Genomic DNA, 56,942 nt, shown 5'->3' on the forward strand with positions numbered 1-56,942 from the left:
AGACCCATCAGTTTGATGAACCTTGTCCGGCTGCGACAGCCTTGGCTTCTTCTTCCATTTTCTCCAGACCTTCAAACAAGGTCGCTTCCTCTGGGTCCCAGCAATGGCGCGGGCCCACAGTAATTCCGCCATCTACGATTAACGATGTCCCCGTGACAAAGCCCGCCGCTTCGCTTGCAAGGTATGCTACTGCTTCAGCGATATCGAGCGGTTGCCCGCCGCGTTTTACCGGCTGCGCGTTCGAGGACATCTGCGCGATTATCCCCTTGGCCGTATCTTTCATTTCCTCGGGCACTTCCATGGAAGTGGTGAAGATGTTTGTATTGATGAAGCCGGGCTGCACTGCGTTCACTCGTATAGAGTGTTGCGCAAGGTCAGCAGCGGCGCATTTGGTGAGGTGAAGCACGCCTGCTTTTGCAACAGCATAGGCCGTCGGCGAGTAACCGGGACCGACCGCTGCTACGCTGGATACATTGACGATTGAGGCGCCTGGACGCCCTTTCATATGAGGCACAGCATAGCGAATACCAAAGGCGACCGAGCGAAGGACCAAGTCCATCGTCATATCCCATTCCTCAGGTTCAATCTCATCAATTGATGGCCGCGCGCCGCCAGCGGCTGCATTGTTGAAGACCACATCAATCCCGCCCGTTTCAGAGGCCGCTTGGTCCATCAACGCCTTAATTGAGGCAGGGTTCGTGACATCGCAGTGCACAAAGCGGACATCGCCTTGTGCTTCATTAGCAAGCATTTCTCCGCCCGCGCGATCAATGTCGCTGGCGAAAACCACCGCTCCTTCACGGGCAAAAAGCCGTGCACTTTCAGCGCCGATCCCAGATGCTGCTCCGGTCACAATCACGGTCTTTCCCGAGAATCGCATGTCTCAAATTCCTCCCTCAATCTTGATTTGCAACCTATAGCAAGGCACGAGGTCGTCAACGCTGGTTATGATGACGTTACGGCATGCGTATCTTTGCAATTTTCGCGGTCAACTATGCTTGCAGGCGTCGCGCAAATGACCATAACGTTAGCGTAAATCTCAAAGAACAATTGGAGAGGAGTCGGTTAATGTCCGATCTGGAAAATTTCCGCCAAGAAACCCGGGCATGGCTAGAGGCCAATTGCCCTGAGGAAATGCGCAAGCCCGTGCGCGATGACGCAGATGTCTATTGGGGCGGTCGCAACGCATCATTCCAAAGCGATGCCCAAAAAGCATGGTTCGAAGCGGCCCGCGATAAGGGTTATACGGTTCCTTCATGGCCCAAGGATTATGGCGGTGCAGGGCTTGCGCCTGCGGAAGCCAAGATTTTGCGTCAGGAAATGGCTCGTATCGGCGCGCGCCCGCCGCTTTCAAGCTTTGGCATCTGGATGCTTGGCCCTGCTCTTTTGAAATTTGGTACAGAAGGCCAGAAGAAGCGTTTCCTTACCGAAATTGCGCGCGGAGAAATTCGTTGGTGTCAGGGGTACTCGGAACCAGGCAGCGGCTCTGACCTCGTTTCCATGCAGACCTTCGGCGAAGACAAAGGCGATCACTGGGTCGTCAATGGCCAGAAGATTTGGACGTCTTACGCCGACAAAGCTGATTGGATATTCTGCCTTGTCCGCACCAATAAGGAAGACAAATATAAGGGCATCACCTTCATGCTCTTCGACATGACAGGCGAAGGCGTGGCGACCAAGCCAATCCTGCTGATCAGCGGCAATAGCCCGTTTTGCGAGACCTTTTTCGACAACGTCAGCGTTCCAAAAAGCTATGGCGAGGATTGCCCTGGATACGTGGGTGAAATCAATCGCGGCTGGGATGTCGCCAAATACCTGCTTGGCCACGAACGCGAGATGATTTCTGGCATGGGCGGCGGTGAGCGCACCACAGCCATCGGCACAGCGATGAAACGCCTTGCAGGCAAAACCGGCGATGATCTTGATCCTGTTCTGCGCAGCGAGATGGCACTATTCGACGTGGACGCATTAGCGTTTACCGCGATGGCCGAGAAATTCATGGACGAGATGAAGGCTGGCAAGGGGCACCCCGCTCAACCGAACATGATGAAATACGTCGGCACCGAAATTAACAAACGCCGTCACGAGCTTATGATGAGCGCCGGTGGTTCGCGGGCGCTTGAATGGGAAAGCGAAGAGATACGTGGTGGTAAGGCCCCACGCGACTGGCTGCGTACCAAAGCAAACTCGATCGAAGGCGGTACGTCGGAAGTGATGCTCAACGTTATTTCGAAACGCATCCTTGAATTGCCCGGTGGTTGATCGGCTCAACTAAGCACAAGAATTGGAATACCCCCTTCGCATTGCCTTCAAAGGCTAGGAAGGTCGGGACAGGAGATAGAAAATGCCTCTGTTTCACACAGAAGATCAGGCGATGCTCGCCGACAGTGCCTCAGGTTTTATGGCCGAAGAGGGCAATATCAAAAAACAACTGCGCCATTGGCGTGACCGGGATTGCCCGGATGGATTTGGCCATGCGCTTTGGAAACAAATGGGCGAAATGGGCTTTACAGGAATGCTGGTCGGCGAAGATGATGGCGGACTAGGTATGGGCCACGTCGAAGCGGGGATTGTTCTCGAAGAGATCGGCCGCAATTTGACCCCTTCGCCGTTCCTGACTTCATCAGTTCTCGCCGCGACGGCGTTTGGTCACGCATCTTCTGATCTCAAAGGACGGTATTTGCCGGGCCTGATCGAGGGTGAGAGCGTGTTTGCGGTTGCCATCGATGAGACTGCAAAACACCGTCCAAGCCGCATCGCGACCAAAGCTGAAAGGTCGGGCAATGGCTTCAAGCTCACCGGTTCAAAGAGCTTTGTCATCCAAGGCGCAAGTTCCGACATGATTGTTGTCGCTGCGCGTACCAGTGGCTCGGATGAGGACGAAGACGGGATCACCCTCTTCGCAGTGCCAAAAGACGCGGCGAACATGAACCAAGAACCGGTGCGCCTCGTCGATTCATCCATGGCAAGCCACATCAAGTTCGACGGCGTTGAGCTCGATGGAGATGCTGTCATCGGCGAGGTTGATGGTGGCCGCGAAATTCTCAATGCGATGCTCGCTGCTGGCCGTCTGGGTGCAGCTGCCGAAGGGGTGGGCGTTGCAGGCGGCGCGATGGATATGACCCTCGACTACCTCAAACAACGTAAGCAATTTGGCAAAGTGATTGGCGAGTTCCAAGCATTGCAACATCGTGCTGCACATCTGTATTCCGAGGTCGAAATCGCCCGCGCTGCCACCATCAAGGCACAGCAATTGCTCGACGCCAATCAAAGAGATGGGGGCGCGCTATCGGCAGATTTGATGACTTCGGTTGCTAAAGCCAAGGTTTCTAGAGCCGCTGGCCTTGCCGTTAAGGAAGGCGTTCAAATGCACGGCGGGATCGGCATGACCGATGAATACGACATCGGCCTCTACATGAAACGTGACCGCGCACTGCAAGAATTCCTTGGCGATGCTTACTTCCACGCGAACCGCGTGGCTGAGCTCAGCGGCTATTAAAAGAGAGAATAACACATGGATATCAATTCACTTTTCAGCCTCGAGGGCCGTGTCGCTCTCGTCACGGGCGGTTCACGTGGCATCGGCAAAATGATCGTCGAGGGGCTCCTTGCCGCGGGTGCGGAGCGTGTCTACATCTGCGCCCGCAAGAAAGATCAGGTGGACGCAACCACCGCAGAATTGGGTGAGAAAGTTATCGGGCTTGTCGCTGATCTTAGCCAGATGGATGGCATCCAAGCGCTCGCCGATGAAATCGCTGCCCGCGAAGACAAGCTCGACATTCTGGTCAACAATGCAGGGGCCGCTTGGGGTGAACCTTTCACCAAGTTCAGCGAGGCGGGTTGGCACCGCACGATGGACCTGAATGTCAAAACACCTTTCTTCCTGACGCAGAAGTTGCATGGCCTTTTGAAAGCTGCTGGTACGGCAGATCGTCCTGCAAAAGTCCTTATGATCGCGTCGATCGATGGAATGAAAACCAACCCATGGCCAACCTATCCTTATCAGGCGTCAAAAGCTGGCCTCATCCACTTAACGCGCCGAATGGCGGCTGAATTGGTGAACGATAATATCATCGTCAATGGCATTGGCCCGGGCGCTTTCCCAAGCGATATGAACAAAGCAGCGCGAGACAATGAAGCCATGGTTGAACGCGGCATCCCATCAAAGCGCGTAGGCGATACAATGGACATGGCAGGCGGCGCGATTTACCTGCTGAGCCGTGCCGGCGACTATGTGGTCGGTACCACCCTCGCAATCGATGGCGGTGTGGTGAACGCCAATGTCGGCGCTGGCAATTTTGTCGACCCGTCGGGCGACTAATTGGACGATTGGGCCGGGTGTCTAATTGATGGAATACAGCCAAAGAGCAGTTTTCACTCTTTTGGAATGAACAAGCCCCAACTCCTACATTTGAAATGCCCCGCCTTACCCGCGGGGCTTTTTGATTTTGACAAAAGGTATCGCAAAACAAGAGATTGACTGGCTGTCATCGACCATTTCAGACTGCGGCAAAGTCCTACGGTTTCTCAGCGTCCTTGTGTAACAAATACCGTATCGCACGCGAACACATGAAGAGAGCCGCGTGCAAGCTTGCGCGGCAATGGAGAGTGTCCAATGTCTTTATCTCGCCGCAACCGTATTTTGCTCACCTTAAGCGTCCTTGGTCTGACAGGGGGGAGTGTTCATATGGCATCGGCGCAAGATGCGTTGCCCCCGCCTGATTTCAGCGATGAGACCCTCATACCTGAAGCTCCGACAGAAATCTCACCGGACAATCAAACGTCCTTGGACATGATCGCAGAGGTAATCGAAGCGCTTGATGCTGAGGCGACGCGTAATGGCAACAATTGGCAGTTCACCCTCGAGGAGCAAATGCTCATCGTGGTGACTGATGTCAATGCAGGCCGGATGCGAATTATCACCCCGATTGCGGAAAGCAATACGCTTCCTGAGGAGGCGTTGGAGCGGTTGATGCAAGCCAATTTTGATACGGCATTGGATGCGCGTTATGCGATTGGACAAGGCTTAGTGTGGAGCGTGTTTATCCACCCTCTCGACAGTCTCACCACGCGCGATTTTGCGAGCGGAGTGCTCCAGACCAAGTCGCTCGCCGATACATTTGGGACCACCTTCTCAAGCGGCGCACTCAATTACGGAGGCGGGGACAGCGCCGGGATTTTGGAAGAGCAATTGAAGGAACTGCTCGAGCAATTGGAGCAAAACGAGGCGGTGTGAGAAGAGTTGACGCCTTGAAATTTCGAGTCAGTCAAACACCTCAAGATGGCAAAGCCGAATAGAGTCCATACCCGTTTTGTTTGTTTCAAGAGGGTGGAATCTCAGAAGCCGCTGCTGGGCTTGTTTCAAGCCAATAGCCACCGAGCACATCAAACAGATGCACCCGCTCAAACTTGCGTTAGAAGCGTGTAGGGTTTGCGTGGATATTCTCACAACCCGAAGTCCCGGAACCGTCATCTGGCAAGATGAGTTTCAGGTTGTCGCGGAAGCTGATGCGGGAAAGTTCTAAATCAACCCATCAACTCGCGCACAAACGGGATCAGCCCCGTCTGGCGCGTACGGCGCATGCGTTCTGCGTCTAGGATCTTGCGCACTTGTTCAAAACACGCGTCCATTGAGTCATTGACGACGACATAGTCATATTCGGCCCAGTGGCTGATTTCATCGCGGGCACGTTCCATCCGGCCATCGATCACTTCAGTTGTGTCCTGTCCCCGGCTTTCCAATCTGCGCCGCAGTTCTTTGAGGCTGGGAGGAAGCACGAAAACGGTGACGACGTCCTGATCGTCCTTTTGCTTCAACTGCTGCGTGCCTTGCCAATCGATGTCGAACAGGTAATCCTGCCCCTCTTTCAAACCCTTACGGATAGCGCCTTTGGGTGTGCCATACCGATTGTCGAACACCGGGGCCCATTCGTAAAAGTCGTCCTCTTCCACCATCTGGTCAAATTCAGCGTCAGAGACGAAGTAGTAATCTTTGCCGTCGACTTCGCCTGGACGCGGTGCACGCGTCGTGGCTGATACAGACAGTTGAATGTCTTCATCTTCGGAGAGCAGTTTGCGTGACAGCGTCGTCTTACCTGCGCCTGAAGGCGAAGATAGGATGAAGAGGAGGCCGCGGCGGGCGAGTTTATCAGTGTCTGCGGTGTCGCTCATATTTTGGCGTTGCACACGATTGCGCGTTTAAATCAAGTCTCACAGTAAGGTTACTGTTGCTTACCCCGCCGTTGTACCCGGAGTTTTGAACGCGTTTCGCGGACGGCTTTCCCGCGTTCGTAAAGTGATTTTGCAAGCAGTCCGCCGGCGACAAGGCCAAGCCCAGCACGTGATTTCTTGGCTAGTGACGCAGCGCCGTACAGTCCCACTGAAGTCAGTAAAGAGCGCCCATCCACCGCATCTCGTTCTCCGCTCTCGCGTTTCCGCGCATCGACTTTACTGATATCAGCATTGACGCGCCCGCGCATTCGGTCCGCAACCCCGCGCAGTACGATCTCGGCAATGGCAAGATTGACCGCGGTACCAGTGGAAGGTGCAGGAGGCAGCTTACTTGTCTTCGATGTGCCCTCAGCCTTGAAGCTGGTGCCGTCGGAATTGGCAGGCTTTGTCATAGGCTCCAGCGTTATTTCTTGCGCCCGAAATCGACAGTAACAACGTTAGAACCTTCGCCTTCTTCGCCGTCGTCTTCAGGGATTACCTTTGCCGACGCAGAGCCGTTTTCGCCATCGTTCTCAGCAAACTCATGTTCTTCTGGTTCAAGCTCATCGCCGGACGCCTGGAATTGCAGGCCGAAATCGACTGCCGGGTCCACAAAGGCTGTGATCGCAGCAAAGGGAATGTCCAGCTTTGCCGGAATTTGGTTGAAGGAAAGTCCCACGCCAAATCCATCATCGCGCACTTCCAATTCCCAAAACTTGTTCTGGAGTACGATGGTCATTTCATCGGGGAAACGTTCGCGCAAATGATCGGGGATGGATACGCCCGCCGCGCCCGTCTTAAAGGTGATGTAGAAATGGTGATTGCCCGGAAGCTCGCTCCCGCCAGCGAGAATTTCGCCGAGCACACGCCCGACCACAGCGCGGAGCGCTTCTTGCACGATTTCATCGTAAGGGATGAGGCTATCAGGCGTATCTTCTGTCATTACAATTCAGACTCGTGACGAGACGCGCCGTCCGGGTCAAGCATTTCATGCATGAATGGCTGTCACATTTGGTAAGAGGGTCAAACGCGCCGCTAATTCTCTGGGTGTGAACGCTTGCAAGGAAGAGCAGCGGGTTTATAGGCTTGGCACTATGGCTTCTGGAACACGCACCTTGGCAAGAACAGGCAAAATTGAGCGGATAACCGCTGAGACGTCGATTTTCATCACCATTGATTTGGATGGGACGGGGAAATATGATGTTTCCACCGGGATTGGCTTTCTCGATCATATGGTTGAACAGTTTGCCAAGCACTCCCTCATCGATGTGACGATGAAGGTCGAAGGCGATCTGCATGTCGATCAGCACCACACGACCGAAGATTCGGCAATTGCTCTGGGGCAGGCACTTTCTGAGGCGTTGGGCGATAAGGCGGGAATTGGCCGTTATGGCAGCGCCTATTCACCAATGGATGAGACATTGAGCCGGGTGGCTCTGGATATATCTGGGCGACCCTATTGTGTGTGGAATGCCAAATTTTCTCAGGAAAAACTGGGTGAATGGGACACTGAGCTTATCCAGCACTGGTTTGAAAGTGTTTCGCAAAGCGCCGGCCTAACGCTGCATCTTGAGCTGCTATACGGCACCAACAACCACCACATATGCGAAAGCCTCTTTAAAGGGTTCGCACGCGCCATGCGAAATGCGGTTGATCGCGACCCAAGGAAAGGCGAGGCGATCCCCAGCACTAAGGGGCAGCTTGGTGGATAGTAGCGTCGCCCTGATTGATTACGGGGCAGGCAATCTCCATTCGGTGCACAACGCTCTCAATGCAGTAGGTGCCAATGTCACGGTAACGGCGGACGCCGATGTGGTGCGCAAGGCCAGCCGTATCGTGCTACCCGGGGTGGGTGCATTTAAGGCGTGTGCCAACGGACTGCGCGCGGTTCCCGGAATGGTTGAAGCGCTCGAAGATCGGGTCAAAAACGGAGGTGCACCCTTCCTCGGTATTTGTGTGGGCATGCAATTGCTCGCAACGCGCGGACTGGAACACGGCAATCACGAAGGGCTGGGTTGGATACCCGGAGAGGTCAAACGCATCACACCCCATGATCCGGCTATCAAGATCCCGCATATGGGCTGGAATGATATCGCGCTTATGCCCCATGCGAAAGAGCATACGGTTGTGGAAGCAGGTGAAGCCTACTTCTTGCATTCATACCATTTTGTTGCCGAAGACCCCTATCACGTGACGGCTCTGACCGATCACGGGGAGGGGCTTGTTGCTGCTGTTACACGTGGCAATATTTGCGGGGTGCAATATCACCCCGAGAAGAGCCAAGGTTTTGGGTTGGCGACCCTGACACGTTTTCTGGAGTGGAAACCATGATCGTATTCCCAGCCATTGATCTTAAAGGCGGCGAGGTTGTTCGCCTTGCTGAAGGCGATATGGACCGCGCCACTATCTACGGCGATGATCCAGCCGTCCAAGCGATGATCTTTTCCGAGAGCGGCGCTGAGCATTTGCATGTGGTGGACTTAGACGGGAGCTTCGCAGGCGAGGCGCGCAATGTCGAAGCGGTGAAGTCGATCATTGAGCGCTTTCCCGGATATGTGCAACTGGGCGGCGGCATCCGCGATGCGAGCGCCGTAGAAGGCTGGTTCAACCTTGGTGTGGCCCGCATTGTGATGGGCTCTGCGGCTCTCAAAGACCCCGAATTCGTCAAAGAGATGGCCCGTGAATGGGAAGGCGGCATTGTCGTTGCCGTGGACGCGAAAGACGGAATGGTCGCAACCGAGGGGTGGGCCGAGGTGTCCGATGTTCCCGTGGTGGACTTGGCTCGCCGGTTTGAGGATGCAGGCGTTGCCTCACTCCTCTTTACCGACATTGGCCGTGATGGTTTGCTCAAAGGCGTCAATATTGATGCGACCGTGGAGCTGGCTCAGCGCGTCGACATCCCCGTGATTGCCAGCGGCGGGGTGAAAGGCATTTCCGATATCCACATCCTCTCAATCCAAGCGCACCTTGGTATTGAAGGCGTGATTACGGGGCGTGCGCTTTATGAGGGTAAGCTTGATCTGGCCGCGGCGATCCAAATGGGGGCGCGGGAGTGATTGAGCCAATTGTTCTATTCGGCTTGGCCTGCATCTTCGGGTTGCTCGCGGTTCGTGATCTGCGTGCCAAGGAAGTGGGCTTTGCAATTGTGTCATTTCAGCGCGCTCTGCAGCCAGTCAAATACTGGATATCAGTCGCTTTTGAGGCTTTGCTAGCGACACTCTGCGGGCTTTTAGCAATCGTTGCATTTCTAGCGCCACCATTGGACTGCGATGATGAGGTTTGCACGATAACCTTGGAGCCGGTGGCGCAATGACCGTCCGTATCCGCGTCATCCCCTGCCTTGACGTCGCCGATGGGCGCGTGGTGAAGGGTGTGAACTTCGTCGATCTCAAGGATGCTGGTGATCCGGTGGAGCAGGCGCGCGCATATGATGCAGCGGGGGCGGATGAGCTTTGCTTTCTCGATATCTCGGCCAGTCACGAAGGGCGCGGCACGTTGCTTGATATCGTCAAGCGCACAGCGGAAGTGTGCTTTATGCCGCTGACAGTTGGCGGCGGCGTGCGCAGTGTGCAGGATGCGCGCGCACTGCTCCTTGCAGGCGCAGACAAAGTTGCGATCAATTCCGCAGCAGTCGCTCGGCCTGAATTGGTGAGCGAAATTGCCGCCCGCTTCGGCAGCCAATGTGTGGTCGCCAGTGTCGATGCGCGGCGGGTTTCTGACGGCAAATGGGAAATCTTCACTCACGGCGGACGCAAACCCACCGGGATTGATGCGGTCGAATATGCCAAACACGTCGCTGAGTTTGGAGCGGGCGAATTGCTTGTGACCAGCATGGACGGCGACGGGACGCAGGCAGGCTATGACCTTGAGCTTACCCGCACGATTGCAGACGCGGTCTCCATCCCGGTGATCGCGAGCGGCGGCGTCGGCAATCTCGGCCACCTTGTCGATGGCGTGACCAAAGGCGGGGCAAGCGCAGTGCTTGCCGCTTCAATCTTTCATTTCGGCACGCATTCCATCGCAGAGGCGCACGACGCTTTACGCCAAGCGGGCTTGCCTGCGCGCAGCACTTGAGCAAAGACCGGAAACATGGACACACTTAAACGCCTTGAAGCCACGATTGCGGAGCGCATGAATGCATCGCCCGACACGTCCTACGTTGCAAAGCTATATTCCAAAGGCACGTCCAAGATCGCACAGAAAGTGGGCGAAGAGGCGACCGAAGTGGTGATTGCGGCCATGACAGGGATAAACGATGAACTGGTCAGCGAAAGCGCCGATCTCCTCTTCCACCTGCTTGTCCTATTGCAAGCTCAAGGGGTGAGCCTTGAGGATGTGCTGGCCGAACTCGACAGGCGCGAAGGCCTCTCGGGGCTCGATGAGAAAGCAAGCAGGAGCGAATAAGATGCCAATCGACCCTACGCTTCCCTATGACCGGAACAACATCTTTGCCAAAATCCTGCGCGGGGAAATCCCATCGAACAAGGTTTATGAGGATGATTGGGCCTTCGCTTTTGAGGACATCAATCCTCAGGCCGAAGTACACACACTTGTGATACCCAAGGGCGAATATGTGAGCTGGGACGATTTCAGCGCGCGAGGTTCAGACGCAGAGATTGGCGGATTTGTGCGCGCGGTGGGTGCAGTTGCACGGGCCAAAGGATTGGTAGAACCCGGCTATCGCCTGATGGCCAATATCGGACAGCACGGCGGGCAAGAAGTTCCGCATCTCCATGTGCACATCTTTGGCGGGCAATTCTTAGGGCGCATGATCGCCTGAATTGGGCTCGTCTTATCGTACAGACGATTCATTCTGTCGACATTCATGTGGGCCGGTGCAGTTGCGGGTGGAATGCAAGACCTACACGCGCTAACTCGAGCATATTATGGTTAAACCTAACCCTCGCACCCCGAATTTTCCGGGCGGCGTCCTTGACGGCCCGCGTCACCTTTACGCGGTTAGGGTCTATTATGAAGACACCGATCTCTCCGGAATAACCTATCACGCTAATTACTTACGTTGGTTTGAGCGGGCACGCTCTGACCTTTTGAGGCTGCTCGATATAGATCAACGTTCCGCGATTGAGAGCGGGGAGGGCGCATGGGCGCTGTCCGAGGTGAACCTCAAATATCTGCGCCCAGCACGGCTAGACGATGATGTGGTGATCGAGACCACCTGTACAGAGCTAGGCGCAGCGTCGTGCCGGATGCACCAGATCGCACGGCGTGGAGGCGAGGCTCTGTGCGAGGCAAGCCTTCGTGTGGGCTTTATTTCACTTGAAGGCCGCCCACGTCGCCAACCTGCCGGATGGCGGGCGGCTTTTCAGACATTTATGGACCAGAAGGATAATTGATAGCGTGCATTTAAACCAACTAAGCGCTGTTGCAGCTGAAGTCGCAGGCGATGTGGCTGGTGCGACACGGCTCGACCCTCTCGAGCTGTTTCTTGCTGCCGACATCGTGGTGCAGGCTGTTATAATCGGCCTAATCCTTGCCAGCATTTGGAGCTGGACGATTATCGTGGCCTTTTTCCTGAAGCTCGGCAGGTTGAACAGTACCAGCCGGGAATATGAAGGTGATTTTTGGTCAACCAATGACCGCGAAGGCGCCTTATCGAAAAGTAAACGCACCTCGATTCCCGCTGCCCGCGTCGCCGGCGCTGGTTTGGATGAATGGAAGCGTTCGACCAAAAATGGCTCCCCGGATCGCGGAGCTGCCCGTGAACGCATTGGACAGGCGATGGAAAGTCAGGTTGCCGAAGAAGCGGATGAATTGGCGGGCAAGCTTACATTTCTTGCCACCACGGGTTCTGTCGCACCCTTTGTCGGCCTGTTCGGCACCGTTTGGGGCATTATGAATAGCTTTTTCCAAATTGGCGAAACGCAGTCGGCTTCGCTCGCCGTGGTGGCGCCTGGCATTGCAGAGGCTCTGTTTGCGACCGCAATTGGTCTGTTTGCCGCAATCCCGGCTGTGATTTTTTACAACCGTCTTTCAAATTCGGTGAACCAGTATGAGGCAAAGCTCCACCGTTTTGCCGACAAGGTTCACGCAGGGTTGAGCCGTGAATTGGACAAAGTGTAATGGGGATGGGTGTTGCCTCATCCGGTCGTAGGCGCGGCAAACGCACAAGGCGCGCTGCAATGGCGGAGATCAACGTCACGCCTCTGGTCGATGTGATGCTGGTGCTGCTCATCATTTTTATGGTGACGGTGACTTTGCCAGCGGTGGGGGTTCCGATTGAGCTTCCTGAAAGCCGGGCGAACCCAGTTGAGGAATTGCCAGATCAGGTTAACATTTCTGTCGACAATGCAGGCCGGATCTATGTCGAAAATGAGCCAGTCGCCTCCGGCGGTTTTGCTGATGCCTTGGCATCCATTCGGCGCAATGACGGCGAACAACCATTGATTGTTCTTCGCGGTGATACGGCTCTGGATTACGGTAGAGTGATGGCCGTGATGGGGGAGCTGAACCGTGCTGGGTTTAAATCGATATCGTTGGTCACCGACGGTTCAGACGCAGCGCCATAGCGACAGGAACAATGACCCAAAGGACCTATCACAAAGAAGATGGAACCGGCCTTGGTGTCGCAGTCATCTTGCATACTGCTCTTGCGGCGGTCCTTGTTATGCAATTTCAACAATCCAAACCTGTGACATTTGGCGGTGACGGTGCGATTGCGGTCACGATCGAAGATGGCTTTGATGAAGCAGGCAGCTCAACCTCGCTCGGTATTCCCGACGCGCTTGATACAGTTGAGGAACCTACACCGGAAACGCCGGAGACGGTGGATGAACCCGTGCCAGACGAAGCGCCGGCCCGTCCAGATCCGGCGCCGCGCCCACAGCCAATCCAGCAAGCCAATAGAAATCCCTCTCAGACTTCGCGCGGCCAACAAACTGGACAGCGTGATAGCAGCGGTGACACCGGCTTTTCTGATGCATTTGGGGACGGTGAAGGAACGGGAAGCGCAGAGGCGGTTAAGGCAGACATCAAGGTCAGCATCGGCCAGCAAGTTTCGCCGCAATGGAACCGGTGCAGGGTAACTGGCCTTGATATCGAGAAACTCAGTGCCACTGTGGCCTTCAGCATGGATCGCAGCGGCAAGATCACCAACATCGGCGAACCGCGCGTTCGCGGAACCAACCCCAGCAATTCTGCGCAAGCCGGACGGTTTGGGGAATGCGCTGAACGCGCGCTAAAGCTCGTCGGAACCTTCCGAGGCCTTCCGCCAGAGCATTATGACTTGTGGCGCAATTACCAATTTAGATTTGTGAAGAAATAGGTTGAAACGACAGAACATGAGAATTCTTCTTACCATTTCCGCACTCGTAGCGCTTAGCGCTGCGCCCGCCTTGCAGGCGCAAGAGGAGAGTACACCAGTCCTCGAAAGCGACACCATCACCGCGCAAACGGACGATCAACAACCCGTAGGGACGGAGACTGTTGTCGGGTCGCTTGATGGGGATGATTTGGAAATTGCGATTGCGGCGTTTGCGCCTGACCAAGATGTGGCCACCCCTGCTAATGCGAACGGTACCGGCGCGCTCGGTGTGGAGTTGGCCCGTGTTATCACTGCGAACTTGCGCAATAACGGGCTGTTTCGTCCCACTGGACCTGACGCCTTACCGCGGCCCGAATTTGCGCAAATTCGGGCGCCAAGTTGGGGCATCTGGACACGGCGTGATAGCGAGATGCTCGTCCAAGGCTATGTCCAAGCGCGCAGTGATGGAAAGCTTGTTGTTGGCTGTTATCTGTTCGATGTAGCGCTTCAAGAAGAGCTAATCCGTGAAGGATATGTTGTGGTCCCATCCGATTGGCGACGCGCGGCACATAAATGCTCTGACCTTATTTATGCGCGCCTCACCGGCGAAGACCCCTTCTTCGATAGCCGTATCGCCTATATCGCGGAAACTGGCCCCAAGGATAACCGGGTCAAGCGTCTCGCTGTGATGGATTCCGACGGAGCAAATCACCGCTTCCTAACGCTTGGTAGCGCCACAGCGCTGACCCCGCGTTACTCACCCGACTATTCCAAGATCATGTATCTGTCTTACGTCGATGGGAACCCGCGCATTTATGTCTATGATATTGATAGCGGCAAACAAACGCTGGTGACCGAAAATCAAAGCCCGACGCTCGCACCGCGCTGGTCGCCGGATGGAAGCTCGATCCTTTATTCCATGGCTGTGGCCGGAAACACCGATATTTATCGCATTTCTGTGAACGGAGGCCGACCAACGAGGCTCACCGATACGCCGGGCATTGATATTGGCGGGTCCTATTCGCCCGATGGCCGCCGGATTGTCTTTGAAAGCGACCGCTCAGGCACACAGCAGTGTTATGTCATGGATGCAGATGGTTCTAATCAACGCCGGATTAGCTTCTTTGGCGGACGCTGCGCTACGCCTGAATGGAGCCCGCGCGGTGACCAAATCGCTTTTACGCGCATTGCTGGCGACTTTAATGTCGCGGTTATGACTCCATCTGGCAGTAACCTTCGGGTGCTTACGAACGGATGGCAAGATGAGGCTCCGACTTGGGCTCCAAATGGCCGCATTATCCAATTCTTCCGGACAACGCGCAATTCAGGTCGATCCTCTTTGTGGCAAGTTGATCTGACTGGCCGGAACGAAAGGAGATTGCCGACCCCAGTTGACGCATCAGACCCCGCATGGGGACCGATCCGGCCATAAACCCCGCATACCGCACAAGACTCGCATTTGCCGCATATCCCCTATAACCTTGACCTAAACCCTCGCTGGTGAAGTTTCACCTGGCCCAAAATCGGAGAGTAAATTCATGACCTTCTCTGCACGCAAGACCGCAACAATCGTTTTGATGACTTCTGCATTGGCTCTGGGAGCTTGTGCAAAGAAAGCGCCGCCGGAACTTCCACCAGCACCCGCTGCGACGCCGGCGCCGACACCTACGCCAACCACCGGCCCGACCACACCGATCGGACCAACCGTGGGTTCGCAGGCGCATTTTGAGCGGGCTGTTGGCTCTTCAACCACAGTCTTCTTTGATACCGACCGTTTTAACATCGACAGCACGGATGCCGCTGCTTTGCAGGCGCAGGCACAGTATTTTGCCCAATTTTCGCAAGTGACCTTCACCATTGAGGGGCATACCGATGAACGCGGAACCCGCGAATACAACTTGGCTTTGGGTGAACGCCGCGCCAATTCGGCGAAGAACTATCTCGTCAGCCTTGGCGTAAACCCAAACCGCATTCGTACGGTTAGCTATGGTAAAGAGCGCCCTGTGGCACTTGGTTCTAATGCTGAGGCATGGGCACAAAACCGCCGCGCTGCGAGTGTTATCATCAACTAATCAAGAGATTAAGAGATTGACGCGCTCGCTCTTATTTGAGAGCGGGCGCGTTCTAATTTCGGGCTTTAAGCTTATCGCTCGCCATTGATCTGGGTCAAGATTTGCACAATCGGCCCATTGCTGCCGCCAAAGTGCACCCGATCATCGTTGTCCGCGCGCGCAAATAGGCACAGGCAAACGAGCGCAAAGGCGCTGAATAGGCTTGCTTTTTGCAATTGAAGGCTCATGAGATTGGCCCAAGGTCCCTTTGGTTGAGCGGTGCTCTCTAGTACGCATATATGAATGAGTTATTGCATTGCAACATTGCAATTTAAAACTTGTTACCTCGCCAATGCACCTATCTTCCCTTTGTGAGCGAGAACCCCTAGACAGCCAGCGTGACTGATCCGACGAATAACATGCTTAGACCTAGCGAAATTCCTCATGCCTAAGGCGCGGCGCTCAAACGATTGGGGGTTTCCGCGCTGGCGTGGTTATACTGAGTCGCGAGAGGCGACCACTGTGCGCCTTTGCGACCGGCATGGTTGTGATGAGCCGGGCGATTGCCCCGCACCCAAAGCCCCCAATAGCCCTGACAAATGGTATTTTTGTCAGAAACATGCCGCTGAATACAATTCCAAATGGGATTATTTTGAAGGGCTCGACAAGGCGGAGAAGGCAGCGCGCGCCAAGGCGGAACGGCAGGAATCTGAAGGATATGCCGAGGCGTCACATTATGGCTGGACGGGTTCGGGCGATGGATCGCGAAGCGCCGATGAAATGCGCGCTTTGGAACTGTTGGAATTGCAAGCAGATGCCGATTTCACGGCCATTAAGAAGGCGTATCGGGCTAAGGCAAAGCTGGTGCATCCAGATGTAAAACCAGGCGATGACGAAGCAGCGCAGGAATTTCAGAAACTTCAGGTAGCCTATGATGTTCTTCGAATGGCGGAAGAACGGCGCGAATGGAAAGGTTAGCTTCAATGCGTATCTTGGCTTTTGCTGCCAGCAATTCAAGTGTCTCAATCAACCAACAATTGGCTCAATACGCGGCAAGCCTTGCAGAGGGCGCTGTGGTTGAGATGCTCAACATCCATGACTACGAAATGCCGATCTATCGGTATGACCGTGAAGAAGAGAGCGGAATTCCGCAATTGGCCCACGATTTCCTAACTAAGATTGGCGCAGCAGATGCGGTGATTGTCTCTTTTGCAGAGCACAATGGCACCTATTCCGCTGCTTTTAAGAACCTGTTTGATTGGTGCAGCCGGATCGGCCGCGATGTCTGGCAGGGCAAGCCGATGCTCTTGCTGGCAACCTCGCCCGGCGGACGGGGCGGTCAAAGTGTGCTGGATTTCGCCGCTAGCTCTGCGCCGCGCTTTGGCGCAAATGTTGTAGGGCACTTGGCTGTACCAAGCTTCGGAGAGAGCTTTGATCCCAAAGATGGGACAATGACGAATGCGGCGCTTGATGAAGAGCTTAGCAGGCTCGTCGCAGCGCTTTCATCGAGCGCCAAAGGCTAGATTGGCCGCTCATCGCAGTTGCTATGCGATAGTCACAGCCACTTGGTCAAAGTTACCAGCCGCAAGATCATCGGGCGAAATCCAATATTGCAACACGCGTCCACCGAATTTGTGATGGGGCCCCGCGCCGCTTGGCAATTCAAGCAGCAGAATATCTTGATTGGCCCGCTGCACAATCACGCCTGATGTCTCACTTGGTGGGCCAAACATGCGAACCGGAGTTTGGGCGAGAACATGGCCTTTGCCACTTTGTTCGCAAACTTCACATTCGGTAGCGAGCGCGTGTAAATGCATAGCTTCGTCGATCCACCGCGCCGGGACTGCGTCAAACGCGTCGCTGCCAATGCCTAAGCTTAAATCGACCGCTTCTTCGAAAACTGAAGAGACTTCAGAGCCTAGAATGCTGCTGCGTTCATTGAACCACTGCCAGATGTCGTCGGCAATGCTCTGGTCTAATCGTTCTTCTGCGGAACGCTGGGTTCCCAAAAGATAGACTTCCTTGGCTTCCTCGCGCCAACCTGCAAATTGAGCCTCTAGGTCCTCGTTAGAAAGGCCGGGGTAAAGAGCCTCCGCGAGCGCACGATCGGGTTGGTCAAGCGCGGCAATCATCCGACTGGCGATAACTCTTATCGCGCCAAAATCATGAGGAAACGTGGGAAAAGGCCGGGCATGATCTTGGCGCGGGCTGTCGCCGTCATCAACAAGCTGTTTGAGCGCAACACCATTCTTTTGAATGTCCAAGAGAGCGTCAGAGATATCTTGCTGAGACCAGGCAATACCTGCGTCCGCATCGGCGTTGGGATATTTCAATGCGATTGATGCAAATGGGAAACGCGGCAAGGTGCGCGGTGCGAAGTCATTGCCATTCTCAATGGCCCCGGTGCATCCGCTCATCAGCGATGCTGAGTCTTTGCCAAGCGCTGGTCCTGCATCTTTGGGCAGAGGGACGGGCTTCCATGTGCGAACGGGACCACGGTGGTGAATGAAGGTGTGGCTAGACAAAAAGTCATCATCACCGTCATAAGCATTGTTGATGAAACAGTAGAGCAAGCCTTCTTGAGGCAAGAGGCCAGTTGGGTCTTGCTTTGACAGGTGAGAGCAGTCCCACTGCATCACGAATTGCAGCGGTGCCCCGCCTTGCGCACCGCGCTCGCGTGGCCATTGGAAATCTTCAGGACCAATCGGCTGACCGCCAAAAAACGAAAGTCCGTCTGCCTCAATGGATTGCGGCACGAATTGCCGGAACACGATGGGGTTCCCGCGCGCAATTGACACTTCGGCCGGCATTGGTGGCTCGAACTCGATGGGGTCGCCCTGTGTAACTATTGGGCTTTCACTGACCAGTGTTTCGTCGTCGCTCGGCTCTGGTTCATTTGTCGCAAATGCTGTGACCGAATCTGCCGTTGCGGCTGAGGCTGACGCTGGGACTGAGGCTGGGACTGCAACCTCGCAACGATCCTCCAGCTCAGCATCGTTCGCTTCGTCCAATTCTTCTTCGCTGGTGCCTGTTTCGGTTTCAATTTCGGAAAACTCTGCTTCAAGAGCTTCTTCCTCGAAAGCTCCTTCAACCTCGTCTGAGACGATGTGTTCCCCACTGCTGATTGCAACATCTTCAGCTTCATAAGCTTCATCTTGTGTGTCGCTTGGCGAACTGTCGTCAATCAATGCGTCGTCTTCCATTACGCGATCTTCAGGCAATTCCTCGACGTCATTCAATTGGTCGCCTGCAGGCGTGCCGCTCTCGCGTTCAGCGCCCCCAACCAATGACCTGCGACGCCGGCCTTCGGGGACCGCCGGAACCGGAGAATCAGCATGAGGTGCCGCAAAAGGCGCTTCGCTTTCTTCCGAATTAGGAGCTTCGAGAGCGTTGTGCGCTGCTTCATCGAGGCTGGGCTTCATTAGGCTCTTGCGGCGCCACAGCAAAACCGCCAGCCCGCCGACCGCAAGAATGAAGCCTCCAGCCATGAGTGCTAGAGCTGCATAAAGCCCGGAGCTAAACATCGCGAGCAAAAGGTCAAAGCGCATTGCAGCATCTCCAGTGAGATCGGTCGAGGAAGGTTCATCGCATTCATGCGAGGAGCCACCTTGGAAGCGATAGTCTGTTTGCACCTAGTAAAAGTTGGTCAACTCATAGTTAACGTAAACCACAGTTAAATCTATGGTTTACGTAGCTGAACAAGGATCGTCTGGCAGCTGGGTGCGCTATTCCCGGTTTCGAGAAGCGCTGTTGATCGCGGATGGCGGATTGTCATTCCACCACGGCGTATCGGTCCATGGGCGCACATCCACTTCGAAGCTCCAGCAGCTGCGATGCTGGTGGGCAAGGTGCCAGTATGTTTCAGCCAGTGCCGCGGGATCCAAGACTCCATCCTCACCCTTTGACGCCTTGTAGGCCTCGAATTTGTCTCCGAGTAATCGGCCCAGCGTGTCAGGCGCGTCGACGGGTCCATCGACCACAATATGGCTGATATGGATGCCTTGGGGGGCAAATTCAGCGTTGAGTGTTTGGCAAAGCATGCGCCGGCCACCAATTGCGGCGGCGTGGCTGTGTTGTCCTGCATTGCCGCGCATCGCTGAGGTGGCTGACGTCACCAGCAAAGCCCCGTGCCCGCGTTCGATCATTGCTGGCAGCATGGCTTGTGCAAGGCGGAAAAGCGCAAAGCTGGTCATTCGCCAGCCAAGTTCGAATGCCTTGTGCGGCGTGTCGAAGAAAGGCCGATTGCCGATCTGCGCGCCCAAGTTGAACAGACAAACTTCAATCGGGCCGATGTCGCGCTCAATGCTCTTAACCAGTTCTTCGATTGTGCCGTCTTCAACCGCGTCGATTAGCACGCCGGTTGCATTGCCGCCTTCCGCCTCAATTTCGGAGACCGTCCGGTCGAGCCCCTCTTGGTCAGAGCGCCTTGCCAACACCGCGTGATAGCCGCCTTTGGCAAAGCGCTTGGCCGTGTTGCCACCAATCCCAGCGCCTGCGCCAAGGACAAGGCAAACAGGTTTTCGTTTGTCGTTCACTGAGGCTTCCTCTCTCCCAAACGGATCTGGGAGAGAGGTTAGTCTGCAAATCAGACGTAGTCTAGCGCTTGCTCGAAGTCTGCAATAAGATCGTCTGGGTCTTCGATGCCGATGCTTATCCGTACAAGGCTATCTGTAATGCCGAGCGCTGCGCGGCGCTCTTCGGGGACTGACAAGTGCGTCATTGATGCCGGGTGGCTTGCCAGTGTCTCCGTACCGCCAAGGCTTACCGCCAGTTTTGCGATTTGCAGATTGTCTAGGAAACGGAAGCATTCTGCCTCGCCGCCCCTGATGAACACGCTGAAGGTGGAGCCAGCGCCAAGGCAATGGCGGTCGTAGATGTCTTGTTGGCTCGCATCCTCGATCATGCCTAGATAGCCGAGGCCTGTGACCTTTGGATGATCCCTGAGGAAGGCACAAACCTTGGCGGCGTTCTCGCCAGCGCGCGCCATCCGCAATTCTACCGTCTCAAGGCTGCGCAGAAGCATCCATGCCGTGTTCGGATCGACGATCCCCCCCATGGTGTTGCGCAGAGCGCGCACCGGGTCCATCCACTTTTTCGCGCCCGCAATGCTGCCAGCCACAAGGTCAGAGTGCCCACCGACATATTTGGTGAGCGAGTAAGCAACAATATCCGCGCCGTGGTCGAGTGGGCGCTGCCACAAGGGCCCCAAGAATGTGTTGTCGATTGCAATGGGGCATGGCTTGCCAAGCACCTTGTCGCGCGCTGCCTTCACCGCTTGCACATCAACCAGAGCATTGGTCGGATTGCCTGGACTCTCGAGATAAATCATCGCGACCTTACCGCCGTTTTCGCCTGCTTGGCATTTGGCTTTGCTGATGACCTCTTCGATTTCCTCTGGAGACGCGCCTGCGGGGAAGTCGACATAGGTAACGCCGAACTTGGACAGGACCTTTGCAACAAAACCCTCGGTTGCAGCGTACAAAGGTCCAGAATGGACGATCACATCGCCTTGGCCGACATAAGCCATCATCAGGATGCAAATCGCGGTCATACCGCTTGAAAAGGTTAGCGCGTCCTCGGCTCCGTCCCAGATTGCAAGCCGGTCTTCGAGGATTTCCTGGTTGGGCCCGTTGAAGCGCGAATAGACAAGCCCTTCTGCCCCGCCGTCACGCTTGCCGGTGATGCCTTCAAAGTGGCGTTTGCCGTCTGCCGCGCTTGGGAAAGCGAAGGTTGACGTCAAAAAGATTGGTGCTTTGAGCGATCCTTCTGACAAGGTTGGATCGTACCCATGTCCCATCATCAAGGTCGATGGCTTCAATGGGCGACCACCGATTTCGGAGCGTTCGGGCTTGGGTTTTCTGCGCGGGGTTGGGTTTCCAGTTGCGTCGATTGCGTCGGTCATGATGCCGAAGTCCTTCCAGGTCTAGGTCCCCAGGAAGGCAGGGACTCACATTTGTGAGGCCGATGGGGCACCCGCTTCTAACCTCCGCAGAAGCGCCTCTCGCCAAAGACCCGTGTGCTGAAATGTGTCGATATGCTGAGACGGTTTCATGTGCAACCAGATTTCTCAGGGAAAACCGCAACTAAAGAAAAGCTGAATGGGATCATCTCCTTAGGAGAATCCGTAGGTCCGGTAAATGTAGCAGTAGAACTTCTGGAATAATCAGGATATTATCCTGCAAAAATTCGCTCTCGTGGTCGCGTTCAAAATAACCGAAGAGGCCGAGCTATCGGCCAAATGAGAGGCGATTATGAACGATCCATTTCAAATGCAGCGCGAGCTTCGCTACGGCGCGCCCGTGTGCGATCAGATACTCACCGGGCGGCACTTTTCCATTGGCTATTCCTGGTACTTCCGTCAAGCTAAGTGGACGCTTGAAGTTATTAACCGCAACCGCGATTTGGTGAATGATCCCGAAGGTGTTGAGCGCTTGGATAACTTCCGCGCCGATACTCGCATTCCCAAGCGTTTCCGCGCAGGACTCAAGGCTTATGCAGGCAGTGGGTTTGATCGCGGCCATCTGGTGGCCAGTGCCAATCAAGATCTGCAGGATGTCCAGAATTCTGAGACTTTCCTTCTCTCCAACATGTCGCCGCAAAGGCCAATGTTCAATCGCGGCGGATGGAAGAAGTTAGAGGAGGAAATTCGGGATCTCGACAGCCGTCCCAGCACCGTTGAAACCTATGTTCTTACCTGTCCCGTATTCTATTTCGGAGAGAAGGTTGAACGGATTGGAAAGGGCCAAGAAGATTTTGGCATCAGCGTGCCGGTCCCCCACGGTTTTATCAAAAGTGTGCTCGTTGAAAACAGGCGCGGCCGTTTTCGGTTGTGGACCTTTGAAATGCCCAACAAGAAACAAACCGCGCCGCTCGAAGATTTTCTGGTGAAGACGTATGATGCAGAGCAGATTGTCGGCGGACGGTTCTGGGACCGCATCTCGGGCGGTGACCTGCACACTTATAAGCGCAAAGCTGGAAAGATGTGGTGACCGGGGTCTTGGGCAGTCTGGTCTAAATAAGAGCAGCCATCCCCCAGACCAGGCCGACGATCAGGAATATTCCAAGGATATCCAGCACCATGCCCGCCCGTACTAGCTTCTCAATGCGTAGCCTTCCAGTGCTCCACGCAATCGCATTGGGCCCTGTGCCTGCAGGAAGGATGAAGCCCCAGCTCGCCGCAAGGGCAGCTGGCATGGCGATCAGGATCGCTGCTTCGCCAAGTCCAAGCCCCGCGGCAAGGCTTGCAACCACAGGGACAATGGCGCTGGCGGTCGCTACATTGCTGGCAAATTCGGTCACCAGAATCACCATGGCCACCACCGCCACAGCGACGATGACCAAGGGCAAGGCTTGAAGAGGGAGCAAGGATTGCCCAAGCCAATCGGCAAGACCGCTTGCTTGCATTCCTGCTGCCAGCGCCAAGCCGCCTCCAAACATCAAGATCACGCCCCAAGGGGCCCGGTTCGCCTCGTGCCATTTAAGGAGCGGGCGCGTCTTGCCGTCATCATTGGTTCCATCCGGCAGAAGGAACAGCAAAAGCGCAGCAATTACGGCGATCGTCCCGTCGGTCCAACTTCCATCAGGCAGGTAGGGCGCAACCCAGCGCCGCGTCATCCAAAGGGCGAAGGTAGTCGCAATGATTGGCACCAACCGCTTTTCAGCAGCCGACCATGCGGCTTGGTCGTCAATCGCGTTACGTGCCGCCGCTACATCAAAGGGGTGCGCATTGACCTTCTGAACCTTTGCAATGATGATGCATGCAAGCGGGACCCCGATGAGAACGATCGGAATGCCGAAAATCATCCACTGTGCAAAGCTGATCTCCAGCCCAATCATGTCGTCGAGCAGCTGCACCGCAATCCCATTGGTGGGTGAGCCCACAATGGTGCCAAGTCCGCCGATCGTCGCCGCAAAGGCAATGCCCATCGGAAGCGCGCCATAAATACCGGATGTTTCGGTGGGACCGTCTGCGCTTTGCAGTGAAGCTCCCCCTGCGAGTACAGCCAGCGCCATTGGCATCATAATGAGCGTGGTGGACGTGTTCGAGATCAGGCCGGATAGGATCGCCGCGCTGATCATAAAAGCCAAGAGCAATCGCACCTGTCCACCTTGGCTCCCAATCGACTTAAGGATCGCAAGACTCAGTCGCCGGTGAAGACCTGTCCGTTCAATCGCGAGTGCAATGAACGCGCCCCCAAGAAGCAGGAACAGGATGGGCGCGTAATAGGCGCTTGCCGTCTCACGTGCGGTCACCACCCCTGAGAGCGGCAAGCATACAAATGGAAGCAGTGCGGTCACGGGCAATGGAACTGCCTCTGTCATCCACCATGCGGCCATCCACACCACAAGGCCTGCGACAAGCCACGCCTCGGTGGCCATCCCGCCTGGGGCAGGCATCAAAGATGCGGCGGCGAAGGCCAAGGGCCCAAGGAAAAGGCCAATTCTTTTTGCGCTCATTGGGTTTTCTCGTCCGGGTCACAAGGATGTACTCATAGACTGGCAGTTTCGTGCGTGAGTGCAAGATTGAGCGTCGCTGGCCTGTGGAGCGATTTGCGCGGAGCAGAAAACACGCTACGTCTCACATCTATGCGCGATGACAGACCTATTGAGCTCGTTTCTCCCGCCGCTTCGTTAGAGACACTTTCCGGCACGCTTGCTGCTGCGTTTCAAGATGACCCGGCGCTCAGTTGGATTGTGGAGGATTCGGGTAAACGCGCAAAAATGCTGCCCGGCTTCTTCAAAGTGATGGCCCAGCAATCGCGGCGTCATGGCGAAATCTTGGCATCACCAGATCGCGGTGCTGTAAGTTTGTGGTATCCGCCGGGCGAAGTGAGTGATGGTTTGCTAGCCACTGCCTATGACAATCTACAGATGCTGTTAGGTTTTGGCCTGTCATTGCCGCGCGGCCTCAAAGTTGCCGAGGAAATGTACAAGCGTCATCCACGACCGCAGCCCTATTCGTACCTTCGCTACGTCGGCGTTGCGCCAGAGGCCCAAGGCAAAGGCTGGGGCGGGGCGATCGTGCGTGTAGGGGTCGCGCGGGCAGTGGAGCAGGGCACAGGCGTCCTGTTAGAGACCGCGACACCCGATAATGTCACGATCTACACCCGGCTTGGATTTGAAATTATCGAAGAATGGAAGGTGCCGGGCGGTCCTGATTTCTGGACGATGGTCCACCCGGCTCCTTGATACGCTCTACTTAGGTGCCAGAACCATCAGCATTTGCCGGCCTTCAAGGCGCGGGAATGCTTCGACCTTTGCGGTCTCCTGTACGTCTTCTTGAACGCGTTTGAGCAAGTCCATACCCAGATGTTGGTGCGCCATTTCACGGCCGCGAAAGCGCAAAGTAACCTTCACCTTGTCGCCATTGTCGATGAACTTGTTCACGTTGCGCATCTTCACGTCATAGTCATGCGTGTCGATGTTGGGACGCATTTTGACTTCTTTGATGTCCTGCGTTTTCTGCGTTTTACGCGCAGCGTTGGCCTTTTTCTGGGCCTCATATCGATATTTGCCGACATCGAGGAATTTGCACACAGGCGGGTCCGCATTGGGGGACACTTCTACAAGGTTGAGGCCCTTTTCTTGAGCCTGTTCCATCGCTTCGCGTGTGAACATTAGCCCCAAGTTTTCGCCTTCATCATCGATGACGCGGACCTTGGGAGCTTGAATAAATTGATCAAATCGAGGGCCGCTTTTCGTTGGCGGGGCCATCTGACGCCGAGGTGGACGGGCTATGTGGGTTCTCCTGTTGTAGCCATATTTCGAGTCTCTAATATAGGTTCGAACCCCTTAAGATACTAGGCGTTCGCGTCAAGCCGCGCTTCGATAAAGCGGGAATGTGACCAATTTACCCTTTGCGGACAGAATGGCGTCGATTTCGCGGGCTGGGCTTAGCGCTTCCAATATCTCTGGTGAGCCTGCATCCATGCCGCCGGTGAAAGCGCCAAAGGCAGGCGCGATCATGCGGTCGGAGCGCGTCTTTGAGCGGCTGATGACAGCACAGGCCCGTGCAATATGACGGTTCCTGACCGCAACGCGCATTTTTGGATGGTAGTGGCCCGACAGCTCAGGCCGCGTTTCGCCCGATTGCGCTTCGTGGCGCAGGATGATGCCGGAAACCTCAAGCTCGTGAAAACTTGCCGCACCAAAGGTCCGGGACATTTCTTCGTCGTGATTGCCCGTGACCCAAACCCAGTCGAGCGACCGGATCAACCCTTCGAGCATTCCAACGGCATAGGGTTCCAACCGGCTGGTACCTGCATCATCGTGAAAATTGTCTCCCAATGTGAACACCCTGCGTGCGCCCGTCAGTTTGATCGTATCTGCCAGCCGTTCCAGCGTTTCTCTGCTATCATAGGGTGGAAGCATTTGCCCGCGTGCTGCGAACCAGCTTCCTTTTTCCAAATGCAAGTCGGCCACCAAAAGGGCACGTTCTTCTGGCCAGTAAAGCGCATGAGATTCGGTCAGCACCAATTCCTCTCCAGCAAAGGGCAAGGGCACACCAAAACCTTTGGCATCAGAATTAGGTTGGAACGAAACAGGAACCATACCTGCTGTTTGATGGTAAAGCGGGGACTTGGCAAGGGTATATCAGGCCCAATCACAGTTGACTCGGCTTTTGGCAACGCGGATGGGCAATGGGATAGCAATTCAAGAAGTGCATAGATGGCATTGACGACAAGGACTTTTATGGGCGATTGGGCTGGCCACACCGGTAAGGCAAAGACTTGGTTCGAAAGCTTGCGTGATCAGATTTGCGCTGAATTTGAGAGCATTGAGCGTGAGGCGGGTTCGGATGCGGGCTTTGAGTATACGCCGTGGACGCGTGAAGAAGATGGGAATGATGACCCCGGCGGCGGTGTTCAGGGCCTGATGAAAGGCAAAGTTTTTGAAAAAGTCGGCGTCAATGTCTCAACCGTGCGCGGCCGTTTTTCGGAACAATTTGCCGATCAGGTAAACGGGGCAAGCGCTGAACATCCAGACTTTACTGCGACCGGCATCAGCCTAGTCGCACATATGCGCAATCCGCATGTGCCTGCAGTCCATATGAACACACGGTTCTTGACCACTCAGTCGGCTTGGTTCGGGGGCGGTGCAGATCTCAATCCGCCGATCCCTTATGACGAGGATACGCAGGAATTTCATGCCGTGATGCGTGCAGCCTGTGCAGCACATAACCCGACCTATTATGAAAAGTACAAGAAATGGGCCGAGGATTATTTCTACATTCCTCACCGCCAAGTGCATCGCGGTGTTGGCGGGATTTTCTACGATCATCTCGAATGCGACGATGATCCCAGCTTTGATCGAAACTTCGCTTTCACAAAAGATGTGGGCAAGGCTTTCCTCGACATTTACCCCAAGCTGGTGCGTAAGCGCATGGGGAGCGACTTTAGCGATGCTGATGTTGCAAAGCAGCTTGAATATCGCGGGCGTTATACTGAGTTCAATTTGGTTTATGACCGGGGGACTATCTTTGGTCTTAAAACCGGCGGCAACATTGACGCAATTTTGATGAGTCTGCCGCCAAGGGCAACTTGGAGCTAATGGCTTAAGCAGCCGCTCACTTCTTTCAAGCAACAGGTGAAAAAGTGATATTGCCCTTGCAAATGCGAGTCAGTCGCAATATCTGAACCTCAGCTCTCTTCTCTCGATTCGTCTCTTGCGTTGGGCACGGATCTCAAAGGAGCTGTTTGCGAGGCTCAGCGTTTATCCCTGCTTGAGCTCGTTTTTTGGCCGGGTTGGTTCGACAAAAGAGCCAGCCCGGCCCTTTTCTGTGCATCGTACAGCTGAGGTACGGCGACGCACATTGGCCACGTATTCTCTAAACTCGCAAGGCTACCCGCATTTGGGCTTGCAGCTTTGCACGTGGCCAAGCACATTACCGTCAATGCTACGCCAATATGAACTTGTGGAACGGGTCCTCGAATATGACCCAGACGCCGATGAGGCGGCGCTCAACCGCGCCTATGTCTATACGGTTCAGAAACACGGCAGCCAAAAGCGTGCAAGCGGGGATCCCTATTTCTCCCACCCTGTCGAAGTAGCAGGGCTAATGACCGATCTGCAGCTTGATCAGGAAACGATCATGACTGCGCTGCTTCATGATACGGTCGAAGACACTCTTGCAACGATTGAGGATATCGAAGCCAATTTCGGGCCTGATGTTGCCCGTTTGGTCGACGGTGTGACGAAACTCTCGAAGATCGAGGCAATGCCCGAAGATGAACGGGCCGCAGAGAACCTGCGCAAATTCCTGCTCGCTATGTCCGAGGATATCCGCGTGCTTCTGGTCAAACTTGCCGACCGGTTGCACAATATGCGCACGCTCCATTTCATCAAGAAGCCGGAAAAGCGCCAGCGCATTGCGCGCGAAACCATGGATATCTATGCGCCGCTGGCAGAACGGGTGGGCATGTACGAATACATGCGAGAGATGCAGGCGCTTGCCTTTGAGCAACTCGAGCCCGAAGCCTTTGCGACAATCACTGCCCGGCTCGAGACGCTAAGGGGCGATGATAGCGGCGAAGTGGATGCGATTGCGCTCACCATCAAACAAGCTTTGGCCGAAGCGGGCCTTTCGGTCGAAGTAACAGGCCGGGAAAAGCACCCCTATTCGATTTGGCAGAAGATGTCAGAACGCCATGTGAGCTTTGAACAGGTCACAGACATCATGGCATTCCGTGTCATCACGGAAAATATCGCAGACAGCTATGCTGCGATGGGTGTCCTTCACACCACGTGGCAATTTTTACCGGGCAAATTCAAAGATTACATTTCGACGCCAAAGACCAATGGATACCGCTCAATCCATACCAGCTTAATGTATGAAAATTCGATGCGAGTGGAAGTGCAAATTCGCACCCGAGAAATGCATAATCGCAATGAATTCGGGCTAGCGGCGCACTGGGCATACAAGCAGCATGACCGGGCTGACGGGCAAGTGGGATGGCTGCGCGATCTGATTGAGATTGTCGATGCCAGCCACGATGCAGAGGAATTGCTGGAGCACACACGGCTTGCGATCTATCAAGACCGCATCTTTGCTTTCACGCCCAAGGGCGCCTTGTTTCAATTGCCGAAGGGATCAACGGCTGTTGATTTTGCCTTCGCAGTTCATACCGATCTTGGCCTTTCGACGGTCGGTGTGAAGATCAACGGGAGGCATATGCCGCTGCGCACGCAGCTTTCGAATGGCGATGTCGTGGAGATTATCAAAGGCGGCGATGCGGGACCGCAACTGTCATGGCTTGGATTTGTGGTGACCGGCAAGGCGCGCGCTTCGATCCGGCGTGCAGTTCGTTTGAAAGAGCGTGACGAAGTCGCCGAAATTGGGTCCAAACTGTTTGACGAGATTGCTGCCCGTGTCCCTGCAAAGATCGGGAAAAAAGCGATCCGAGCTGCGGTTGAACGGTTGGATATGGAAGAGCCTGATGAGCTGATGTTTGCCATAGGCGCTGGCAAGATCAGCGACCGAGAGGTGATGGAAGCACTGGTTCCTGGTTGTGCATCCGAATTCGACGAAGGCGAAGAGTGGGCTACCCGTGATCGCCAGATTTCCATTCGCGGCCTTACAGCCGGCGTCGCGTTTGAGCTTGCTGAATGTTGTCATCCCGTGCCCGGAGACCGGATTGTTGGGCTTCGGCGCAAAGGAGAACGTGTTATCGTCCACACGATCGATTGCCTTGAACTTGCCAATGGGGTCGATAGCGATTGGCTTGACCTCAACTGGGGCAAACGTTCGCATGGGGCGGTGGGACGTTTTGCGGTTACAATTTATGACCGTCCCGGAACGCTGGCGGAAATGGCCGGTGTCTTCGCACAGAACAAGATCAATGTGACGAACCTATCTCAGACCCATTTGGATCTTCCCTTTGCGACCTATGAGATCGATGCAGAGGTCAATGATGTCGCGCATTTATCGCGTATCCTTTCTGCTCTGCGCGCGAGCGATGCCGTGGCGCAAGCAGACCGTATTTGATCTGACCTGCTTGTTCGGATGGTTAATTCCAAGTTTACCCTGCATTAACTATCTCCCCTTAGACCCGATCTGTGTTGTGGTCCGCTTGTTGGACAGTTTCAGCGAAGGGGATTGGGGCCGTGACCTCATTAGACTTTCAGATTGATAGTGTAACAGACGAATTCCAATCGCCTGTGACCGAGCAAGAAAATCCGGAACGAAAGGGTCTTTTCGGGAATTGGTCGATTGCAGGAAAACTCGGTTTCGCGGTTTTCGGCAATACCGTGCTTCTGGTTGTTCTGACGATTATAATTCTTGGCGGATCATTTGTCCTTGCAAACAATGGACGTGAACAAGCTGTCATGTCGATTGTCGAAACCCAAACTGCGAATTCGGCTTTAGTTCTGGTTGACGCGGCGGACGAATTGGATGCGGCTATTGCAGCGTCATCCTCCGATGCGCGCCGCTCACAAGTGACTAAAGCCGACGCGTCCTTTGATCTTTCCTACCACCTATTGACGACAAGGGTTGAAGCTGAGGGCGATGCATTGCCAAGCGACAGCGCGTCAGAATACGACGCATTCCGCCAATCGCTTTCTCTGCTGGCAAACGAAGTAACTGCAAGTGACTACACGACAGAGCAACTGGTCGGCTTGCGCGACCGAACAAGTGCACTTCGTTCTGAAATGAGTGGCTTCACAACCAGTTACAATCCAAAAGTCGAACAGGCCATGACCGATCTCTTCGACACGATCTACGCATTCTTGATTACCTTTGTTGTTGCGACGATCGTAGGCATTGCCATCTCCTTGTTGTCGTCCCGTCATTTGATCAAAGATCTAAATGGCATGGTCCGCGAACTGACGCGTTCCATGGAACGCGTGGCTTCCGGTGAAACAGAGACCAAAATTCCTGGGACCAATAGGACCGATGAATTGGGGGCAATGGCCAGAGCGCTTGTAGTATTTCGAGAGGGTTCACTCAAACTGAGCGAACTCAGTACGAATCGCATGACAGAGGCTGAAAAACAACTTGCATCAGAGCAAATCTATAACGAGCAGGTGCGGAATCTGCGTAGCGAGCAAAGTCAGCTTTTGGAGAATCTTGCCGATGGCTTTGAAGTCTCTGTAGGTGAGCTGATTACCTCTGTTTCCTCTGCCTCAGAACAACTCAAAGCTACCTCCGCTCAAATGGTTGAGGTCGCAGATGGGTCAAACGAACAGGCAGATAGTGCCAGTGCAGCGATGAAGAGTGCCTCGTCAAATGTAACCGCTGCTGCGGCGGCAACCGATGAATTTGCGTTGTCGATCCATGAGATCAGCCAGCAGGCGACCGCTTCTGCCACTCTGGCGCGCGACGCGACCAGCCTAGTCGCCAGCGCTAATACACGAATGGATGACTTGTCGAGCGCGGCTGAGGAAGTGGGCGAGATTGCTGGACTTATCCAAACCATTGCCCAGCGCACCAATCTTCTTGCGCTCAATGCGTCAATCGAAGCCGCACGCGGCGGCGAGGCGGGCAGGGGCTTTGCTGTGGTGGCAAGCGAGGTCAAGGAGCTTGCGATGCAAACGTCGGCTGCGACCAGCTCAGTTGCGGAAAAGATCACTGCAATGCAGGATTCTACCCGGTCAAGCGCAGGTGATCTCACTTCGATCTACGACCAGATCGGGGAGCTTGAAAAAGTGGCTGTGGTTATCGCGACAGCGGTGGATCAACAGTCCGTTTCTGGTGAAGAACTTGCACGCAATATCGACACAGTCGCCGAAGGGTCGCGCCAAGTGGGCGAACGTCTTGTGGCGCTGCGCGAGGCGAGCGAAGAGACGGGGACAGCTGCAAGCGACGTGGTGGCAAGCGCCAATGCTCTGGGCAATCACGCCAATGACCTTCGCGAGAAAGCGGGCCGGTTCATTGCGGATGTGCGCCGTTCTGTCCGGGAGCTTGAGGCGGATGATAAAGCGGCCTGAGTAGGCGTGTGACTAGAGCGGCGTAACGCTGACCGAAATCTCGTCTCCCGGGGCCAGATCCTCGGCCTTCATCACCTTTTTGCTGATGAGCAGGATCCATTCGGATTGCTTGTTTTGAGGAAAGACACTGCTTTTCCAAACTGTCTCTCCAATGGCCGCGGTAACCTTGACCGAGCCAAATCCGCGCCGCCGACCCAATTCTAATCTTTGCATCAGCGCATGTCCGGTCAGCGCCTCGGCCTCATCGCCGGTAAAACTCACAAGGTGATAGGTCGCCTTCTCCCCCTGCCAGCGGCGAAGGGGAAGGGTGGCTGTCACGGTTTCACTCATCAGCAGCGGCGTTGGAAACGGCGCGAATGGGCACTGGGATATTGCAGATGTCGGCGCCGCCCGCTGGCACAATAAAGAACGGATCGCGGCGATTGGCGCGGGCCTCTGCGTACTTCTTGAAAGTTTCGGTTTCGGTGGCGAGGTATTCAAACTGAGGTTGTTCGCCAGCAGGCAGGTCAGAGGCGACCCGAACCCGGAGGATCGGCGTGCGTTTGTCGGCCTCTTCTTGGGTGTAGAATCCCAGCACGCCAGAGCCACGCGGCAGCGAGGAGAGATGCTCCATCCCGCTGATGATGCGACCAACCAGCGCGATGTTACGGTCCAAGTGGCGCGGCGCATGGCCGATGACGGTGTAGAGCTCTGCGCCTGAGCCAGTGTCGGGGGAGTAGTTCCGGCCCACGCCCAGCATGCCGTAGCAATGGACAGGCCAACGCCCTTTTACATCATACCCAATCGGCCATCCAGATTGAAATTTGACACCCTGAAATGGTTCTTGGGCGTAGGGATCGCTCGATCGCCAAGTTTGAAATCGCCTGTCGTCGCGTTCACGAATGCTTGCTTCGGTTTGCGGAGCTGGTCTTCCGACCAAGAGGATTTGCGATTGCTCAAAATACTCGTCCTCCCCCATCACATTCAGCCCTTCAGGCAAAGGCTTCGTCTCAATATCTTTGCCTTCCGGATTGTCGTGCCCTGGATCGCCCCATTGTACGACGTAATTGTCCTGCACACGGTTGACGCTGGTCCCATCGTACCACTCCGCTCGCGCTAGGGTTCGGATGTTCTCGACCCACCCTTGGCTAAAGGGCGCGGGCATCAACTGGATCACGACCTCGCGGGCATTCCCGTCGCGGTCAGGCGTGAGTGTCATCAACAGCAAATCTTCCGCCTCAATCTGCACCCACTCCTTAGCAGCAGCGGCGTTTACAATTTCATTGGGCGAGGGCGCGGCTTCCGTCTCCTCTTGCGCGGAAAGCGGAGCCCAAAAGGGCGTTGAAAGAGCGATCAGAGCGGCGGCGGCGAGCCTTGCGTGTTTCATCTTACTTTCATGACACTACAGCGCTTGCACCTCAAGCCCGCTGCGTTTAGGGAGCGCCTCCAACGGAGACGTGGCCGAGTGGTCGAAGGCGCACGCCTGGAAAGTGTGTAAAGGGGCAACTCTTTCGTGGGTTCGAATCCCACCGTCTCCGCCACCAACCCCCAGCATAAGTCTCTGGTGATTTCGGCTTCCCTGTAAGCCCCAGTTTGCGCGGGGTTACGGCCTATAACTCGTCACGTTCGCGTGTCTCTTGCTGATGGGTGCTGTCAAACTAAATGCACCTAATAGAAAATTGAAACTGAGTAGCTAGGACAGGGCGATGCCTAGACCTAAGAAATCAGCCAGTCCGTTTCGTTATTTCAACTCATCGCCAGAGATTATCCGCCTGATTGTGATGATGTACGTTCGTTTCCCGCTTTCGCTGAGGAACGTTGAAGATCTACTTGCCGAGCGCGGGATAGATATTTGCCATGAGACGGTGCGGCTGTGGTGGAACAGGTTGGGTCCATTGTTTGCAGCAGATATCAAACGGCAGCGGATAAGCCGGATGCGCGGCTTTTGAAACTGGCGCTGGCATGTCGACGAGGTATTCCTGAAAATCAATGGCGAGACGCATTATCTTTGGCGTGCGGTGGATCACGAAGTTGAGATTCTTGCGAGCTATGTCACGAAAAAGCGGGACAAAAAGGCCGCATTGAAGTTCCTGCGCAAAGCGCTGAAGCAGCTTGGACAGGCCGAGCAAATCGTGACCGACGGACTTAGATCCTATCCCGCCGCAATGCGCGAACTCGGGATTGAAAGCCGCCGCGAGGTAGGGCGCTGGAAGAACAATCGGGTCGAAAACTCGCACTTGCCATTTCGACGACGAGAGCGAGCGATGCTACGGTTCAGGCAGATGAAATCATTGCAGAAGTTCGCTTCGCTCCATGCCAACATCCACAACCACTTCAACTCAGAACGCCATCTAATCGACAGACAAACTTACAAGACCGCCCGCTCAGCCGCACTGGCTGAGTGGCAAAATCTTGCTGCGTAGTTTCACTAGACCTTGCCACAATTGCGCCAATCGCAGACAAGTTGCGATTAGACTGACAGCACCCCCACAGGCCGCATTCATTCGCGGTGACAATAACCTTGTGAACGAAAGAGTGAAATGGGGAATAAAACAAGCGCATGGGGTGCCTATGCCGACTGGATTGGTTGACTGCGCAACTCACTCTGAATGTTAAGGCGCAGGCTCGGGTGTGCTGAGCGGAGTAACCTTCAGGTCCTTCAATTCATAACGCATCGCTGGGCCCGGCCCGAAGCGCACATCTGCGCGAACGACAATGCGGCTATCCTTAGTCAGCCAGACTTCTGACCCGCTGGACATCTTGTAATGATCGGTTGGAATATCATATCCTTGAGGCATCGTGATCGCCTCTTCGCCCATCGAAGTGTATGTGGTTGAACGGAAAACACCGGCCATTGATCCGCCAAAACTGCCACCCATCCAGAACACTTGATGTTCTTGTCCTTCGCCCGCCTCGGGCCGGACATTGAAAAAGTGTATCCCATCGCTGGCTGCGGGCCCCACGCCAATCGAGCGCGCTTCGCGAGGGCTATCCGATGCGACTTTGGATTGTTCGATTCCGCTCGGCGTGCCTAGCCCTACATTATTATGGATTGTCTGTTCCACACCCTCGTCAGTCTGAATGACATAGGAAGAGCCCAAAGCCTGTGTTTGTGAACGATTGTGCATAAAGGCTTCGCCAACTACGCCATCGGCTTCTATGACAATGCTGGCATGACGTACTTCACCGGCGCGCGCCGTCTCTGAAGCGACATGGATTACCCTCGAACCATCCTTGTGGCGATACATACTCCAATAATCGGTGCCGCAATGGCTGCCATCTGGCGCCGTGCAAACGGTGGTACCTTGATAATGGCGTAGCAATGTCGAAGTTGGCGGTAATGCACTTTCAGGCGTGCCACTGGACTCCGCCGCCTCGGTACTTGCTTGCGCTTGAATAGCTGGCGTCAGCGGCCCGGCTCCGCAGCCCCCTAACAGCGCGGCTGCGGTCAACGCAGTGACAATCGGCCGGCGTCCGAAGGTTGATGGTCTTTTCATTCTTCAGCTCCTTCAACAGCTGGGTTGGCTGTGCTTTGTGATCGACCCATTATTTCAGAGGCAACCCGTTCTCCCGATTCCATCGCAGATTCCATTCCAACCTCCAGCCGTTTGGTGTGCTCGCCGGCAAAATGGATCCGGCCATGTGGTTCGACCAAAGCGTTGGCAAATCGCAGGGTATGCCCAGCGGGAAGAGCGCTGCTGCACCCTGCGCTAAACGGTTCCTGTGCCCAGGAATGCACTCCGGATACTTCAAGCTGCCCTTCGGCGGCCGGGCGCAGAGTTTCGATTTGTTTGAGCACAAATTCGCCGCGCTCTTTCGGTGGAAGTTGATCGAGCCGTTGGCCCTTCAATCCGGTTGAAACCGCGATCAAGCGCTCGCGCGATCCAGTATAATCAAAGGGTTGCCGAATGGAGTTTACCGGACCATCAGTCCACAAAGAGGCGTCAAATCCATCGTCTTCCCAATAGCGCCTTTTGACGTTGAGATAAACAAATGTGGTGCTTGCATAAGGTGTAAGCGCGACAGCTTCGCGCTGGCTCCCACTTAGATTGGGATAGATCGATATTCGGCGCAATACAGTCAGCGGGACGGCGCTGACAGCAAAATCCGCTTTATACCGCGTTCCATCCATGCAGCGCACCTCGACCCCGGTTTCATTTGTATCCAGCCGCGCGACCTGTTGGTTAAGCCGGACTGCATCGCCAAGAGTAGCCGCCATCGCCTCGGGTAAACGCTGGGTCCCTCCCGCTACGCGCGAACTAACCGGAGCGGCTTGCTCGAAAGAATTGCCTTGCACATCCGATCCAGCGTTGTTCAAAGTCGCGAGATATTCTCTCGGTATGCCTTGCAATTTGTCGAGAGCAGACGCGCTCCAAAGGTCAGGGGCAATCAACCCTTGATCCATTAGCCACAAGGCCGCCGGTGAAGCTCCCAAACTCTTAAACCACGTTCCGAGCGAGATATCATAGGCGCTTGCCGATGATTTCAACCAATCTCCACTGGCGTTGAATGGATCGTTTTTGAGCAAGTAATGTCCCATTAATTGGGACGGCAGCAACGCGCGCTCTTCCCCTTTGGTCAGGTTGAATTCGGAATCGGGCCAACTTTCTTTCGAGATCAATTTACCATTAAGCGAAAATGCAAACGGCGCGTTTAGGTTTGCTCCTTGCTTTAACTCAATCCCCAGCTTGTCAGCCATGCCTCGCAATCGGGCATATTGCGGTCCAATTTGATTAGCCCCATACTCTGGGCGCCCTTCCACATCATCGGCTGTGTAGGCGCGTCCACCCACCCGATTGTTTGCCTCAAGCACAAGCACCTTGTAACCAGCATCGCGCAGGATCATCGCGGAATTCAGGCCCGACAAACCGGCTCCGATTACGATCACGTCGGATTTCTCTTCGGCCAAAGGTGAACGTGCAAACGCTGACCCAGAACTTGCTAGGGCCAAAGCAGTAGCAGACTGGTGAACAAAATTACGGCGTGACAAAATCATCGGCATAAGGCCTTTCAATTCTTAAACGCTCCGATGAGACTTGGCAGGGCAACCATGCCACTGTCTCGAGCTGACGGTGAATGCGGCGCTTTTTTGGGATCGAGCTGATCTAATGAGCTTGGCAGAGATTAGACATTGAAGTGAATCTCTATCCCTTTCCCTCAAAATCAGCTGTGCGACCAAAAGCGATTTCACTATGGCAAAGTTGCAGAACACAAGAGGAGGGCGCAATGTCATTGTATCGATTGCCTGATAGAGGCCACCTATTTGCGTTGACGTATTTGCCAACGGCGGCCTGAACAAGCACGGGATTGTTTGAGCGATACAGATTGTAATTTGCTGCATCTTCCAGATCGAACGCGGTTATCAGCTATAGAGTGTTGAAACAGTTCGATGTTTGGTTCACTCAGGCATCAGTCCTGGAGCGAAGAACGCGGCGTGCCAGCCTTCTCTGGATGATGGAATGGCGGCTTTTGGACAACGGATATCCCCACATGATGAGCATGCCGGATAAGACCAAGAAAGCTGGGACAAGTGTGCCCACGATCAAGAGACCGTCGACCGAGGCTTCCGAATTTGTTGACGATGCTGGGTCAAAGCCGGTCACTGACAAAGCTAGAAATGTCACTCCAATCGAAATCGCAAACGTGGCCTTATTGGCCATGTTGAGCAGCGCCAAATGCGATCCCGCTTCGCTTGAACCGGTTTTGAGCGTGTCATAGTCCACCGTGTCTGCGGCGATCGAAGCGGGAAGGATCAATTTGCCGCTGGAACCCAATCCGTTGAACAGGAAAACCGCCACGGCCATCGCGAGATCGCCGGGTTGTATCAAGGCAAGTGCGAAGAAGCCGACGGAAATTATCAGCAAGGAAGCGCAATAGGCTTCGCGTTTGCCAAAACGTTTCGCAAACCGAAGCCAAAGGGGCACCGCCAAAACGGCGACAATATTCTGCAGAAAGATCAAGAAAAGAAACGCCTCGATTTCAAGCGCTCGAGTGATCAGCATCTGAACCGCCGAGAGAAAGGCAAGGAAGCCCAGCTGCGCGACAAAGTAGCCTGCAAAAAGCCGCTGAAAGGGTTTGTTGCGGACAAGGATCGTCGCTGTTTGCTTCCAAGAGAAACGCGGCAGTTGCTTGGGCATTGTGTCCGGCACGAAAAAACAGGAAGCCGCCGATGCGATTGGCAAAAGCGCAATGAAGGTTACGAAGATCACAAGATGCAAGCTCCGCAGCGACGCATCGAGCCCGGTCCCATTCGGCCAAACTAGATTTCTAACGGGTTCTGCGATCGGATCAATCAAAAGCAAGGGAATGCCAATTCCAACCAGCACGCCAAGAACTGCTCCACCTTCTCTAAATCCGGCCGCTCGCGTTCGCTCCTCATAGCCTGATTGAATTTCCGCGCCCCAAGATTGGTAGGGGATGAAAACCATGGTCCAGCAGACATATAATAAACCGATCAGGAACACAGCGGTTGCGAGGGTCATATCGGGCGCAGGCACAAGCACGAAATAGCTCGTGATCATCAGCAAGGGCGTGCCCGCGATGATCCAAGGTTTGCGCCTACCGAGCCGGCTTTTGGTGCGATCCGACAAGGCACCGATGATCGGGTCCGTGACCGCGTCCCAAGCACGGGCCAGCAAAAACAAGGTTCCGACAGCGGCAAGGCCAAGTCCCAAATCGGTTGCGTAGAAAGTGGGCAGGAATATCAAGAGTGGCGTGAGCAACACCTGAAGCGGGACCGCTGGCGCCCCATATGCGAACAGTATCCCACGCGGCATTGGCTGCTCGGGATACGATCCGTCATCATGATTGATCTTGGGCATCAAACTGTGTTGACCACACTATAGATTATTTCCAGCCATATCGTGCCATTGCAACACCATAGTGAAAACGCGCAGCAGAGGCCTTCAATGGCCAGGTAAGGTAGCGGACAGAACGCAACGCTAATCAGTTACCTTATTTTAGTCAGACTCAAATCAAAAATAGCTATCATCACATAGAAAGAAACATTTGGACGAGAAGCTTGGGTAGAATGCGATAGTACCTCACGGTCTTAGCAAGATCGCATGTGAGAGAGGCCGATGAACATCTTTATCAAAAATATCTTCGCCGTCATTCTAATTGCCCTGCCATTCCTTATCAGTCCTGCTGTCTTGGCCAATTCGTTTTACGTCGAAGGTGAAGGCGGCGTCCCGTTGGCTGTGACAACAACCGGCAATCCCGATGGCCCTGAGATTTTATTTCTCCATGGCCTGAGCATGGGGGCGAGCAGTTTCTCCAAGCAACTTGAATCAGAGCTTGCAGAGGAATTCCGGATCGTCGCTTTTGACCTGCGTGGTCATGCCTTCTCTGGCAAACCCAGCGAGACATCGGCGTATGACAACCCTGAAGTCTGGGCGAAAGATGTCGCTCGTGTCATGGAGGCGACTGGTCTTCAGCGCCCGACTTTAGTTGGCTGGTCTTACGGCTCTTTGGTTGCAGCCGATTATTTGCGGACATTCGGGACGGCCAAAACTTCAGGTATCGTAATGGTCGGAGCGCTTGGCGGCTTTACCCCATTCTTTCCTCCTGACGGCGGCATCGATCCAATGGTCCTAGCGAATATCACCCGAATGCGAGAATTGCGTGGTTCGCCCAGTTTCGCCAATCAGCGCGAGGCGACAGAGCTCTTTATCCCGTTGCTGACGGAAGGGGGCGAGGATTTGGAGTGGGAGGCAAGAGCGCATCAACTGGCTTTGATGGTCCCGCCCTATGTCCGAGAGCCCTTACAAAGTCATCCAATGGACAACACCGATATCGTTGGGCTTCTAGCTGAGTTGGAGGTCATGGTTATACATGGAAGCAGAGATCCTTCCGTTTCTCAAGGCGGGCTTGCCGCGCTTAGAGCCGTTGTCCCTCACCTGAAGGTTCATACTCTTCAAGGAGCAGGGCATTCTCCATTCGCAACACGGCCCGAGGAATTCAACGAAGCGCTGGCATCGTTTGTACGAAGTGCCTACGAAAAGGGGCAAAAATAGAAATAAGGTCTGTTTCGCCGCACTTATCGGGTGCGCATGCTAATTGCGGGCCCAGTGCAATTGCCCAAGATTGCTAGGGAGCTACACATTAAGAAAATAATCAAAGCTGTATCTGCCATACTTGTCCTCCTCCTGTTCGTAGCGCTTATCCTAATCGCTTAGAACGGGACGATCGCAAGAAATCTCTGGGTCGCGCAGGGTGGGTCGGTTGTTGAGGTGGAAAAATTCCAACCTTGTCAGATTGTCAAAGGCTGCGCGACTGATCCATTGCCGCATTTCGAAAGCGACACCCCTCTTCCTTCCAATATTTTTGCTGAGATGAAGAGCTATTCCCAAAGCCAGGGCGGTGTTGCTTTAATAGTCCTTGTCGATGGCAAGGTGGTCGGTGAAACATATCGCGACGGAGCGGATGAAGATACGCGCTTTTTCTCGTTCTCAATGCATAAATCCGTGATGGCGCTAGCGTATGGAGCTGCGATAGAAGACGGCTTCATTCATTCGATTGATGACCCCATTGGCGACTATATCGAAGAATGGGCAAATGATCCGCGTGGCAAAATTCCACTCCGAGCGTTTTTGACAATGTCCAGCGGGCTTGAAGCGTTGGAGCAATCCGAATGGCGCGCGCTGAAGTTCAATTTCTCGCAAAATGTGTCTGAAGTCGCATTGTCTTTGGAGCAGTGGAAAGAGCCATTCACACAATTCCATTACAAAAACACCGATTCCCAACTCGCTGGAGTGGCATTGCACAGAGCACTGAAAGCGAACGGAGAGAAGGACCATGCATCCTATGTTTTAAGGCGAATTTGGTGCCCTATTGGCGCAAAAGACGCTTTGCTTTGGTTGGAAAATGAGGAAGGTGATCCCCGGTTTTATGCGTTTCTTGATGCCAATTTGCGCGATTGGGCGCGTGTGGGACTGATGATAATGCAAGACGGTGAATTTGGCGGGAGGCAAATTCTGCCGAGCGCCTGGATAGTCGCTCTAAAAACACCGTCCGCCAATAATCCAAAGTATGGTCTGCAAACATGGATAGGCTCGCCTTATGCGGCGGAACGCAGTTACGGTCCAAGTTCAGAGCTTTCTGTTCCGCAAGCCGAGCCATACCTGGCTAGCGATGTGAATTTCTTTGATGGATTTGGTGGGCAGCGGGTTTATGTTGTCCCATCCGCCGGCTTGATAATTGCTCGTTCCGGTGAAATCAGCCTGACTTGGGACGACGGTGTTTTGGTGAACTTGGCTCTTAGAGGCCTTGAAGAAAGAATACCCTCTAAAACCGAATGAACTGGCCGAATTCGATGAATTCCGGATCTCGTGACGTCGTATGAATGGGGCTGCAACGGCAGCAGACTTTCAAAATTTGGTGTCCCAATGGCGCGTCAGGCATCCACACAAAGTGCTAAATTCCGGCACATTGTCGGTAGGCCGAGAAGACCATTCCCGTTCGAACATTGGTGAATGCTGGGGTTAGGGCGCTTGGTGAAGTCGCAGAATAGGCAGCCTCTATCATACCATCGACACAATGATTTTGCTTACTCGACGTCCGTCCGGCAACTTAGGTTAACTACGAAATTCATCGCGTATGAACAAAAAATAAAATGTATCAGGGGGTGTAGAATTATGTCAAATTTCCGGCCGGCCAAGAAACTCAAGAGTAGGCTCGCTCTGTTCACCATTCTGACACCAGCAGTTGTAGTGTTTCCCGTCAATTCGGTTTCGGCCCAAGAGGCTGCCGAAGAATCTTCCAACGAAAATCTCATCATCGTAACAGCGCGTGGACGCGAAGAGACGCTACTCGAAGCTCCCGTGTCGGTTTCTGTTCAAACGCAAGAACAGCTCGATACCGCGGGCATTTCCGATATCGAAAACCTATCAGCTTACACGCCAGGGTTCACATTTGAAAATTCAGATGGTCAAGCCGGTGGACGAAGCAGTTCATCGATCCAATTCCGCGGAATTCGGCAGCAGGCTGGCGGTGCAGCATCACGCACAGGCGGGATATTTTTTGACGGCTCCTTTATTTCGCAAGGCGCCGGCTTAGTTCAGTTCATCGATGTAGAGCGAGTGGAGGTTATCAAAGGTCCGCAAGTGGCTTATTTTCCGCGAAATACATTTTCAGGTGCGGTCAATTTCGTTCCTAAGTTGCCTGGCGACGAACTTGAAGTGCATGCGGAATTGGAAGGCAGCGTAGGAACTGGCACAGGGGAGCAAGCTAGCTATCGCGCCGTTGCTGCAATTGGCGGTCCAATTACAGATAGCATTGGCTTACGCGTTGCATCATCATATGAACGCAGGGGCGCCGATTACCAATATGCAAATGGCGATCCGAATGGTGAGGAAGATACCTTCTCTATTTTCGGAACCGCGGTGTTCGACGTCACCCAAAACTTCCAGGTCAAAGCCACGGGCTATTTTGTCGATTCAAAAGACACGACCAATGCGCAAGGTGTTTCAGCAACGACCGCTCCGGGCGATTGCAACCAAACGTTCAACGGCGCTACGTTGAATGGTATTACTGGAGTGGAATCGCCATTCAGTACCGACCTCAGCAACAGCACGATCACGATATTCTGCGGTCAAATTCCGGATGCTGCTGGATTCACTGCAACCGCCACTGGCGATTCTAGTGGTGGCTTTTTCAGTGCACTGCCTGGCACAATTACTCCGTTTGTTGACAATCAACCTGACGGTTTGGGCAATGAATACCTTGTGTGGCGTGCAAACCTCAGTGCGGAGTTTGAAACGGCTGGTGGTCACCAGATTAGGGGCTTCGTGACTCGCGGAGAATCTGAGCTTAGCAGCCTGCAAGATCTGAATTACGGATTGTTCTTCAATAATACATTCGCATTTGCTAATTTCACACGGGACTCATTCGCTGAACTCCGCTTTTCTTCGAATAGGGACGAGCGTCTGCGTTTTGAAGTTGGGGTCAATTATTACGAACAAGAATTTCGTAACGGCAACGCTTTTGTTCCTGCTGATTTTCAGGACAATGAAGCTTTCGGGATTTTTGCAACGTTAGACTATGACATCACTGATGCACTGACGTTTTCTTTCGAAGGTCGCTGGGTAGATGATACGCAGAGCATTTTGGATGCCACGGAAACTACGACCGATGAAAATTCGTTCCAAGATTTCATGCCACGTGCGATCCTATCGTACTCACCAAATCGCGACTTGAATATCTATGCAAGCTTTACGCAGAGTTCGTTGAACTCAGTAATCACCAATGTGGATGCTGTGTTGGCCGTCTTGCCAGATGCCATTCCTAATCCAGAGGACTTTGGAAGCTTCACTGGCGTTCAAAGGGTCGATGCATTTGAAATCGGCTTAAAGAAACGGGTCGCGGATTGGCTGAATTTCAGTATCTCCGCCTACTATCTGGAATGGGATAACCAGCCATTTGGAAACACGTTTACCGGAGTCGATGTAGGGGGTAATCCAGCCATCGTGTCGGCAAACTTGGATGGAGAATCAGAGTATACGGGAGTTGATTTCGAGGTCACTTTTACTCCTACTGATGGCCTGCAAATTTTCGGAAGCGTTGGCTGGGTTGATGCCGACCTAGTTCAGCTTGGCTCCGCAGGCAGTGTTTCAGCACTCGTACTTTGTCCAAGCGCGTTCACGAGTACAGTGCCTTGTACCGCATTCGCGGACGCAGGGGTGAACACCCTTTCTGGTTCGGGTAACAGCCCCGCCAATGTATCCGAATGGTCTGGAGCAGTTGGCGCCAGCTATGCATTTCCGATCCCAACCGGAGAACTCTATCTGCGAGGTGATGCGCTCTATCAAGGTAGCCGATTTGTCGATAATTTTGCTTACAATCAGATTGGCTCCAGCTGGAAAGTGAACTTACGAGCGGGTGCCGACGTTACGGATAATTTACGGATTGAAGCATTCGTCGAAAACCTCTTCCAAGACGATACTTTGCAGAATGCCGGCGCCACCGGTGCCAGCTTCTTCGCACCCAACGGCGGAGGCTTCACGCGGGCATTCACCAGTCTGCCAGACAGGCGGGAAGTTGGCATGCGTCTGACCGCAGACTTTTAAGGGCAAATAAACAAGATTGGGCGGTTCGCATATTCTGCGAGCCGCCCTTTTTTTGTGCAAATCGCAATCGCTTACCTGCCGCCAAGGTATCGCAGCTGCTGATTGCAGCATCACGCAATTCTCGAAGGGTTTCCATTGCCTCGCTTTACCAGCGAAGCGGCTCAATCGGAAACGGACGAAACCTTATGCCGAAAGCAATTGTCATACATACTTCGTTGACCGCAAGGTAGTTGCGTCAATCTGATATAGGTTGCGAACAGCACCTTTGGGCCTGGTGCCTAGCGTTTCACTGCCGCTCGATAAGATGCTGCAGTGCTATCAATCGCACTAGGATCTTCGATTGTTTGTGGAATGACGATCTCCTCGCCATTTGCAATATCGCGCAAGAGGTTACGTAGGATCTTACCAGAACGCGTTTTGGGAAGCGCATCGATAGCAACACAATCGCGCGGTGCGGCGATGGGACTAATCCCAGCGCGTATCGCTTCCACTATTTCATCGTTCGCGTTTTGATTTTTACCCGGTGCTGCGACATAGAAAACGATGGGGACTTCGCCCTTCAATTCGTCGCTACCGCCGATCACAGCACATTCAATTACGCATTCACAGGCTGCAACGACTTCTTCTATCTGGCCAGTGGATAGCCGATGCCCTGCGACATTGATGATGTCATCCGTGCGGCCCATCACGCGGTAAGCCCCATCGGCTCCCAATAGCCCCGCATCTCCAGTGGAGTAAAACTCATCAAACGCTGAGAAATACCCGTTAAAGCCGTCTGCATCGTTCCACAGACTACGAAAACTGCCAGGTGGCAGGGGTTTAGCAATGACAAGATTACCCGTTGTCTCCGCGGACACTGCTTGCCCATGTCCATCCAATATCGTGAATGCGAAACCGGGAACCGGATAACCTGCTGCGCCGATTGGTGCTGGTTCGCTGCCAAGGCCGACACAGCTAGCGAGCGCTGGCCAGCCAAGTTCTGTTTGCCACCAGTGATCGATTACGGGTTTGCTTAACTGCTCTCCAATCCACTCAACTGTGTCCGGATCAGCCCGTTCACCTGCTAGGAACAAAGCCCTTAGAGCTCTGGGAGCGGCCTTTTGAAGCAATGTGCCTGTTGGATCGGCAGCCCGGATCGCGCGGATCGCTGTAGGCGCGGTAAACAAGACGCCGACATCGTGCTTCGCCGCGATTTCCCAAAAGATACCCGCATCCGGGGTTCCAACCGGTTTGCCTTCAAAAAGCACCGTCGCGTTGCCATTAATCAAAGGGCCGTAAACGATATAACTGTGCCCAACGACCCAGCCAATATCGCTGGCCGCCCAATAGGTTTCACCCGGCTGAACGCCGTAAATATTGGGCATCGACCAAGCCAACGCGACACCGTAACCGCCCGTTTCGCGAACCACACCTTTCGGCTTGCCAGTAGTGCCCGATGTATAAAGGATATAAAGCGGATGATGAGAGGTAACGAACACGCAAGCTGCGGGCTCTGATTGCGCCAAAGCTGATCGCCAATTCAAATCACTATCGCTGGTGAATTCTGCATCGCACTGTTCGCGCTGCCAAATGAAAACTTTAGAACAGACGTGGCTAGCGCGCGCGATAGCCTCATCAATTATCGGCTTGTAAGGCAGCACCTTCTTGGCTTCGATCCCGCAGCTTGCCGTTAAAATGGCTTTCGGTTCGCAATCATCAATCCGCTTGGCTAGCTCGGTTGCAGAAAAGCCGCCGAAGACCACCGAATGCACTGCGCCAATGCGTGCGCAGGCAAGCATTCCAAAAATGGCTTGGGGGATCATTGGCATGTAGATGATTACACGATCACCGGATCGGATTCCGGCATTGGCCAACATGCCGGCGGTGCGGGCAACCTCCTCTTGAAGCTGGGCGAATGTGAAGGTCTCGCTTGTTCCTGTTGCCGGGCTTTCATAAATCAGCGCTTTGTCTGCGCCGCGGCCTGCGTCAACATGTCGGTCAACCGCATTGTAACAAAGGTTCAACGTGCCATCTGAGAACCATGCGGCATTATTATCCTGAAGGCCGGCCGTCGGCGGCGTTTCCCAATCAATTGCTTTCGATGCCTCGAGCCAAAACTCATTCGGGTCTGCAATGCTTGCGCGATAAACGGCGTCATAGCTCATCTTTTTGCTTACCTTCATTTTTGAGATAAAATGTCACGTAATTGATTGCGATGTGCAGTTAAACAATTTGCATATCAGCAGAGCCACGCGCGATGCGATTATGTCTACCCATCGAACAAAACGCATTGACAGCCCAGTCCGTTGGTAATGAACATTTTTATCGATAGATGGTTAAATCCAAAGAAAGATGGGCGATCAAAGTTGGTCTGTTCGAGGTAAGTAGGATGAGAATTCTATTTCTGTTGGCTTTTTCTGGCTGCCTTGCAGAATGCGCAATGCCTTCGGCTCAGCCCAAAGGACGAGAGAGCGTGCACGCCGTTTCAGTTGAAGGTGCGCCTTTGACCCAACAGACTTGCAAGGCGCGTCTTGCCGGTCAATCGCACGAATTCACTCTGAGCGCCAAAACTCTATCTGGACGTCTGGTTCCGATCACGGTTTTTGCCCCGCTAGAAAGCGGTCGCTATCCACTGGCGGTGTTCTCGCATGGGGCTTTCGCTGCGCCAGATCGATACCGTGCCATGCTGGCTCCAATCGCGGCGGCTGGGTTTATTGTCGTTGCGCCGATGCACATTGATTCAGAGGATTTTGATGATGATATTCCTCCGACACAGAGCGACATTTGGCTAACGCGCAATGCAGATATGGCCCTGGCCCTGAATCCACCAAGCTCGATAACAAAAAGGCTCAGCGATGGCGGATTGACCATCGATCAAGAACGAACCGTGGCAATTGGCCATAGCTATGGAGCGTTGGTAGCCCAATTGACCGCTGGAGCAAAAGCTATTGAGTCAGCAGACGCTTTGACAGATCGCCGTAACCTAGGGGTCAGTGCAGTCGTTGGATGGTCTCCACCCGGGCCGATGCCCGGGGTGATCACGAAACAAGGGTGGAGTTCGCTGGCTGTGCCAGCGCTGACTATCACTGGAACTAAGGATGTGTTCCCCGGGTTTGTCGATGATTGGCGCAGCCATACGACCAGCTACGAGAATGGTCCCAGTGGCCTTAGCTCGCTGTGGGTTGGTGAAGGAGTGGATCATTATTTTGGCGGAATGTTCGGGCGAGAGAAGCCAGCAGACGCTGTTTCGCAAAGGATGTTTGAACAAGCATTGGCGAAGTCATTGGAGTTTTTGGAGCACGGCGTGAATGTGGCCAATCCTTGCCTCCTGAGTGATCCGATCCAAGGCGAAACACGATCTGAGAAATGAGGCCCTTGGAGGGACCGAGCATTCATCCTTTCACATAAGACTGAGCCCTATATCGAACATGGAGAAACGCGATGGTTGCGGCCAAAACCCTAGACAAGACCGATAGCATCTCAAATATTGAGTTGCTTGATGAGCGGCTCCGTTGGTTGTCATCTTGGATGGTCCACAATGCCAATAATATCCGGGAAAAGCGCGACGGGCTAAAGGTGGGCGGCCATCAGGCGAGCTGTTCTTCGATGACGGCGATTATGGCTGCCTTGTATTTTCATGCATTGAGGCCTCAGGACAAGGTTGCCGTTAAGCCCCACGCCGGCCCTGTTCTGCATGCAATCCATTATCTGCTTGATCAACAGTCGCAAGAAAAGATGGAGCATTTCCGCGGTTTGGGCGGGGTGCAAAGTTACCCCTCGCGCACAAAAGACAGCATTCCGGTTGATTTTTCGACCGGTTCCGTCGGTCTGGGCGTTGCGGAAACAGCATTTACCAGTCTGGTCCAAGATTACCTTATCACGCATGATTATTTGGACGAGGTAAATGCGGGACGCATGATCGCATTGATGGGGGATGCCGAACTCGACGAGGGCAATATTTATGAGTGCCTGATTGAGGGTTATAAACATAATTTGCGCAATTGCTGGTGGGTGGTGGATTATAATCGCCAGTCACTTGATGCGACGACTGCGGACCGAATGTTCCGTAGGTTCGACGATATATTTGAAACCTGCGGATGGCGGGTCATCACGCTTAAAAGTGGAAAGTTGCAGCGCGCAGCTTTTAAGAAACCTGGCGGCAAGGCGCTGCAAGACTGGATCGAAAATTGCCCTAATGCAGAGTTTGCTGCTTTGACTTTTCTTGGCGGAGATGCGTGGCGCAAAAGACTGTTAAAAGACATTGGCTCAAAGAACGGGGTCAAGGCATTGTTGAAAGAGCATGATGATGATGGGCTTGCAAGGTTGATGACCAATCTTGGCGGGCATTGCATCGAAACGCTCATCAATGCTTTTGATTCGATGGACGATGATAGGCCAACACTGCTTATTGCCTATACAGTAAAGGGGCATGGACTGCCCCTGGCTGGCCACAAGGACAATCATTCCGGGATGATGAACGATGTCCAGATTAAAGAACTACGCGACAAGCTGGGCATTGCCGAAGGGCAAGAATGGGATAAATGGGCTGGTTTTGGGGATAATACTGCCGCCCAGCTGCAAGCGTTTGTCGATAACAGCCCGATCGCGCAAAAATTGCCTGAGTTTTCTGCACCATCAGTTGATGTTCCTTCGCAGTTTGCTGTGCCAGCTGGAAAGGAACAATCTACGCAGGCTGCCTTTGGTAAGATTTTGCATGACTTAGCCAAATCAGATGCCGAGCTGGCAGACCGCATTGTGACCACTGCTCCAGATGTAACCCAGACCACCAATCTTGGCGCTTTCGTAAATCAACGCGGCTTGTTTCGGCGCCAAAAACTGGCTGATGTTTTTAAGCAAGAAAACATCCCCAGCATTCAAAAATGGGAAGGCCAATCAGCGGGGCAGCATATTGAATTAGGTATTGCTGAGAATAACTTCTTTCTGGCGCTGGCCGCGCTCGGCTTGTCCGCCGAACATTTTGGGACCCGATTGTTGCCAGTTGGAACTGTCTACGATCCGTTCATCGCACGCGGTTTGGATGCGCTGAATTATGGCTGTTACATGGACGCGCGGTTTCTTTTGGTTGGAACACCTTCGGGCATCACTTTGGCTGGAGAGGGCGGCGCCCACCAATCCATCAACACCCCTCTGATTGGTATGGGGCAACCCAATTTGGAGAGTTTCGAGCCGGCCTATGCCGATGAAGTTGCGTTGGTAATGCAATGGGCATTTGCTCAAATGCAGGATGCCGACGGTAGCTCCGCTTATATTCGCTTAACCACTCGTGCCATTCAGCAATTGGAACGAAAAGATGATGGTTGGAAACAAGATGCGCTAGCGGGCGCATATTGGTTGCGAGAACCAAAAGCTGGATGCGAGGCCGCGATCGCTTATTGCGGCGCGGTTGCGCCTGAGGCGCTGTCAGCTTGGGAGCAGCTTGAAGGAGATATTCCGGGCCTTGGGTTGCTCGCAGTGACATCGCCAGATCGGCTGCACCGTGATTGGTCAGCGGCCCGTGCTGGGCGTTGGAAGGAAAATGCTAATCGCGATTGTCATATCGAAAAGCTCCTTAGCGTGTTGTCTCCCAATGCAGGGATTGTGACGGTCTTGGATGGTTCACCAGCCGCACTTTCATGGATTGGTGCGGTCCGCGGCCATAGGGTCAGCCCATTGGGCACTGACAGCTTTGGCCAAACCGGCGACTTGCCAGACCTATATCGGACTTATCGCCTCGACCAAGATGCCATTATTGAGGCGACGGCTGAACTGTTTTTGTAAGAAGAAATTGGGGTTTTTTCAACGGCACTTGCGGCACTGTGCGGTTATGCCGACAGATCAATATCCTGCCCAAGGCCAAGATTTTTCGCAGTCGTAAGCGCCCCTAAACCTGCGGCTAGATCTTGCGCGGAAACGCCAAGGGATTTGTATATGGTGATCTCTTCGCGTGACTGGCGGCCCGGCCTTTGCCCAAGCGAAACTTGCCCAATTTCGCCCGCGATCTGTTCTTCGGAAAAGGCACCGCGCTCAATTGCCGCTAAGAGTTCCCCCGCCTGATCCATCGCCGATGGGATGAAGTCGGTATAAAAGGGTCCTGCACAAACTGTTTGCCAATCGGCCTCCGCAGCGTCCTTGATCGCAGCACCAACCAAATTAATATGGGTTCCTGGCTGCAGCCATTCGGCGTTAAAGAATGGCTCTTTGGCAGAGGTAATAGTACAAATAATATGTGCATCACTTGCAGCCGAGGCCAGATCAGTACTTACCTCTATTTCTTGCGGAACTAGAGCAGAATGTTTTGTTGCAAATTCATGGGCACGATCAGGATTCCGGGCCCAAACGGATATTTTTTCAAGTTTACGGACCGCATTAATGGCTTGCAAATGGTGCCGAGCTTCTTCTCCTGCTCCAACGATCAACAGTTTCGATGCATCAGGCAGGGCAAGCAGGTCAGTCGCTAATGCGGAAGCCGCCGAGGTGCGTATTGCGGTCAGTTCGCCTCCGTGCAGCATTCCAACCGGAAGGCCGTTTGTGCGATCGAAAATTATAACCATGCCGACGTGTGTTCCGTGCGGGCTGTTGTGGTCGCGTGGAAATTTGCTCACAATCTTTAGACCAAACGAACCCATTTCTCCGCCAAGAAATCCAGTCATCGCGGTTAGCTTACCGTCCGATCCGGGAATGTGAAGATATTGCCGCAATGGCATGGCGACATCTCTTTGAGACACCGCTTCCATGGCTTCTTTGATCAAAGGGATGCAAGCGGTATGGGTTAGCGCCTCCGCCGTTTGAGACTTATTGAGCACCAACATTAGTCGTCTGGCCTTTCACGCGGCGGAACAAAACGCATCATTTCCATGACCTCTTCGACGCCTTCTGGCCTGTCGAATGCTTCAGGCATTTCTTCGCCGGGCTGCCTAACCTTGCCAATGGCTTCAAACCAATTTTCCAAACCGGGTGGAAAGAAAACCCAGAAAAAGCGCATGTCGCAGTCGCCGGTGTTAGTCACCAAATGGCGAGCATAGCGCCCAAACAAAATGGTGCAGCCAGGCACGATATCAAAGTGCTCATCTTCGATTTCGCAAGTTCCTGTTCCTTCGTAGACAAAAATCAGCTCGTGGTTCTGTTTGTGTCCATGTTCCCGCACGTTGCACCCTGCTGGCAGCACTTGAATACCAGAGGAAAATCCATCGTAGGGCATGTTTTCCGGTGAGAGCTTTAATGAAACATAACCGCGGGAAGGCAAGGGCTGCCATCGATGTTGACCTTCATCGGGGCCAATAACGGCCCACCAAGGAGCGTTAGGGTCTTTTCTCATTTCAATTCCCCTTTAAGAAATTTGCTATAATTCTAACAAATTCAATAGGATGTATCTGCGGGAAAAAGTGCCCACCTTGTTCGAACCGGTGTTTAGCGGCATCTGGTACGCGTTCGGCCAACTCATCTGCATAATATGGCGGTACAATTTGATCATCATCAGCAGAGACAATCAAGGTTGGCAGATCAATTCCGCTAATCCTCTCCCTAAGATCATGCGCCATAACTGCGTCAATGCGTGATAGCTCAATTGCCTTATCTGGAAATTGGCGGAGCCGGTCCGTTTCGTTAGCGTATATTTTCGCTGCGTTGGAGTTAAAGTAACTGGGGGGGTGGGCTCTTAGAATGCCATCGGCCAGATACGCTTTCGGGCCAAGCTGACTTAGGATTGCGCGGCGTTGCTCAAATAGATTTAGGAAATACTGCGTGGGGCCAGCCCATGTTGCGCTTAAAACGATGCTTTTCAGGCGACCCGGATGATGGAGCGCCAGATGTTGAGCGATTGCACCGCCAGTGGAGTGCCCTACAAGGCTAGCTCGCTCAATCTGGCTTGCGTCCATCAACTGGATCACATCGTCTGCCATTTGCGATATCGAATAATCGATCTTGTCAGGTGAACTTGCCCCAGTGCCGCGATGATCGTGCGTGATCACACGAAATTCATTTGCTAATCTTGGCGCTATATCTGTCCAAAAGGCGGCTCGTCCCCCTAGCCCAGAAATGAGCAGTACGGGCTCTCCCTCGCCTGCATCCCAAGCCGCAAGACTTCCTGCAGTTACAGGAACAATCAACTGGCTTGAACTGTGCATCGCATTGCCTTTTGCCTGCTATCCTTGCCCACTCAGAAATGCTCCTGACCCGATCCTGTCTTTTAGGCGAGCGTCTGGGTTGAGCTTTGGATTGGCGTGTAGATTGCCGAGCGCGTTTTCTAATGCTTCTCCAACTGCGCCAAGCGCGGCTCCGGGGAATAGAGCTACGCTATATCCAATCTCCTGCGCTGTCTGGGCGTCGGTGATTTCGTCGGTAGGCCGGAGCAAATTGTGGAGGAGGGGAACGCGGTGGCCTAACTGCCCCACTAACTTTTCCATCTGAGCGCGCTTTGAAAGCGTTTCCACAAAAATCATATCGGCGCCAGCTTCGATGTAGAGGTTTGCTCTTTCCAGCGAAGCATCAAACCCCTCGCTGCTCATCGCATCCGTGCGCGCGCTGATGATGACATTTTGATTGATAAGGCTATCGCGGGCGGCCTTGATTTTGTCACTCATAGCCTCGGCACTTATCAATGGCCGTGACAATGGCTCTGCATTCGGTTTCACTTCTTGTTGATCTTCGATTTGAATTGCGGCGGCGCCCGCTCGTTCGAGGGCTTTGACGGTTCGCGCAACATTAAAGCGATTGCCAAAACCTTGGTCGGCATCAACGAAAATGGGAATAGAAATTCGCTCGCTAATTCGCGAGACGATCTCGCAAGTTTCGGTTGCTGTCAGCAGGCCGATATCTGGGCGAGCGAGATGCGCTGCGGCAAGAGCAGATCCAGAAACGAAGACTGCCTCGCATCCGGCCACTTCCGCATGGAAGGCACTAAACGCATCATAGATACCGGGCGCCACAAGGATTGCGTCGTCCGACAGTCGTTTGCGTAGATTGGAAGCTACGGTCATTCCGGGCTTTCAAGATAGGTAATTATATTAGCGCGGGCTTGGGGATCGGCTACTCCCGGGAACGCCATCATTGTGCCAGGGATCACGCTGGTGGGTCTGGTCAAGAACTTATCAAGATTGTCCTTTGTCCAAACTATTTCGCTGGCAATGCCGGCAGGAGAATGATTGAAGCCCGGTGATTTTCCGGCTGGGGCACCTACAATTCCGGCAAGTGATGGCCCGAGCAGGTGTTTGCCCGACTCTATTGAGTGGCAGCTTTGGCATTGTTGGAAGGCAATCTTGCCGGCGGTTGCATCGCCTACGATATTCGCAGTCTGCGCCGCTTGATCATCAACGTCTGAATTGGAACCGTCATCTTGCGTGGCGGCATTTGAGCAAGCAGTGGTAGCCAGGCAAAGGAAAAGGCTCACTGGCGCTGTCAGTTTGAATTTTCTAACCATAATCGTATTCAAACTCCATTCAATCCACACCAAGCCACTCAAGTAACAGATTGAACCATCCCTTTTTCTCACCAATCCGATAGGCGACTATTTTGTCGGAGAGGTCCGTCCCTAAAAGAGCGTTGCCGCCCGCGGTGACGACGACAAATTGCTCGCCATCAATTTCATAGGTCATTGGGACCGAGTTTACCGGCGCTGGTAATTCATTATCCTGCCACAATTGTTGGCCGGTGGTCACATCAATTGCGCGAAATGAATTGTCCATTCCCGCACCAACAAATATCAACCCCCCCGCTGTCATCATCGGTCCGCCGACATTGGGAGAGCCCCATTCCTCTGAGAGATGGAATGGACCAAACGGGATGCTGCCGAGCGGAGATTTCCATGCCTGCGTTCCTTTTGAAAGATCGATGGCCACCAATTCCCCCCAAGGTGGCGGCGTGCAAGGCACACCCCAGGAGGACATGAAAAACTCTTCATCAAGCCGATAAGGCGTTTCATTCAAGGGCTTTTGCAGAAATTCAATCGGAGAACCCAGTTCCCGTTCTTCATTGGGGTCGGCTGGTACCAATCTGATTATGCTTGCAAGATTTTGTGTCTTTACGATCAGCAAATTGCGCGAGGCATCATAAGATGCACCTCCCCAATTGCCGCCGCCCAAGGCAGAGGGTATTTGCAATGTTCCTTGGATGCTTGGCGGTGTAAAAATTCCCTCGTTGCGCAATTCATCAAACTGCGAAAGGCAAGACGCCTGGTCTATGGGGGTAAGCGCCCAGATGTCTTCGCGCGAAACCGTTTGCCGGGAAGACGGCTCCGGTGTGGTTGGAATTCTTTGGGTTGGTGCTGCAAATTCACCGGGAACATCACTCGCAGGTACGGCAATTTCCTTAAGCGGGAAGATCGGCTCACCCGTCATTCGATTGAATGTAAACACGAAGCCCATCTTGGTGATTTGAATGACGACCGGGACGGTTTCCCCATTGATCGACAAGTCGCTTAGGATGGGCTGCGAGGGTAAATCGTAGTCAAACAAGTCATGGCGAACCAATTGCTGGTGCCAGACTACTTCGCCCGTTTTCGCATCCAAGGCGACAACAGCATTGGCATATGGGATATCGACCTTACGCACGCCTCCATATGGGTCAACGCTTGGGCTTGAAGTTGGCAAAAACACCAGCCCGTTTTCATTATCTACTGATAACATCGACCAGACATTGGCACCGCCTGTTCGGTCGCTCAATTCCGGCGGAATGGGATTGAATTCCCAAACCAGCTTTCCTGTCCTAGAGTCTAACGCTCTGACGATACCATCGTCTGCATTAGCAAACATGTTATCGCCAACGCCTGAGCCTAATATCACAAGATTATCGTAAATCGCAGGCGGCGAGGTAAGGAAAAGTCCGGTTCTGCCTTTGTTGTCAAAATCGTTGACATTGATGATGCCGCCAGCTCCAAAATCAGGACACAAACTGCCTGTTTTCGCATCAATTGCAAAAAAGTTGCCAAATACATCTCCGCGGTAAATGCGCGCAGCACACGGTTTTTTCGAAGTCTCTGTCCCCTCATCTGCTGCGATGGCAACGCCGCGGCAATTTCCGGCAATGCGAGGCATTTCTTCAGATATGTGCTCATGGGCATCAAAGGCCCATCTTTGGGCACCTGTTTGCGCATCAAGTGCGAGCACGCGATTTAGCGGGGTGCAGATATAAAGATGCTTATTCCATAGAATGGAGGTCGCTTGAAACGATGTACCACCATCATAAGGAGAAGCATCAACAATGTCGCCTGTCTCGACCGACCATGCTCTGACTAGGTTTTGAACATTTGATGCGTCGATGGCGGTGGCGGCGGAAAATTGCCCTCCGCTCTCCTGGCCGCCAAATGAGGGCCAATCTGCATCGTTTTTGTTAGGTTCTGCATGGCTGAAAGAACTTGATAAAACCAAGCTGGTTAAGCCCAGCAATAGGCCGAGCAAAGCCTTAGATGATTTTTTGCGTGAAAAGCCAAGCCTCATCAATTCCAGGCCTGCAAACGAGTTGCTTGGGCGACCATGCCGCGCTCACTTGCGATTTTCAGCATGGGATGAGGCGGCATTACCAAGACCCTTTCAATAGCACCGACGGTCAAGCAAAGCGCCAGAGCATGACCTATCTTAATGTTGAACACGTCGGAGGTCCCAAGTTCAAATAGATATGCTTAATCAAACCATAGAATCAATCTAACAAGGATCTGGTTGTTGGGTGTTTGAATTGTAGGTAATGTCAGCTGACTATTTGTGTTGGAATGCGCTGCTAGCAGCGGCGCTTTTGAGAGAAAGGCGTATCAATGTCGTTGGAAACGCAGGAGCGCCCTAAGGTCGCTAAAGGTAAGCGGCCATACTTCTTTGATGATCCAAGTGTCGACAAAGTTCTTGCAATAGTAATGGCTCTTACAGGTGAGGTTTCTGTCCTAAGAGATCGGCTGGACACGCATGAAAAGCTGGCGGCTGATGAAATCTGGCCGACAGCGGAAAATGTCGAATCTTTCGAGCTTACCGAAGAGGTTGAGAACGAGCGTGATGGGCGCAGGTCCGCCTATCTGGGGCGGGTGATGCGGATTATCACTGAAGAGCTTGAGCGGCTGAAGCGGGATGCATCTGCAGGTTAACCTAAGCGCCTTCTGCGAGAGGCCGAATATGCGGCGCGGTTGGGGCTGTTTTGCTTTAATGAACTGTGACAATTTGCTTGCTTGCTATGGCGCACAATCCAGATAGGTTGTTTCCATACGAAGGGTTTTTTGACTGGATTCAATAGGTCTTGGCTCCACCAAACTTGAAGGAGTAGGCTGTGGATTTACGCCAATTGAAATATCTCGTCACTTTGGCTGATGAGCATCATTTTGCCCGGGCTGCCGACAAGTGCTTTGTCACGCAGCCAACTTTGTCCGCTCGGATTCGTCAGCTTGAGGATGAGTTCGGTGTGCCGCTGGTCATTCGCGATCATCGATTTCGAGGACTGACTCGATTCGGTGATCGGGTTGTTGATTGGGCCAGCGTTGTATTGAATGATTGTGATGCATTAAAACAAGATTTCTCACGGATTAGGAAAGCTGGTGAAGGGGTAATCTCGATTGGTATCGTGCCCTCCGCATCCCCACTAGCATCCTTACTTCTGTCGTTTATGCGTCTCCAAGACATTCCTATTTCAACCGATATTCAGACACTGTCAGCTGTTGAAGTTGCGCGAAGAGTGTCCCAAAAAAACCTCAGTTTGGGGATTTCTTACTCGTCAGCAATCGAAGGTGAGAATTTTCGGACATTCCCGTTGACCACAGAAAGTTATGTCGCGTTCAAATACGGGTCGGTTGGTGCAAGTTTGCCCACTTGTTTGTCATGGGCTGATTTGTCCAAGCACGAATTGTGTCTGCCGACAGACAGTGTGCCTGGCAGGGCATTGATCGATATCTGTCTTACTGAACATTGCGAAAACCCGGATGTTTCGCTTGAAACTGACTGTTGGCTCACGATGCTCCAAGCGGTTCGTCGCAATGGCTTGGTGGGTATCGCCCCTAGCCATGTGATGGGCATTCTCTCGATCCCAGCTGGTACGTCCGTTTATCCTTTACCGGCCCCCAAAGAGCCTCTCGAATTGACCATTATTGCTGATGCTGATGCTCCAGAAGAGCCTGCTTTAGAGAAGGTCTTGGCCGCTTTGGGCGAATTTAGAGACTTCTTTGAATCTGAATCAACGGCATTCGAGGGGTTGGATTGAGAAGCCTGAAACAGTCTTTCTCAATGGACTAATAGGCATCTTGTATTGGACCAGCGGGTAGGCATGTGTAGCATCCGTATGACTTTGAACCAGCCTTCTTCACGCGGAGCAAGCCGATGCCAACCAATAACAGCAACCGATTAGAACACACCACTGATTCGTTAGCTTACGAAGTCGAGCGTGCAGTTTTTTTTGATCATCCGGCAATGGATGCATTGGTGACGAGTTTTGTGGCGATGGGGTCCGAAGTATGGAGCGCACAACGCCGCATCAAAGTGCTGGAGTCTGTATTAAAAGATCAGGGCG

The 56,942-nt window shown here is 53.7% G+C and carries 55 protein-coding genes, 1 tRNA gene and 1 pseudogene (2 of these 57 only partly in view); 33 read left to right on the top strand and 24 right to left on the bottom strand.

Annotated elements, in window-relative coordinates; genetic code table 11:
* Positions 1-8: the start of an MFS transporter gene (locus ABJ205_RS11130; protein ID WP_348159713.1), read on the bottom strand. Its footprint begins 1,441 nt before the window's first position; 8 of the gene's 1,449 nt are visible here — the first part of the coding sequence; its start codon is at positions 6-8; its stop codon lies beyond the left edge, outside the window.
* A complete protein-coding gene (locus tag ABJ205_RS11135) occupies positions 8-880 on the bottom strand; it encodes an SDR family NAD(P)-dependent oxidoreductase (RefSeq protein ID WP_348159714.1) in 873 nt (290 codons plus the stop codon). The genes ABJ205_RS11130 and ABJ205_RS11135 overlap by 1 nt, the downstream gene beginning before the upstream one ends.
* Before the next feature lie 188 nt (positions 881-1,068).
* Between ABJ205_RS11135 and ABJ205_RS11140 the strand changes: the two genes are divergently transcribed.
* From ABJ205_RS11140 to ABJ205_RS11155, 4 genes are all read left to right on the top strand, one after another.
* Complete coding sequence (locus tag ABJ205_RS11140) at positions 1,069-2,262, top strand: acyl-CoA dehydrogenase family protein (protein WP_348159716.1); 1,194 nt, start codon at positions 1,069-1,071, stop codon at positions 2,260-2,262.
* 82 nt (positions 2,263-2,344) lie between these two features.
* Positions 2,345-3,499, top strand: a complete 1,155-nt coding sequence (locus tag ABJ205_RS11145; RefSeq protein WP_348159718.1) for an acyl-CoA dehydrogenase family protein — start codon at positions 2,345-2,347, stop codon at positions 3,497-3,499.
* A 15-nt stretch (positions 3,500-3,514) separates the two neighbouring features.
* Positions 3,515-4,321 carry an SDR family NAD(P)-dependent oxidoreductase gene (locus tag ABJ205_RS11150; protein ID WP_348159720.1) on the top strand — a complete coding sequence of 269 codons (807 nt, stop codon included), beginning with the start codon at positions 3,515-3,517 and terminating at the stop codon, positions 4,319-4,321.
* 294 nt (positions 4,322-4,615) lie between these two features.
* Positions 4,616-5,236: a hypothetical protein gene (locus tag ABJ205_RS11155; RefSeq protein WP_348159722.1), complete on the top strand. Its 621-nt coding sequence runs from the start codon at positions 4,616-4,618 to the stop codon at positions 5,234-5,236.
* A gap of 290 nt (positions 5,237-5,526) precedes the next feature.
* Here ABJ205_RS11155 and gmk read toward each other — a convergent pair whose 3' ends face one another.
* Genes gmk through ABJ205_RS11170 form a run of 3 tightly spaced genes read right to left on the bottom strand, consistent with a single transcriptional unit; the run spans position 5,527 to position 7,153 of the window.
* Positions 5,527-6,171: a guanylate kinase gene (gene gmk / locus ABJ205_RS11160; protein ID WP_348159724.1), complete on the bottom strand. Its 645-nt coding sequence runs from the start codon at positions 6,169-6,171 to the stop codon at positions 5,527-5,529.
* A gap of 50 nt (positions 6,172-6,221) precedes the next feature.
* Positions 6,222-6,623, bottom strand: coding sequence for a hypothetical protein (locus tag ABJ205_RS11165; RefSeq protein ID WP_348159726.1), 402 nt, complete (start codon positions 6,621-6,623; stop codon positions 6,222-6,224).
* Between the two features lie 11 nt (positions 6,624-6,634).
* A complete protein-coding gene (locus ABJ205_RS11170) occupies positions 6,635-7,153 on the bottom strand; it encodes a ClpXP protease specificity-enhancing factor SspB (protein WP_348159727.1) in 519 nt (172 codons plus the stop codon).
* Between the two features lie 151 nt (positions 7,154-7,304).
* Here ABJ205_RS11170 and hisB point away from each other — a divergent pair, with 151 nt between their 5' ends.
* The 12 genes from hisB (at position 7,305) to pal (ending at position 15,543) form a co-directional block, all read left to right on the top strand.
* Complete coding sequence (gene hisB, locus ABJ205_RS11175) at positions 7,305-7,922, top strand: imidazoleglycerol-phosphate dehydratase HisB (protein WP_348159760.1); 618 nt, start codon at positions 7,305-7,307, stop codon at positions 7,920-7,922.
* Positions 7,915-8,541, top strand: coding sequence for an imidazole glycerol phosphate synthase subunit HisH (gene hisH / locus ABJ205_RS11180; protein ID WP_348159728.1), 627 nt, complete (start codon positions 7,915-7,917; stop codon positions 8,539-8,541). Before hisB ends, hisH begins: the two co-directional genes overlap by 8 nt.
* Positions 8,538-9,266, top strand: a complete 729-nt coding sequence (gene hisA, locus ABJ205_RS11185; RefSeq protein WP_348159730.1) for a 1-(5-phosphoribosyl)-5-[(5-phosphoribosylamino)methylideneamino]imidazole-4-carboxamide isomerase — start codon at positions 8,538-8,540, stop codon at positions 9,264-9,266. The genes hisH and hisA overlap by 4 nt, the downstream gene beginning before the upstream one ends.
* 253 nt (positions 9,267-9,519) lie before the next feature.
* The gene (gene hisF, locus ABJ205_RS11190) at positions 9,520-10,284 is read left to right on the top strand and encodes an imidazole glycerol phosphate synthase subunit HisF (protein ID WP_348159731.1); all 765 of its coding nucleotides are present in this window, start codon (positions 9,520-9,522) and stop codon (positions 10,282-10,284) included.
* A 15-nt stretch (positions 10,285-10,299) separates the two neighbouring features.
* A complete protein-coding gene (locus tag ABJ205_RS11195; RefSeq protein ID WP_348159733.1) occupies positions 10,300-10,614 on the top strand; it encodes a phosphoribosyl-ATP diphosphatase in 315 nt (104 codons plus the stop codon).
* A 1-nt stretch (position 10,615) separates the two neighbouring features.
* Complete coding sequence (locus tag ABJ205_RS11200) at positions 10,616-10,990, top strand: histidine triad nucleotide-binding protein (RefSeq protein ID WP_348159735.1); 375 nt, start codon at positions 10,616-10,618, stop codon at positions 10,988-10,990.
* 106 nt (positions 10,991-11,096) lie between these two features.
* The gene (locus ABJ205_RS11205; protein WP_348159737.1) at positions 11,097-11,564 is read left to right on the top strand and encodes a YbgC/FadM family acyl-CoA thioesterase; all 468 of its coding nucleotides are present in this window, start codon (positions 11,097-11,099) and stop codon (positions 11,562-11,564) included.
* 4 nt (positions 11,565-11,568) lie between these two features.
* Positions 11,569-12,291 (top strand): protein TolQ, encoded by a 723-nt coding sequence (tolQ, locus tag ABJ205_RS11210; RefSeq protein ID WP_348159739.1) that lies wholly within the window; start codon positions 11,569-11,571, stop codon positions 12,289-12,291.
* Complete coding sequence (locus ABJ205_RS11215) at positions 12,291-12,737, top strand: biopolymer transporter ExbD (protein ID WP_348159741.1); 447 nt, start codon at positions 12,291-12,293, stop codon at positions 12,735-12,737. The genes tolQ and ABJ205_RS11215 overlap by 1 nt, the downstream gene beginning before the upstream one ends.
* An 11-nt stretch (positions 12,738-12,748) precedes the next feature.
* Positions 12,749-13,492, top strand: coding sequence for a hypothetical protein (locus ABJ205_RS11220; RefSeq protein ID WP_348159743.1), 744 nt, complete (start codon positions 12,749-12,751; stop codon positions 13,490-13,492).
* A 16-nt stretch (positions 13,493-13,508) separates the two neighbouring features.
* Positions 13,509-14,903: a Tol-Pal system beta propeller repeat protein TolB gene (gene tolB / locus ABJ205_RS11225; RefSeq protein WP_348159745.1), complete on the top strand. Its 1,395-nt coding sequence runs from the start codon at positions 13,509-13,511 to the stop codon at positions 14,901-14,903.
* A gap of 106 nt (positions 14,904-15,009) precedes the next feature.
* Positions 15,010-15,543, top strand: a complete 534-nt coding sequence (gene pal / locus ABJ205_RS11230; protein WP_348159747.1) for a peptidoglycan-associated lipoprotein Pal — start codon at positions 15,010-15,012, stop codon at positions 15,541-15,543.
* A gap of 71 nt (positions 15,544-15,614) precedes the next feature.
* Here pal and ABJ205_RS11235 read toward each other — a convergent pair whose 3' ends face one another.
* Positions 15,615-15,770, bottom strand: a complete 156-nt coding sequence (locus ABJ205_RS11235; protein ID WP_348159749.1) for a hypothetical protein — start codon at positions 15,768-15,770, stop codon at positions 15,615-15,617.
* A gap of 196 nt (positions 15,771-15,966) precedes the next feature.
* On the opposite strand from ABJ205_RS11235, the gene ABJ205_RS11240 reads away from it, so the two are divergent.
* Entirely contained in the window at positions 15,967-16,500 is a 534-nt protein-coding gene (locus tag ABJ205_RS11240) for a J domain-containing protein (protein ID WP_348159751.1), read from the top strand.
* Between the two features lie 5 nt (positions 16,501-16,505).
* Positions 16,506-17,045, top strand: coding sequence for an NAD(P)H-dependent oxidoreductase (locus tag ABJ205_RS11245; RefSeq protein WP_348159753.1), 540 nt, complete (start codon positions 16,506-16,508; stop codon positions 17,043-17,045).
* A gap of 21 nt (positions 17,046-17,066) precedes the next feature.
* On the opposite strand, the gene ABJ205_RS11250 is transcribed toward ABJ205_RS11245, so the two are convergent.
* From ABJ205_RS11250 to ABJ205_RS11260, 3 genes are all read right to left on the bottom strand, one after another.
* Entirely contained in the window at positions 17,067-19,070 is a 2,004-nt protein-coding gene (locus tag ABJ205_RS11250; RefSeq protein ID WP_348159754.1) for a DUF1963 domain-containing protein, read from the bottom strand.
* 177 nt (positions 19,071-19,247) lie between these two features.
* A complete protein-coding gene (locus ABJ205_RS11255) occupies positions 19,248-20,057 on the bottom strand; it encodes an SDR family NAD(P)-dependent oxidoreductase (RefSeq protein WP_348159756.1) in 810 nt (269 codons plus the stop codon).
* Between the two features lie 50 nt (positions 20,058-20,107).
* A complete protein-coding gene (locus tag ABJ205_RS11260; RefSeq protein ID WP_348159757.1) occupies positions 20,108-21,424 on the bottom strand; it encodes a cystathionine gamma-synthase family protein in 1,317 nt (438 codons plus the stop codon).
* Between the two features lie 349 nt (positions 21,425-21,773).
* Here ABJ205_RS11260 and ABJ205_RS11265 point away from each other — a divergent pair, with 349 nt between their 5' ends.
* Positions 21,774-22,511, top strand: a complete 738-nt coding sequence (locus tag ABJ205_RS11265) for a DNA/RNA non-specific endonuclease (protein WP_348159758.1) — start codon at positions 21,774-21,776, stop codon at positions 22,509-22,511.
* Positions 22,512-22,533: 22 nt separating this feature from the next.
* On the opposite strand, the gene ABJ205_RS11270 is transcribed toward ABJ205_RS11265, so the two are convergent.
* Positions 22,534-23,979 carry a DASS family sodium-coupled anion symporter gene (locus ABJ205_RS11270; protein WP_348510055.1) on the bottom strand — a complete coding sequence of 482 codons (1,446 nt, stop codon included), beginning with the start codon at positions 23,977-23,979 and terminating at the stop codon, positions 22,534-22,536.
* 54 nt (positions 23,980-24,033) lie between these two features.
* On the opposite strand from ABJ205_RS11270, the gene ABJ205_RS11275 reads away from it, so the two are divergent.
* Entirely contained in the window at positions 24,034-24,711 is a 678-nt protein-coding gene (locus ABJ205_RS11275) for a GNAT family N-acetyltransferase (RefSeq protein ID WP_348160118.1), read from the top strand.
* 6 nt (positions 24,712-24,717) lie between these two features.
* On the opposite strand, the gene infC is transcribed toward ABJ205_RS11275, so the two are convergent.
* Complete coding sequence (gene infC / locus ABJ205_RS11280; RefSeq protein WP_348160120.1) at positions 24,718-25,236, bottom strand: translation initiation factor IF-3; 519 nt, start codon at positions 25,234-25,236, stop codon at positions 24,718-24,720.
* Positions 25,237-25,335: 99 nt separating this feature from the next.
* On the bottom strand, positions 25,336-26,073 hold the full coding sequence (pdeM, locus tag ABJ205_RS11285; RefSeq protein ID WP_348160122.1) for a ligase-associated DNA damage response endonuclease PdeM: 738 nt from the start codon (positions 26,071-26,073) through the stop codon (positions 25,336-25,338).
* A 141-nt stretch (positions 26,074-26,214) separates the two neighbouring features.
* On the opposite strand from pdeM, the gene hemF reads away from it, so the two are divergent.
* The 3 genes from hemF to ABJ205_RS11300 all read left to right on the top strand — a co-directional run bounded on the left by hemF (position 26,215) and on the right by ABJ205_RS11300 (position 31,449).
* A complete protein-coding gene (gene hemF, locus ABJ205_RS11290) occupies positions 26,215-27,072 on the top strand; it encodes an oxygen-dependent coproporphyrinogen oxidase (protein WP_348160186.1) in 858 nt (285 codons plus the stop codon).
* 343 nt (positions 27,073-27,415) lie between these two features.
* Positions 27,416-29,506 (top strand): bifunctional (p)ppGpp synthetase/guanosine-3',5'-bis(diphosphate) 3'-pyrophosphohydrolase, encoded by a 2,091-nt coding sequence (locus ABJ205_RS11295; RefSeq protein ID WP_348160124.1) that lies wholly within the window; start codon positions 27,416-27,418, stop codon positions 29,504-29,506.
* A gap of 119 nt (positions 29,507-29,625) precedes the next feature.
* Positions 29,626-31,449 carry a HAMP domain-containing methyl-accepting chemotaxis protein gene (locus ABJ205_RS11300; RefSeq protein ID WP_348160125.1) on the top strand — a complete coding sequence of 608 codons (1,824 nt, stop codon included), beginning with the start codon at positions 29,626-29,628 and terminating at the stop codon, positions 31,447-31,449.
* 12 nt (positions 31,450-31,461) lie between these two features.
* On the opposite strand, the gene ABJ205_RS11305 is transcribed toward ABJ205_RS11300, so the two are convergent.
* Positions 31,462-31,779 (bottom strand): DUF1905 domain-containing protein, encoded by a 318-nt coding sequence (locus ABJ205_RS11305; RefSeq protein ID WP_348160128.1) that lies wholly within the window; start codon positions 31,777-31,779, stop codon positions 31,462-31,464.
* Positions 31,772-32,815, bottom strand: a complete 1,044-nt coding sequence (locus tag ABJ205_RS11310) for a peptidylprolyl isomerase (protein WP_348160130.1) — start codon at positions 32,813-32,815, stop codon at positions 31,772-31,774. The genes ABJ205_RS11305 and ABJ205_RS11310 overlap by 8 nt, the downstream gene beginning before the upstream one ends.
* A gap of 64 nt (positions 32,816-32,879) precedes the next feature.
* Here ABJ205_RS11310 and ABJ205_RS11315 point away from each other — a divergent pair.
* Positions 32,880-32,969, top strand: a tRNA-Ser gene (locus ABJ205_RS11315).
* A 165-nt stretch (positions 32,970-33,134) separates the two neighbouring features.
* Positions 33,135-33,851: pseudogene (locus ABJ205_RS11320) on the top strand (IS6 family transposase).
* A 189-nt stretch (positions 33,852-34,040) separates the two neighbouring features.
* On the opposite strand, the gene ABJ205_RS11325 reads toward ABJ205_RS11320, so the two are convergent.
* From ABJ205_RS11325 to ABJ205_RS11335, 3 genes are all read right to left on the bottom strand, one after another.
* Positions 34,041-34,925, bottom strand: coding sequence for a hypothetical protein (locus ABJ205_RS11325; protein WP_348160131.1), 885 nt, complete (start codon positions 34,923-34,925; stop codon positions 34,041-34,043).
* Complete coding sequence (locus tag ABJ205_RS11330) at positions 34,922-36,430, bottom strand: FAD-dependent oxidoreductase (protein ID WP_348160132.1); 1,509 nt, start codon at positions 36,428-36,430, stop codon at positions 34,922-34,924. The genes ABJ205_RS11325 and ABJ205_RS11330 overlap by 4 nt, the downstream gene beginning before the upstream one ends.
* Before the next feature lie 400 nt (positions 36,431-36,830).
* A complete protein-coding gene (locus tag ABJ205_RS11335; RefSeq protein ID WP_348160134.1) occupies positions 36,831-38,249 on the bottom strand; it encodes an MFS transporter in 1,419 nt (472 codons plus the stop codon).
* A gap of 258 nt (positions 38,250-38,507) precedes the next feature.
* Here ABJ205_RS11335 and ABJ205_RS11340 point away from each other — a divergent pair, with 258 nt between their 5' ends.
* The 3 genes from ABJ205_RS11340 to ABJ205_RS11350 all read left to right on the top strand — a co-directional run bounded on the left by ABJ205_RS11340 (position 38,508) and on the right by ABJ205_RS11350 (position 43,493).
* Entirely contained in the window at positions 38,508-39,443 is a 936-nt protein-coding gene (locus tag ABJ205_RS11340; RefSeq protein ID WP_348160136.1) for an alpha/beta hydrolase, read from the top strand.
* A gap of 216 nt (positions 39,444-39,659) precedes the next feature.
* Positions 39,660-40,727, top strand: coding sequence for a serine hydrolase (locus ABJ205_RS11345; RefSeq protein WP_348160138.1), 1,068 nt, complete (start codon positions 39,660-39,662; stop codon positions 40,725-40,727).
* Positions 40,728-41,138: 411 nt separating this feature from the next.
* On the top strand, positions 41,139-43,493 hold the full coding sequence (locus tag ABJ205_RS11350) for a TonB-dependent receptor (protein ID WP_348160140.1): 2,355 nt from the start codon (positions 41,139-41,141) through the stop codon (positions 43,491-43,493).
* A 278-nt stretch (positions 43,494-43,771) separates the two neighbouring features.
* Here ABJ205_RS11350 and ABJ205_RS11355 read toward each other — a convergent pair whose 3' ends face one another.
* Entirely contained in the window at positions 43,772-45,637 is a 1,866-nt protein-coding gene (locus tag ABJ205_RS11355) for an AMP-binding protein (RefSeq protein ID WP_348160142.1), read from the bottom strand.
* A gap of 308 nt (positions 45,638-45,945) precedes the next feature.
* Here ABJ205_RS11355 and ABJ205_RS11360 point away from each other — a divergent pair, with 308 nt between their 5' ends.
* Both ABJ205_RS11360 and ABJ205_RS11365 read left to right on the top strand, forming a co-directional pair.
* A complete protein-coding gene (locus ABJ205_RS11360) occupies positions 45,946-46,842 on the top strand; it encodes a hypothetical protein (RefSeq protein ID WP_348160143.1) in 897 nt (298 codons plus the stop codon).
* A 71-nt stretch (positions 46,843-46,913) separates the two neighbouring features.
* Positions 46,914-49,250, top strand: a complete 2,337-nt coding sequence (locus tag ABJ205_RS11365; protein ID WP_348160144.1) for a transketolase — start codon at positions 46,914-46,916, stop codon at positions 49,248-49,250.
* A 44-nt stretch (positions 49,251-49,294) separates the two neighbouring features.
* Here the strand turns inward: ABJ205_RS11365 and ABJ205_RS11370 are convergent, their stop codons facing one another.
* From ABJ205_RS11370 to ABJ205_RS11395, 6 genes are read right to left on the bottom strand one after another with little or no spacing between them, the layout of a single operon-like run.
* The gene (locus tag ABJ205_RS11370; protein WP_348160146.1) at positions 49,295-50,281 is read right to left on the bottom strand and encodes an ornithine cyclodeaminase family protein; all 987 of its coding nucleotides are present in this window, start codon (positions 50,279-50,281) and stop codon (positions 49,295-49,297) included.
* On the bottom strand, positions 50,281-50,787 hold the full coding sequence (locus ABJ205_RS11375; RefSeq protein WP_348160147.1) for a cupin domain-containing protein: 507 nt from the start codon (positions 50,785-50,787) through the stop codon (positions 50,281-50,283). The genes ABJ205_RS11370 and ABJ205_RS11375 overlap by 1 nt, the downstream gene beginning before the upstream one ends.
* A 1-nt stretch (position 50,788) precedes the next feature.
* Positions 50,789-51,595, bottom strand: a complete 807-nt coding sequence (locus tag ABJ205_RS11380; protein ID WP_348160149.1) for an alpha/beta hydrolase — start codon at positions 51,593-51,595, stop codon at positions 50,789-50,791.
* Between the two features lie 18 nt (positions 51,596-51,613).
* Positions 51,614-52,447, bottom strand: a complete 834-nt coding sequence (locus tag ABJ205_RS11385) for an isocitrate lyase/PEP mutase family protein (protein ID WP_348160151.1) — start codon at positions 52,445-52,447, stop codon at positions 51,614-51,616.
* Positions 52,444-52,917: a c-type cytochrome gene (locus ABJ205_RS11390; protein ID WP_348160152.1), complete on the bottom strand. Its 474-nt coding sequence runs from the start codon at positions 52,915-52,917 to the stop codon at positions 52,444-52,446. Before ABJ205_RS11390 ends, ABJ205_RS11385 begins: the two co-directional genes overlap by 4 nt.
* Positions 52,907-54,832: a pyrroloquinoline quinone-dependent dehydrogenase gene (locus tag ABJ205_RS11395; protein ID WP_348160154.1), complete on the bottom strand. Its 1,926-nt coding sequence runs from the start codon at positions 54,830-54,832 to the stop codon at positions 52,907-52,909. The genes ABJ205_RS11390 and ABJ205_RS11395 overlap by 11 nt, the downstream gene beginning before the upstream one ends.
* A 380-nt stretch (positions 54,833-55,212) precedes the next feature.
* On the opposite strand from ABJ205_RS11395, the gene ABJ205_RS11400 reads away from it, so the two are divergent.
* From ABJ205_RS11400 to ABJ205_RS11410, 3 genes are all read left to right on the top strand, one after another.
* Positions 55,213-55,533 carry a hypothetical protein gene (locus ABJ205_RS11400; RefSeq protein WP_348160155.1) on the top strand — a complete coding sequence of 107 codons (321 nt, stop codon included), beginning with the start codon at positions 55,213-55,215 and terminating at the stop codon, positions 55,531-55,533.
* Positions 55,534-55,712: 179 nt separating this feature from the next.
* Positions 55,713-56,636 carry a LysR family transcriptional regulator gene (locus ABJ205_RS11405; protein WP_348160156.1) on the top strand — a complete coding sequence of 308 codons (924 nt, stop codon included), beginning with the start codon at positions 55,713-55,715 and terminating at the stop codon, positions 56,634-56,636.
* A 116-nt stretch (positions 56,637-56,752) separates the two neighbouring features.
* Positions 56,753-56,942, top strand: partial view of a hypothetical protein gene (locus tag ABJ205_RS11410; protein WP_348160158.1) — the 5' portion only. The gene runs 167 nt beyond the window's last position; the window shows 190 of its 357 coding nt (coding positions 1-190); its start codon is at positions 56,753-56,755; its stop codon lies beyond the right edge, outside the window.

Origin of the sequence: Erythrobacter sp. (assembly GCF_039988855.1) — a bacterium.
GTDB lineage: Bacteria > Pseudomonadota > Alphaproteobacteria > Sphingomonadales > Sphingomonadaceae > Erythrobacter.

What these genes read in the sequence shown, in the direction of transcription:
- ABJ205_RS11245 (WP_348159753.1), top strand. Translation starts at nt 16,506, where the DNA reads ATGCGTATCTTGGCTTTTGCTGCCAGCAATTCAAGTGTCTCAATCAAC.
- ABJ205_RS11235 (WP_348159749.1), bottom strand. Translation starts at nt 15,770, where the DNA reads ATGAGCCTTCAATTGCAAAAAGCAAGCCTATTCAGCGCCTTTGCGCTC.
- ABJ205_RS11400 (WP_348160155.1), top strand. Translation starts at nt 55,213, where the DNA reads ATGTCGTTGGAAACGCAGGAGCGCCCTAAGGTCGCTAAAGGTAAGCGG.
- ABJ205_RS11200 (WP_348159735.1), top strand. Translation starts at nt 10,616, where the DNA reads ATGCCAATCGACCCTACGCTTCCCTATGACCGGAACAACATCTTTGCC.
- ABJ205_RS11240 (WP_348159751.1), top strand. Translation starts at nt 15,967, where the DNA reads ATGCCTAAGGCGCGGCGCTCAAACGATTGGGGGTTTCCGCGCTGGCGT.
- ABJ205_RS11295 (WP_348160124.1), top strand. Translation starts at nt 27,416, where the DNA reads ATGCTACGCCAATATGAACTTGTGGAACGGGTCCTCGAATATGACCCA.
- hisA (WP_348159730.1), top strand. Translation starts at nt 8,538, where the DNA reads ATGATCGTATTCCCAGCCATTGATCTTAAAGGCGGCGAGGTTGTTCGC.
- ABJ205_RS11380 (WP_348160149.1), bottom strand. Translation starts at nt 51,595, where the DNA reads ATGCACAGTTCAAGCCAGTTGATTGTTCCTGTAACTGCAGGAAGTCTT.
- infC (WP_348160120.1), bottom strand. Translation starts at nt 25,236, where the DNA reads ATGGCCCCGCCAACGAAAAGCGGCCCTCGATTTGATCAATTTATTCAA.
- gmk (WP_348159724.1), bottom strand. Translation starts at nt 6,171, where the DNA reads ATGAGCGACACCGCAGACACTGATAAACTCGCCCGCCGCGGCCTCCTC.
- ABJ205_RS11305 (WP_348160128.1), bottom strand. Translation starts at nt 31,779, where the DNA reads ATGAGTGAAACCGTGACAGCCACCCTTCCCCTTCGCCGCTGGCAGGGG.
- ABJ205_RS11205 (WP_348159737.1), top strand. Translation starts at nt 11,097, where the DNA reads ATGGTTAAACCTAACCCTCGCACCCCGAATTTTCCGGGCGGCGTCCTT.
- hisB (WP_348159760.1), top strand. Translation starts at nt 7,305, where the DNA reads ATGGCTTCTGGAACACGCACCTTGGCAAGAACAGGCAAAATTGAGCGG.
- ABJ205_RS11250 (WP_348159754.1), bottom strand. Translation starts at nt 19,070, where the DNA reads ATGCGCTTTGACCTTTTGCTCGCGATGTTTAGCTCCGGGCTTTATGCA.
- ABJ205_RS11170 (WP_348159727.1), bottom strand. Translation starts at nt 7,153, where the DNA reads ATGACAGAAGATACGCCTGATAGCCTCATCCCTTACGATGAAATCGTG.
- ABJ205_RS11340 (WP_348160136.1), top strand. Translation starts at nt 38,508, where the DNA reads ATGAACATCTTTATCAAAAATATCTTCGCCGTCATTCTAATTGCCCTG.
- ABJ205_RS11260 (WP_348159757.1), bottom strand. Translation starts at nt 21,424, where the DNA reads ATGACCGACGCAATCGACGCAACTGGAAACCCAACCCCGCGCAGAAAA.
- ABJ205_RS11145 (WP_348159718.1), top strand. Translation starts at nt 2,345, where the DNA reads ATGCCTCTGTTTCACACAGAAGATCAGGCGATGCTCGCCGACAGTGCC.
- hisF (WP_348159731.1), top strand. Translation starts at nt 9,520, where the DNA reads ATGACCGTCCGTATCCGCGTCATCCCCTGCCTTGACGTCGCCGATGGG.
- pal (WP_348159747.1), top strand. Translation starts at nt 15,010, where the DNA reads ATGACCTTCTCTGCACGCAAGACCGCAACAATCGTTTTGATGACTTCT.
- ABJ205_RS11155 (WP_348159722.1), top strand. Translation starts at nt 4,616, where the DNA reads ATGTCTTTATCTCGCCGCAACCGTATTTTGCTCACCTTAAGCGTCCTT.
- ABJ205_RS11325 (WP_348160131.1), bottom strand. Translation starts at nt 34,925, where the DNA reads ATGAAAAGACCATCAACCTTCGGACGCCGGCCGATTGTCACTGCGTTG.
- ABJ205_RS11335 (WP_348160134.1), bottom strand. Translation starts at nt 38,249, where the DNA reads ATGCCCAAGATCAATCATGATGACGGATCGTATCCCGAGCAGCCAATG.
- ABJ205_RS11150 (WP_348159720.1), top strand. Translation starts at nt 3,515, where the DNA reads ATGGATATCAATTCACTTTTCAGCCTCGAGGGCCGTGTCGCTCTCGTC.
- tolB (WP_348159745.1), top strand. Translation starts at nt 13,509, where the DNA reads ATGAGAATTCTTCTTACCATTTCCGCACTCGTAGCGCTTAGCGCTGCG.
- ABJ205_RS11330 (WP_348160132.1), bottom strand. Translation starts at nt 36,430, where the DNA reads ATGCCGATGATTTTGTCACGCCGTAATTTTGTTCACCAGTCTGCTACT.
- ABJ205_RS11310 (WP_348160130.1), bottom strand. Translation starts at nt 32,815, where the DNA reads ATGAAACACGCAAGGCTCGCCGCCGCCGCTCTGATCGCTCTTTCAACG.
- ABJ205_RS11265 (WP_348159758.1), top strand. Translation starts at nt 21,774, where the DNA reads ATGAACGATCCATTTCAAATGCAGCGCGAGCTTCGCTACGGCGCGCCC.
- ABJ205_RS11375 (WP_348160147.1), bottom strand. Translation starts at nt 50,787, where the DNA reads ATGAGAAAAGACCCTAACGCTCCTTGGTGGGCCGTTATTGGCCCCGAT.
- ABJ205_RS11270 (WP_348510055.1), bottom strand. Translation starts at nt 23,979, where the DNA reads ATGAGCGCAAAAAGAATTGGCCTTTTCCTTGGGCCCTTGGCCTTCGCC.
- ABJ205_RS11365 (WP_348160144.1), top strand. Translation starts at nt 46,914, where the DNA reads ATGGTTGCGGCCAAAACCCTAGACAAGACCGATAGCATCTCAAATATT.
- ABJ205_RS11140 (WP_348159716.1), top strand. Translation starts at nt 1,069, where the DNA reads ATGTCCGATCTGGAAAATTTCCGCCAAGAAACCCGGGCATGGCTAGAG.
- ABJ205_RS11370 (WP_348160146.1), bottom strand. Translation starts at nt 50,281, where the DNA reads ATGTTGGTGCTCAATAAGTCTCAAACGGCGGAGGCGCTAACCCATACC.
- hemF (WP_348160186.1), top strand. Translation starts at nt 26,215, where the DNA reads ATGGGCGATTGGGCTGGCCACACCGGTAAGGCAAAGACTTGGTTCGAA.
- ABJ205_RS11220 (WP_348159743.1), top strand. Translation starts at nt 12,749, where the DNA reads ATGACCCAAAGGACCTATCACAAAGAAGATGGAACCGGCCTTGGTGTC.
- ABJ205_RS11165 (WP_348159726.1), bottom strand. Translation starts at nt 6,623, where the DNA reads ATGACAAAGCCTGCCAATTCCGACGGCACCAGCTTCAAGGCTGAGGGC.
- ABJ205_RS11355 (WP_348160142.1), bottom strand. Translation starts at nt 45,637, where the DNA reads ATGAGCTATGACGCCGTTTATCGCGCAAGCATTGCAGACCCGAATGAG.
- ABJ205_RS11215 (WP_348159741.1), top strand. Translation starts at nt 12,291, where the DNA reads ATGGGGATGGGTGTTGCCTCATCCGGTCGTAGGCGCGGCAAACGCACA.
- ABJ205_RS11195 (WP_348159733.1), top strand. Translation starts at nt 10,300, where the DNA reads ATGGACACACTTAAACGCCTTGAAGCCACGATTGCGGAGCGCATGAAT.
- pdeM (WP_348160122.1), bottom strand. Translation starts at nt 26,073, where the DNA reads ATGGTTCCTGTTTCGTTCCAACCTAATTCTGATGCCAAAGGTTTTGGT.
- ABJ205_RS11385 (WP_348160151.1), bottom strand. Translation starts at nt 52,447, where the DNA reads ATGACCGTAGCTTCCAATCTACGCAAACGACTGTCGGACGACGCAATC.
- ABJ205_RS11135 (WP_348159714.1), bottom strand. Translation starts at nt 880, where the DNA reads ATGCGATTCTCGGGAAAGACCGTGATTGTGACCGGAGCAGCATCTGGG.